Source organism: Rhodovulum visakhapatnamense, from assembly GCF_004365965.1.
Taxonomy (GTDB): Bacteria; Pseudomonadota; Alphaproteobacteria; order Rhodobacterales; family Rhodobacteraceae; genus Rhodovulum; species Rhodovulum visakhapatnamense.
Genome location: NZ_SOEB01000009.1, coordinates 1 through 55,877 on the forward strand (window position 1 = coordinate 1; position 55,877 = coordinate 55,877).

Sequence of the window (55,877 nt, forward strand, 5' to 3'; positions counted from 1 at the left end):
ACTCGACGCGGTCACAGCGCCATCATCCTGCGCGGCGCCACGGCGATCATCCCGGTCCGGAAAAACGGCCGGCCATGGACAGAGGACTGCCCTGCGCCGCTCGGCTCTGCTCCCGGACAGATGGCGGATATCGGCTTGCCCCGCAACGAAACCCTGCGCGCCACGCGTTACCATGCCAGCGCGTTCCGGACGCGGCGGACAGGATACCACGCCCGAAGTCACGCCGAGGCAAAGATGCCCGCGCCGGTTCGCTCGGACCGGTGGCGCTGAACCGGCTCGGCCCCAAGTCCTTCGGAGAGCGCATCGCCGCGAGAGACCCGGACCGCCAAGCCGCCGAAATCCACATCCGCGTCATTCGCCATTGCCGCTCGGACCAATGGCGCGACATGGCTCGTTCATCAGCCGTCTCAACGCTCCGGCACCGCCGAAAGCGTCCGCGTGGCCTGAACCTGAAGGGGAAAGGGGAAAGGGAAAGCCACGCCTCGGGCCGCCTTTCGGCAACAATGCCCAGCCATTCCGGTCGAGGCCGACCGATCGGTGAAGCAGCCTCCGCACTCATGCCGCGCTCCGGCCCCTGGCCGCAGAGGCAGCAAGCACGGCCTCGACGATGGCGCGAATCCCCGCGGGCATGTCGGCGTTCAGGCGATAGCGGACCCATTGTGCGTCGCGGCGGTCGGTGACCAGCCCCGCCTGCTTCAGCACCTTCATGTGCGGCGACATCCTGCTTTGGGTGACATCGAGCCTCGCCATCAATTCGCAGACGCAATGGTCCGATCCGTCGCCGAGCAGGCGCATCGCCTCCAGCCGGGTGGGTTCGGCGAGGGCTGCGAGACTGGATAGCGCCATGACCACCTCCGTACATGCGCATGAGCGCATACGCGGCAGCCTGGGTCGTCGATATGGGTCAATCCGCGCGGTCCATGCCGGGTCCGCAGCGAAAGATCGGCCGTCGACCGGTCCGCTTCTCCGTCTCATGCGGACTGGACGCCCCGCGCACCAGGGCCGTGCCCCGTCAGACATCGGCCCGGTCGCATCGCGCCGCGCGAGCCCGGGAGGCAATCATTGCCCCCGGCATCGGGCTTAAGCGACCTAAAGCTTTGCGCAAAGAGATGACGCTCAAAGAGCCTCTGGCAGGGCAAGGCGGCGTGGCGGCTCCCGCCCGGAACCGCCCATACGGCCACTGCCCCCGGCCACAGGAACTTCATGGGCGCAAGAACCGGGGCGGATGCCATGCCGGTTCCTTCGGGCCCCGAATTTTCGCAGAAAATTCGCCCCCTCCGCCCGACCGAACGCGCCCAGGGATCCGGGGCACGGCTTGCCCGCGCCCCGTTTGCATTGACTCCTCGGGCCTATTTCGCCTCCAGCGCCGCGATCTGGGCCTTCAGCGCCTCGTTTTCCTCGCGCGCCTTCTGGGCCATGGCGCGCACCGCATCGAATTCCTCGCGGGTCACGAAGTTGCGGTCGGCGAGCCAGCGATCGAGCATGCTCTTCATCGCCGTCTCGGCCTCGTCCTTGGCACCCTGGGCCACGCCCATGGCATTCGTCATCAGCTTCGACATGTCGTCGAGAAATTTGTTGCGGGTCTGCATGGCGGCCTCTGGCATTTACATTCGCGCCCTATATGGCCCGCAGGCGGCGCAAGCTCAAGGTTGACTTCGCCGCGCAGCCCAGAGAACAGAAGGCCCAAGATGCAAGCGGTTCTCCCCTTTCCCGACCTCACCTCCGAGATCTTCTCGATCTCGGTCTTTGGCTTCGACTTCGCCCTGCGCTGGTATGCGCTGGCCTATATCGCCGGGATCGTGATCGGCTGGCGGCTGGTCGTCGCACTGATGCGGCGCGAGCGGCCCTGGCCCGCCTCCCGCCCGCCGATGAGGCCCGAGCAGGTCGAGGAACTGCTGACCTGGATCGTGCTGGGCGTGATCCTCGGCGGACGGCTCGGCTTCGTGCTGTTCTACAAACCGCTCTATTATCTGCAGGCCCCCTGGGAGATCCCGATCCTCTGGCACGGAGGCATGGCCTTCCATGGCGGCTTGCTGGGGGTCATGGCGGCGGTGCTGCTTTTTACCCGAAAGCACGGCATCCCGCTGCTGCCCGCCGCCGACGCGCTGGCGCTGGCCACGCCGCCGGGGCTTTTCTTCGGACGGATCGCGAATTTCATCAATGCAGAGCTCTGGGGCCGCCCCTCCGATCTGCCCTGGGCCGTCGTCTTCCCCGGCGAGGCCGCGCAATACTGCCCCGGCTGGGACAGCTTTCCCTGCGCCCGTCATCCCTCGCAACTGTACGAGGCCGGGCTCGAAGGGCTTCTGCTTGGCGCGGTCCTGCTTTGGCTTGCGCTGGCCCGCGGCGCGCTGAAGACGCCCGGACGCATCGCCGGGACCTTCTTTGCGGGCTACGGGCTCGCGCGCTTTGCCGTCGAATTCGTCCGTCAGCCCGATGCGCAATTCGCAGGCCCGGGCAATCCGCTGGGCCTTGCGCTGCACTGGCAGGGCTACGGGCTGACCATGGGGCAGCTTTTGTCGCTGCCGATGATGGCGCTGGGGCTCGGGCTTATCCTGGTCTCGGCGCGGCGACGGGCATGACCCCGCTTGCACGGCTTCTCGCCCGGCGGATCGCGGCGACCGGCCCGATCGGCATCGCCGACTTCATGGCCGATTGCCTGATGCATCCCGAGCATGGCTATTACAGCACCCGCGATCCGTTCGGAGAGGCGGGCGATTTCACCACCGCCCCCGAGATCAGCCAGATGTTCGGCGAGCTTCTGGGACTCTGGCTCGCGCAGGTCTGGCTCGACCAGGGCGCGCCCGCACCCTTTGCTCTGGCCGACCTCGGCCCCGGGCGCGGTACGCTGATGGCCGATCTCTGGCGTGCCACGAAGCGGGTGCCGGGCTTTCACGCGGGCGCCCGGCTGCATCTGGTCGAGACCTCGCCCCATCTGCGCGCCCGCCAGCGCCAGGCGTTGCCGGGGCTCGACATCGCCTGGCTCGACAGCGCCGACGCCCTGCCCGAGGCGCCTCTCTTCGTGATCGCCAACGAGTTCTTCGATGCCCTGCCGATCCGCCAGTTCCAGCGCGATGCCGCGGGCTGGCGCGAGCGCCTGGTCGGGCTCGAGGACGACAGGCTGACCCTCGGGCTGTCGGCGCCGGTGCCGCTTGCCGCACTGGACCACCGGCTGGCCGATACCGAACCGGGCGACATCGTCGAGACCTGCGCCCCCGCCTGCGCCATCGTCGAGACCCTGGCCGCGCGGATCGCCGCCCGGGGCGGGGCCGCGCTGATCGTCGATTACGGCGGCTGGCACAGCCTCGGCGACACGCTGCAGGCCCTGCGCGCGCACCGGCCCGAGCCGCCGCTCGCCCATCCCGGCGAGGCCGATCTGACCGCCCATGTCGATTTCGAGGCGCTGGCCCGCGCCGCCCGAACCGTCGAGGGCCTCCGCGTCAGCGGCCCGACCCCCCAGGGCGTGCTGCTGGAACGGCTCGGGATTGCGGCGCGCGCCCAGGCGCTGGCGCAAAACCTCGCCGGTGCGGCGCTGCGAAGCCATATTGCCGCACATCGCCGCTTGACCCACCCCGAGGAAATGGGAACGCTCTTCCAGACACTCGCGCTGACCCCCGCACGGGCCCCCGATCCCCCAGGACTTCGTTCATGACTTTGGAAATTCTCACCTCGAACGCACTCGCGCCGCTGCGTCACGGGTTCTTCACCCGGCAGGGCGGCGCGTCGTCCGGGATTTTCTGGGGGCTCAATTGCGGCGGCGGCTCGTCGGACCTGTCCGAGGCGGTGGCGATCAACCGCAACCGGGTCGCGGGCGCCATGGGCGTGGACACCGACCGCCTTGTCACCGTGCATCAGGTCCATTCCGCCGCTGTCGCGGTGATCGAGGCCCTGCCAGAAGCTCCGCTGCGCGCCGATGCCATGGTCACCCGGACCCCCGGGCTGGCGCTGGGCGTGCTGACCGCCGATTGCCAGCCTGTGCTGTTTGCGGACCGCACGGCCGGGGTGGTGGGCGCCGCCCATGCGGGCTGGAAGGGCGCGCTTGGGGGCATTCTCGAGGCCACGCTCGACGCGATGGAAACGCTCGGCGCCCGGCGCGACGACACGGTCGCCGTGATCGGCCCGACCATCAGCCAGCGCGCCTATGAGGTCGGGCCGGAATTCCTCGACACGTTCCTGACCGAGGACCCCGACTCGACGCGGTTCTTCGCCGCCGGCAAGGGCGACCGCGTCCAGTTCGACCTGCCGGGCTTCAGCCTCGCGCGCCTGCGCGGCGCGGGCATCGGCCAGGCGATCTGGACCCGCCATTGCACCTATTCCGACCCGGACCGGTTCTTTTCCTACCGCCGCAGCGTCCATGCGGGCGAGGCCGATTACGGGCGGCTGATCTCGGCGATCCGGCTGTGACCCCGCGATGAGCGCCAAGGACCCGTTCCGCCCGGCCGACGATGCCGCCCGCGCGCTGGCCCGCAAGCTGATCGCCGAGGCGCGGTATGCCGCGCTGGCGGTTCTGCGCGACGGCGCGCCCTTCGTCACCCGGATCGCGCTGGCGCCGGGGCCGGACGGTCTGCCGGTGACGCTGATCTCGGATCTGGCACCGCATACGGCGGCGTTGCGCGCCCTGCCCGACTGTTCGCTGCTGGTCGGCGAGCCCGGCCCCAAGGGCGACCCGCTGACCCATCCGCGCCTGACCCTGCAGGCCCGCGCGGTCTTCGCGACCCGGCCCGCCGAGCGGACGGCGCTGCGCGACCACTATCTCGACCACCAACCGAAGGCCCAGCTTTACGCGGATTTCGCCGATTTCCATTTCGTCCGGCTGGTGCCCCATTCGGGCCATCTGAACGGCGGGTTCGGCCAGGCCTTCCGGCTGATGGCCGAAGATCTGGGCGCCTGACGCTCATTTTCGCAGCCCCGCGACGCCTGACCGCAGCCGCGCGTCGGGCGCAGGGGCGCTGCGCCGCCCGCGCATCTTCCTCTCCTGTCACAAAGGACTAACATCCCGGTTCTAGGCATCGGATCGGATTCCGGAATCATACGAGTTCAAGGACACGACTTTTCCAGCATGACCTATCGCCTGAAACGCTCGGACAAGAGCACCGAAGCGGCCCTGCGCCGGATCGCGATCGAGGAAATCGACGCCGCCCTCACCGAACTCGACGACCCGGGGATCGAGCTGCATGAAAAGGTCCACGGCCTGCGCAAGCGCGCCAAGAAGCTGCGCGGGCTGATCCGCCTCGTGCGCCCCGCCTTCCCGGCCTATGCCCGCGAGAACGGCGCGATCCGGGACGCGGCGCGGCGCCTGTCGGGGTTGCGCGACCGCGAGGGCATGGTCGAGACCTTCGACAAGCTGGTCGCCGGGGGCCGGCTGGACGGGTTCGAGCCGGTGCGCGCGCATCTGGTCGCGGCCCGCGACCGCGCCGCCGCCAAGGCCCATGTCGAGGAGGATCTGGCGGCGTTCCGGCTGGACATGCTGGGGCTGCGCGAACGGGCGCGCAGCTGGGCGCTTTACGGCGGCGGCTTCCGGCCGATGCGGCGCGGGTTGCAGCGCACCTTCGACCGCGCGCGCAAGGGCCGCGCCGCGGCCGCCGAGGCGCCCGAGGTCGCGGTGATCCACGACTGGCGCAAGCGCGTGAAATATCACTGGTATCACACCCGGCTTCTGCGGCCGATCGAACGCGGGCCGCTGGGGCGCCGGGCGAAGAAGGTCGAGGAACTGTCCGAGCTTCTGGGCGATCACCACGACCTTGCCGTGCTGGACACCCATCTTGCGGCGACCCCCGACCTGCCGGGCGGGGCCGAGACCCGCGACGCCCTGCGCGCGCGCATCGCGGCGCGGCAGGCCGATCTGGCCGAGGCCGCGCAGACCCTCGGCGCGCGGCTTTTCGCCAGCCCGGCCAAGGATCTTGGCCGAAGCTGGAAACGCTGGTGGAAGTCCTGGCACCGGGACTAGGCGTCCCGGCAGCCGGGCGGCCCGGGCGGCTCAGCCCCGGGCCAGCGCGTCCTCGATCAGGCGCACGGTCTCGTCGACGCCGTAAAGCGCGATGAACCCGCCGAAGCGCGGCCCCTGGCTCGCGCCCAGCAGCACCTCGTAAAGCGCCTTGAACCAGTCGCGGAGCGGCTCGAACCCGTGATCCTTGCCGACCGCGAAGACGAGGCTTTGCAGCTCTTCGGCATCGAGCCCGCCGTCCCAGACCTTGAGCCGGGCCACCAGATCCTCCATCGCCGCGCGTTCGGTCGCGTCGGGGGCGCGGAACTGGCGCTGCGGGGCCACGAAGTCGTGGAAATAGCGCACCGCGAAGGCCGCCGCCTGATCGAGATCGGGATGGGTCTCGGGCGAGGCCTCGGGCGCATAGCGCCGGATGAAGCCCCACAGCCCGTCCTTGTCGGTCGCCCCCGCCACCGAGGCGAGGTTCAGAAGCATCGCGAAGGGCACCACCATCCGGCTTTCGGGCGGGGTGCCGCCATGGATGTGCCAGACCGGGTTGTCGATCTGCGCCTTCAGGTCCTGCCCCGGGAAGGCGCGCAGCTGCTGGTGGTATTCGTCCACCGCCTTCGGGATCACGTCCCACCAGAGCCGCTTGGCGGTCTTGGGCTTCTGGTACATGAAATAGCTCAGGCTCTCGGTCGCGGCATAGGTCAGCCATTCGTCGATGGTCAGCCCGTTGCCCTTCGATTTCGAGATCTTCTCGCCGCTTTCGTCGAGGAACAGCTCGTAGGTGAAATGCTCGGGCTTCCTGCCGCCGAGGATTTCGCAGATCCGGTCGTAGATCGGCGTGTTGGTCGAATGGTCCTTGCCATACATCTCGAAATCGACGCCCAGCGCGGCCCAGCGCGCGCCGAAATCGGGCTTCCACTGCAGCTTGACCTTGCCGCCCGTCACCGGCAGCGTCCATTCGCGGCCGTCCTCGTCGTCGAAGGTGATGGTGTGATTGACCGCATCGACCTGCTTCATCGGCACGTACAGCACGCGCCCGGTCTCGGGATGGATCGGCAGGAAGATCGAATAGGTCTGCTGACGTTCCTCGCGCAGCGATTTCAGCATCACCGCCATCAGGTCGTCATAGCGTTCGGTCGCCAGCTTCAGCGTGTCGTCGAACCGGCCCGAGCGGTAGAACTCGGTCGCCGAATAGAATTCGTATTCGAACCCGAAGGTGTCGAGGAACCGCCGCAGCATCGCGTTGTTGTGATGCCCGAAGCTCTCATATTCGCCGAACGGGTCGGGCACCGAGGTCAGCGGCCGCTGCAGATGTTCGCGCAGCATCTCCTGGTTCGGCACGTTGCCGGGCACCTTGCGCATGCCGTCCATGTCGTCCGAGAAACAGATCAGCCGGGTCGGGATGTCCGAGATCGCCTCGAAGGCGCGGCGGATCATCGTCGTGCGCAGAACCTCGCCGAAGGTGCCGATATGGGGCAGACCCGAGGGGCCGTAGCCGGTCTCGAACAGGATATAGCCCTTGTCCGAAGCCCCCTTCTCGGCACGCTTGAGCAGCTTCCGGGCCTCTTCGAAGGGCCAGGCCTTGGAACTCATCGCGGCGTCGCGGAGGTTGGACATCGTTTCGCACTCTCTTCGCTGGACGGGCCCCGGGCCCGGCGCTTCGCTGGCCGGACCCCATGCCCGGCAAGGCCCCGACTCCTATTGCCCCCCTTGCGCCACGTCAATATTCTGCGCCGCAACACGACCCCACGGAGGCCCCCTTGAGCGAACCCGAAACGCCCCTTTCCGCCCAGGACGCGCTGGTCGCGATCATGGTCGCGGTCTCCGCCTCGGATGAAACCATCCGCACCGCCGAACTGGTGACCATCGAGCGGATGGTGAATCACCTGCCGATCTTCGCCGCTTACGATCAGGACCGCATCCGCATCGTGGCCCAGACCGTGTTCGACCTGTTCAGCGAATATGACGGGCTCGACGCGCTGTTCGGGCTGGTCAACGAGGCGCTGCCCGACAAGCTGCACGAAACCGCCTATGTGCTGGCCTGCGACGTGGCCGCGGCCGATGGCCGCCTGGGCGAGACCGAATTGCGGCTTCTGGAAGAGATCCGCTACGAGCTGAACATCGACCGGCTGGCGGGCGCGGCCATCGAGCGGGCGGCACGGGCGCGGCATACGGTGCTTTAGCCGGTGGTTCCCGTCGATCTGCCCGCGCGGTTCTGGCCCTTCGCCGACCGCTTCGTCGCTGCGGCGGAAATCGTGGTGGACCGGCCCAGGGGCTCGGCCCATCCGCGCTTTCCCGAACTCGTCTATCCGCTTGATTATGGCTATCTCGACGGGACCCGCGCCATTGACGGCGACGGGGTGGACCTGTGGCGCGGCAGCCTGCCCGAGCCTCGGGTGACCGGCGTTCTGGCCTCGATGGACCTCAGCAAGCGCGATGCCGAACTGAAGCTGCTCTTGGGCTGCACCGAAGCCGAAATGGCCGAGATCGACGCCTTTCACAATCAGGCGGGCTTCATCGCGGGGCTGCTGGTGGTCCGGCCCGACGGCGTCTGAGACGGCCGGTCAGGCATACAGGTCCGCCCATCGCCTCAGAAAATCCTGTTGCAGCGCGCGCGAGCGCGAAATCCAGGCCTTGCCGCCTGGCGGGTGTTCCATCTCTTCGGGGCCGAGCCGCGCGCGGCGTGCCTCGTCGGCCGAGAACATCGCGAAAGCCATCTGCCGCCCGCCGGGCGCGCCGATATAGCCCGCCAGCGCCGAGACGAAATTCAGCGTGCCGGTCTTGGCCGAGACCTCGACCGGATGCCCGGTCTGCGGCCGTCCCGCGTCGTCGCGGATCGGAATGTCCTTCAGAAGCGGCCGCAGCCGCCCTTCGGGCGCGGCGATGGCCAGCGTGCGGACCAGTTCCATCGGCGACAGCCGCGAGGCGTCGCCCAGTCCCGAATGATCGACAAACCGCGCCTTGTGCGCGCCCATGCGGGTCTGCAGCCACTCGGTCATCGCCTGCCCGGACTCGGCCAGGCTTTGCGGCCGGGCGCCGCGCGCGATGGTCGAGGCCAGCCCCACCGCCTCGGCGGTGACATTGGTCGAGTATTTCAGCATCCCGCGCAGGATCTCGGCCAGAGGCGCGCTGTCGATCCGGCCAAGCTGGATGCCGGCGGGCGCACCGGCCACCTCCTGCGGCGTGGCGAGCACGATGCCATGCGAGCGCGCCAGCGTCTGGAACACCTCGGCGCAATACAGCGCCGGTCGGCGCACCGGCAGCCAGCGCGCGCCCTCGGCCCCAAGCGCGCCCTGGGCCACCGTCCATTCGTCGATGCCCCCGTTCGAGGCATAGGTGTAGACCGGCGTCGCCCGGTCGACGACATGAATGCGCGCCACGCCGACCTGGGGCGCATAGCGCCGGGCGCGGGCATCCATCGTCACCGCATAGCCGCCCGCCGCGCGGCGCCATTCGAAATGGACCCGGTTGAAGTTGAGGTTCAGCCCCGAAATCGCCGGGTTGTAGCCAACCTGCGGCGGCTGGCCCGGATCGATCGCGGGCAGACCCGGCAGCGCCCCCGCATGGTACAGGAAGCGCCCCCGCACCTCGGTCACCCCGGCGGCCTTCAGCTGGGCAGCCAGATCGCCCAAGAGGTCGGTATCGAGCGTCGGATCGCCGCCCCCCGCCAGCACCAGATCGCCCTCGAGCCGCCCGCCGGTCACCGGTCCCGTCGCGATCAGCCGGGTGGAGAAGCGAAACTCGGGGCCGAGCGCGTCCAGCGCATAAAGCGCCGTGACCGACTTCGCGACCGAGGCCGGGGCCAGGCCCAGAAGCGGCTTGTGCGCCTCCAGCAGCGTGCCGGTTTCGACATCGACAAGGGCGAAGGCGAACTTGCCCGATAGTCCCGCCGCCTCGATCAGCTGCGCCGCATCGGCGACCCGGCCGCGCAATTCGGGACGCGGCCGCGGCACCGGCGAACGGTCGAGCGGCGCGCCCAGCGCCGAGGCTGCGGGACCCGCCATAAGACCGGCCAGAAACAGCCGTCGCGAAAGCTGTGAGAGGGGCGTCGTCATGGGGCGGAGTGAACCAGACCGGCCCGGTTCGGGCAAGGTGGGAAAGGGTTAATCGCCACAGCCGCCACGCCTATCCGCGCCAGTCGCCCCGCGCCCGGATCTCGGAGGACGACAAATCCACCATCGGCATGTTCAGATAGCACCAGGCCGGGGGCTGCCGGTCTGCCAGACAAGGCGCGCGATCGGCCGAAAGCCGATAGCGGGCATGGGTGATCGCGGCCCGCGACCGGCGCGCGGCCACCCCCTGCCCCGGGCGCGCCAGCACGCCCACCGGCACGTTGTCGAGGATCCAGCGCCAGCGGTCCCAGCGGTGAAAGTCGATCAGATTGTCGGCCCCCATCAGCCAGACGAACCGCACCCCGGGATACAGCGCCATCAGGCGTTTCAGCGTCTGGGCGGTGTAGCGGGTGCCGATCCGGGCCTCCAGATCGGTGATCTCGACCCGCGGGTGATCCATCACCGCCCGGGCTGCCGCGATCCGCCGCGCCATCGGGGCCGGGCCTTCCGACTTCAGCGGATTGCCCGGCGAGACCAGCCACCAGACCCGGTCGAGCCCGAACCGTTTCAGGGCCGTGCGCGTGATATGGGCATGGCCCTCATGGGCCGGATCGAAAGACCCGCCCAGAAGCCCGATCCGCATCCCGGCCCGCGCCGTCGGAAGCCCCGCCCGCATTCGCCCGTCCCACCGCCTCGTTCGACACAGGGCCGCACGTTAACCTGCCCGTCATTGCCCTTGTCCAGCGGAATCGCTATGTGCAGACGCAACTCTTACACCTTTTGCACGAGGCGTTCGCGATGGCTTCCTACCAATATGTCTACCACATGGACGGCGTGTCCAAGACCTATCCGGGCGGCAAGAAGTGCTTTGAGAACATTCGCCTGAACTTCCTTCCCGGGGTCAAGATCGGGGTCGTGGGCGTCAACGGCGCCGGGAAATCGACGCTCCTGCGCATCATGGCGGGCTGGGACAAGGACTTCTCGGGCGAGGCCTGGGCCGCCAAGGGCGCCCGCGTCGGCTATCTGCCGCAGGAACCCGAACTCGACGCCGCGCTGACCGTGCGTGAAAACGTCATGCTGGGCGTGGCCGGGAAGAAGGCCAAGATCGACCGGTTCAACGAGATCGCCATGCAGGTCGCCGAGGATTACTCGGACGAGCTGATGGAAGAGATGACGACCCTGCAGGACCAGATCGACGCGGAAAACCTCTGGGATCTCGACAGCCAGATCGATGTCGCGATGGAGGCCCTGCGCTGCCCGCCCGACGACGCCCCTGTCGAAACCCTTTCGGGCGGCGAAAAGCGCCGGGTGGCGCTGTGCAAACTGCTGCTGGAAGCGCCCGACATGCTGCTGCTGGACGAGCCGACAAACCATCTGGACGCCGAGACCATCGCCTGGCTGCAACAGCACCTGATCGAGTACAAGGGCACGATCCTGATCGTTACCCACGACCGCTATTTCCTCGACGACATCACCGGCTGGATCCTCGAACTGGATCGCGGCCGGGGCATCCCCTACGAGGGCAACTATTCGAGCTGGCTGGAACAGAAGGCCAAGCGGCTGGAACAGGAAGCCCGCGAGGACAAGGCCAAGCAGAAGCAGCTGGAACGCGAACTGGACTGGATCCGCGCGGGCCAGAAGGCGCGGCAGGCGAAATCCAAGGCCCGGATCCAGGCCTATGAGGAACTGGCCGGCCAGTCCGAACGCGAAAAGCTGGGCCGCGCGCAGATCATCATTCCGAACGGGCCCCGTCTTGGCGGCAAGGTGATCGAGATCGAGGGGCTGAAGAAGGGCTATGGCGACCGGCTGCTGATCGAGGAGCTGAGCTTCGCCCTGCCCCCGGGCGGCATCGTCGGCGTGATCGGCCCGAACGGCGCCGGGAAATCGACCCTGTTCCGCATGCTGACGGGGCAGGAAACGCCCGATGCGGGCGCCATCACCTTCGGCGACACCGTCAAGCTGAGCTATGTCGACCAGTCCCGCGACGCGCTCGACCCCAACAAGACGGTCTGGGAAGAGATCTCGGACGGGCTCGACATCGTGGTTCTGGGCGATGCCGAGGTGAACAGCCGCGCCTATTGTTCGTCCTTCAACTTCAAGGGCGGCGATCAGCAGAAGAAGGTGGGGCTGCTCTCGGGCGGCGAGCGCAACCGCGTCCACATGGCCAAGCTGCTGAAATCGGGCGGCAACGTGCTGCTTCTGGACGAACCGACCAACGACCTGGACGTCGAGACCCTGCAGGCGCTGGAAGCCGCGCTGGAAGATTTCGCGGGCTGCGCGGTCATCATCAGCCACGACCGCTTCTTCCTCGACCGGCTTTGCACCCACATCCTGGCCTTCGAGGGCGAGGCCCATGTGGAATGGTTCGAAGGCAACTTCGAGGCCTATGAGGAAGACAAGATCCGCCGTCTGGGCCCGGACTCGGTCGAGCCGAAGCGGGTGAAGTACAAGAAGTTCGCGCGTTAAACCGCACCCCCCGCCCGGGGCGCCCGAACCTGCGGGCGTCCCTCGACGGATCGCCCCCCAAGCATCGCGTCCGCGCGGCGGAGGGTGATCCGGGGCGTGCGCCCCAATCCGGCGGGTGAATCCCTGGTTCACCTCTTCGGCGTTCACACCTTTCGCACATACGGACGCCCGTTCGCCCCTTTGCTCTCGCCCCGTTCGGTCGGGACCGTCTGAGCGGCGCCCAATCTTTCAACGTCCTCTCGACCAGCGCCTGACGTCCACGCTTTACGGATCGGCGAAGAGGGCATCAGCCGCCTCAGGCGCTTGCCCAACCCCATGCCGCAGGCGTAGGCATCGCCGAGGCGCCACCCCGCGCGCCCTATAGCGAGGCTCCCCATGACCGACCCCGCCGCCGAGGCCAAGCGTATCGTCGAGGCCTATCTCGAACGCTCGATGATCCCCGATCCCGAAGGCGCCGCCGCCTTTCTGGCCGAGGATTTCCGGATGACCTTCACCGGCGGACGGAAATTCGGCGGGCCGGCCGACAGCGCGGGCTTCAACGGCAAGCGCTACGGATGGGTCAAGAAACGGTTCCTTCGGACCGATGCCGTCACCGATCCCGAAACCGGCGAGGTCCGGGTCTACAATACCGGCCATCTTTACGGCGCATGGCCCGACGGCACCCCCTTCGACGGCAACCGCTATATCGACATCTTCACCGTCCGGGACGGCAAGATCGTCTCGACCGATGTCTGGAACGACAGCGCCGAGATCCTGCTGGACCGCGCGGGGCTGGCCGAGGCGCCGCTGTGAGCCTGAAGACCCACGGCCGCTACGACTACAGCCCGATCACCGACCGGCCCGATTTCACCTGGCCCGGAGGCAAACGGCTTGCGGTCTATCTGGGCGTGAACCTCGAACATTTCGCCTTCGGCGAGGGGCTCGGGGCAGAGCTGGCGCCCGGCGGGCCGCAGCCCGACATCCTGAACCATGCCTGGCGCGACTATGGCAACCGGGTGGGCGCCTGGCGGCTGATCGAGATGCTCGACGCGCTCGACCTGCCCGCGACGGTGCTGGCCAATTCCGAGATGTACGACCACGCGCCCGAATTGATGGCCGCCCATCGCACCCGGGGCGACGAGATCGCGGGTCATGGGCGCAGCAACAGCGAACGGCAGGGCACCCTGGACGCGGCCGCCGAACGGGCGCTGATCCGCGAGGCGACAGAGACGCTTGCCCGCGCGGAGGGCAAGGCGCCGCAGGGCTGGCTCAGCCCATGGATCTCGGAAAGCCCGGCCACGCCGGACCTGCTGGCCGAGGCGGGCTATGGCTACACGCTGAACTGGTGCATGGACGATCAGCCGGTCTGGATGCGCACCGTCCATGGGCCGCTGCTGGCGGTGCCCTATCCGCAGGAACTGAACGACATTCCCGCCATTGTCGGCCGCAAGGACAGCGCCGAAACCTTCGCCCGGATGATCGTCGGGAATTTCGACGAAATGCTGGAGCAGTCGGCACACCAGTCGCTGGTGATGGGGATCGCGCTCCATCCCTATATCGTGGGCCAGCCCTACCGGCTGAGGGCGCTGCGCCGGGCGCTGGCCCATATCGCCGGGCATCGCGATCGCATCTGGATCACCACCGCAGGCGCCATCTGCGAAAGCTTCGCCGCGCAGCGGCCCGCCTGATCCATGCGCACAGCCCCGGCGGGTCTTCGCCCATGGCCCCGTCGCAACCGGGCAACGCTGGCGGGATAAGGCGGCCAAGGGTCAGGAGCCCCCTTGTGGCCGGCTCGAACCCGCCCCATTGAGGGGGCGGACAGAAGACCCAACGTGGAGCGGCGCACATGGCCCAGGCAATCATCTCGGAAGACCTGACGATCGAGGGCGATCTCGTCGCCAAGGACAGCGCCGTGATCGTCAACGGCCGGGTCAAGGGCAACATCGCCGCAAAGGCCATCGAGATCAGCGCGACCGGACAGGTCACCGGGTCGCTCTCGGCCGAGACCGTCACCATCAGCGGCGAAATCTCGGGCCGGGTCACCTGCACCGACCTGGCGCTGTCGGCCACGGCGCGGGTTCAGGCCGACCTGACCGCCGAAAGCCTGACCTCGAGCAAGGGCGCGCGGGTTTCCGGCCGGGTCGAAATCACCGGCCGCTGACGCGCAACCTGAACGCCCGAGCGGGCCGTCAGGCCGCGATCCCGGACAGGGCGGGCAGCACCGGCTCGTCGAAACTGAGAAGCCCCAGCATCAGCGTCGCCTGCGCGTGCAGCGTGTCGCGCATATCCTCGACCGCGTCATGCGACCCGGGATGTTCCGCCAGAAGCCGCAGATTGGACGACAAGGCCCGCGAGATGGGCTCGCCCGCGTGGCGCCGGGCCGCGATGTCGGCCTGCCAGTCGAGCGTGCGCAACATGTGGACATTGGCGCCCAGAACAAGCTCCAGCGCCCGGGGCGGGGCGGCGGCGTGGCGCAGTCCGCTGGCATGGGGCGTCAGCGCGCCATAGGCCAGAAGCCCCGGTGCCGACAGGATTTCCTCCAGCCGGAACAGATCCTGACGCGCCTCGGCCTCGAGATACCGGCCGGCAAGGCAGACCGGGCGCCCGTCCTCGCCCATGACCACCAGCGCCTCGGCCGGATGCCCGGTGAGCGAACGTCGCCCGAAAGAGATGAATCGTTTTACGATACCGATGCACTCGCCTGCCCGGGCGTCGTGCGCCCTGGGAAACAGATCGGCCAGCAAGGCACTTGCGCGCGCGCTGACCAGTCCGCGCGTCCATGCAAAAGGCACGGGCGCAATTTCTGCGACCTGGGTCATTTCACGTCCTGCTCGATTTTTTATCTGTTATGCAATTCAGGATAGAATTGCTTTAAATTTTCGAGCAAGCAGAAATTTCATGCCCGCGGGATAGACCGAAAGGTGTTGCAGCGGCGCCGCCCCGGTCAAACCCGGGCGGCCCGCCCGATGCCCGGCCTTGCGGCCTGTCGGCCTCAGCGCGCTTCGGGGTCGCGGGCGACCAGGATCGGCCGCGTCAGGTCGGACAGCCGGACGCGCTGCTGCCCGTCGGCGTCGAAATTGGCGGGGTCGAGCCAGGTCTGGTAGGCGGCTTTCAGCGCCGGCCATTCCGCGTCGATGGCGGCGAACCAGGCGGTGTCGCGGTTCCGCCCCTTGACCACCGTCGCCTGCCGGAAGACGCCCTCGTAGCTCAGCCCGTAGCGTTCGGCCGCCCGGCGCGAGGCCCGGTTCAGCGCGTTGCACTTCCATTCGAGCCGCCGGTAGCCCAGATCGAAGGCGCGGCCGATCAGCAGCGCGACCGCCTCGGTCGCGGCGGGGCGCCGTTGCAGCGCAGCCGAGAAGTTCACATGGCCGATCTCGATCGACCCGGCCTCGGGCGCGATCCTCAGATAGCTGAGCACGCCCAGCGCCCGGCCCGACACCGCCTCGCGCACCGCAAAGAACAGCGGGTCCGGGCCCGGGGCGGCCTGCGCGATCCAGTCGGCCAGCGCAGCTTCGTCCGGGAAGGGGCCGTAGGGCAGATAGGTCCAGATCGAGCCATCGGCCTGATTGGCGGTGTGCAGCTCGGCGGCATGGTCGCGCGCGAGCGGCTCGAGCCGGCAATAGCGCCCCGAAAGGCTGTCGCGGCCGGGCCGGGGCGGCGGCGTCCAGTGCGCAAGCGGAGCGCCGAGCGGCAGGTCCTGGGTCATGGCGGGGTCCTTTGTGATCGGGACCCGTTTAACCCGGTCCCCGCGCGGGGAAAAGCCGGGAAACCGCCCCTGCCTCGGGACAGCCCGGCCCGAGTCCCGCCGCATTCGCCCGTTATGACATTGGTAACGATTGACGAGCTAGGATGAAGCATGATGATCGCACGCCTCAAGACGCTGATCGACCGGACCATCTTCTGGGGCGGCGCCACGTCCTTCACCGTGGCCGCCATCGGTACCCTCTGGCCGCTCTGATCCCCCCTGACGGCCGGACCCAAGTCTGAACGCACCACTCACGAAAAAGAAAAGGCCCCGGCAGAAACGCCAGGGCCTTTTCGATCGGCCCCGAGGGGCCTCACTCCTGCGGGATCACACGCAGAGAGAGGTCGCGAAGCTGGTCGTTGCTGGGCTCGGACGGCGCGCCCATCATCAGGTCCTCGGCGCGCTGGTTCATCGGGAACATGATCACCTCGCGGATGTTCAGCTCGTCCGCCAGCAGCATCACGATCCGGTCGATCCCGGCCGCGCACCCGCCGTGGGGCGGCGGGCCGAAGCGGAAGGCGTTGACAAGGCTCGGGAAGCGCTTGCGCACCTCGTCCTCGGCATAGCCCGCCAGCGCGAAGGCCTTGAACATGATGTCCAGCCGGTGGTTCCGGATCGCGCCCGAGACCAGTTCATAGCCGTTGCAGGCCAGGTCGTACTGATAGCCCCGAACCTTGAGCGGGTCGCCCTCCAGCGCCTCGATCCCGCCCTGCGGCATCGAGAAGGGGTTGTGCTCGAAGTCGATGGCGCCGGTCTCGGCGTCTTTCTCGTACATCGGGAAATCGACGATCCAGCAGAAGGCGAACCGGTCCTTGTCGGTCAGGCCCAGTTCCTCGCCGATGACGGTGCGCGCCTTGCCCGCGACGGTCTGGAAGGCCGAGGGCTTGCCGCCGAGGAAGAAGGCGGCGTCGCCTACGCCAAGGCCCAGCTGCTGGCGGATCGCCTCGGTCCGTTCGGGGCCGATATTCTTGGCCAGCGGGCCCGCGGCCTCCATCTGGCCATCGGTCTCGCGCCAGAAGATGTAGCCCATCCCGGGCAGCCCTTCCTTCTGGGCAAAGGCGTTCATCCGGTCGCAGAACTTGCGGCTGCCGCCGGTGGGCGCGGGGATCGCGCGGATCTCGGTGCCGTCCTGTTCCAGCAGTTTCGCGAAGATCGCAAAGCCCGAGCCGCGGAAATGTTCGCTGACGTCCTGCATCCTGATGGGGTTGCGCAGGTCGGGCTTGTCGGTGCCGTACCACAGCGCCGCATCGGCATAGGAAATCTGCGGCCAGTCGGTATCGACCTTACGGCCGCCGCCGAACTCCTCGAAGATGCCCGCGATCACCGGCTGGACGGTGTCGAACACGTCCTGCTGCTGCACGAAGCTCATTTCCAGGTCGAGCTGGTAGAAGTCGGTGGGCGAGCGGTCGGCGCGCGGGTCCTCGTCGCGGAAGCAGGGCGCGATCTGGAAATAGCGGTCGAAGCCCGAGACCATGATCAGCTGCTTGAAGATCTGCGGCGCCTGCGGCAGCGCGTAGAACTTGCCCGGATGCAGCCGCGAGGGCACCAGGAAGTCGCGGGCGCCCTCGGGGCTCGAGGCGGTGATGATCGGGGTCTGGAATTCGCGGAAGCCCTTGTCCCACATCCGCCGCCGGATCGAGGCCACCACGTCCGAGCGCAGCGTCATATTCGCCTGCATGCTCTCGCGGCGCAGGTCGAGATAGCGATAGCGCAGCCGGGTTTCCTCGGGGTAGTCCTGATCGCCGAAGACCATCAGCGGCAGTTCCTCGGCCTGGCCCAGTACCTCGAGCTCGCGCACGAAGACCTCGATCTCGCCGGTCGGGATCTTGGCGTTCACAAGGCTCTCGTCGCGCGCCTTCACCACCCCGTCGATGCGGATGCACCATTCGGACCGCACCTTCTCGACATCGGCAAAGGCCGGGCTGTCGGGATCGGCCAGCACCTGGGTGATGCCGTAATGGTCGCGCAGGTCGATGAACAGGATGCCGCCGTGATCTCGCACCCGATGGACCCAGCCCGACAGGCGCACGGTCTCGCCCACATGGGACTTGTTCAGGTCGGCGCAGGTATGGCTGCGATAGGCGTGCATCGGACGGTCCTCGGGGCTCGTGTCTTGGGTTCGGGCCGATACACCCCCGATGGCCCCCGAAGTCAAGGGGAGCCGAGACACCGCCGCCCCGCAGCCGCTGCTTTATCCGCCCCGAAGCCCTCTGGCCAGCCCCCGGGCCTCGACGTCCGCCTCACGCCGCGCCGCCGCGCCCCCCGTGAAAGCGCAAACCGCCCGGCCGGATGGCCGGGCGGTTTTCCGTGGGACAGGCCCGCTCTAGGGGCGCGCGATCTCGAACCGGCAGACGGCACTGCCGCTGGCCGAACAGGTCAGTTCGCGGGTGCGCAGGCGCCGGTCGACGAGGGTCTGGAACAGCCGGTCGAACACCGCCTCATGCCAGACGCAGATCGGGTGCGGCGCGGTTTCGTCCCGGATCAGCGGGTTGTCGGTCAGCTCGAAGACCAGCGGCCGGGTCGACACGACCCGGAAGGCCCCCGACCCCGCGAAGGTCCAGCTGTGCTTGGCGATGGCTTTGGCCAGAATGGGCGCGGCCAGCGCGGGCGGCAGCAGCTTCAGCACCCGCTGTGCCATCGGCGGAATGCGATGGGCCAGGATATAGTCCCCGGTCCGCGCCCCGGCCTCGCGCAGCAACTCGGGCGCGCGGCCGGGCAGACGCTGGCGCAGCGCGCGGTGCATGGCACCCGCCGGGCCCTCGTCCATCAGCCCGGCATCGGACGGAGGGGCCGACAGCCCCGCCGCCCCGAGCATCTCGTCGCGCAGCGCGCCCCCGCCCGCCGCCTCCAGCACAGGCAGAAGCTGGAGCACGGCATTCGGTCCGATCCGGCCGGAACGGCCGGACAGGTCGTCCTTCATCTCAGACTTCTTCCATCTGCTGATCGCCGCCCCCGCAGGCCTTCACCTGCGACGGATCGTCGGCGGGCATCTTGAAGCTCGTATCCTTGGACTTGCGCCGCGCAGCCGCCTGGGCGGCGCGGTCGGCGTTCGATTCCCAGTCCTCGATCTGCGCCGCGGCAGGTTTGCGGGACATGTCGAAATCGAAATGCACCTTGTCCTTCGATTGCGGGCCCCAGTAGTTGTTCTTGCCGAGGTCATAGAAGGACCGGCCAACGCCCGCCTTGAGGAACGCCTTGAGGCAGCCCAGCAGGTACCGGCGGCGGAAGCCGCTGCCGCGCCACGGGTAGTGGAGCAGCGCCTTGCGCATGTAGAACCGGCGATAGTTGTGCATCACCCGGTCCAGAAGCTGGGCACGGTCCATCGCCTCGGGCTTCATGATCGGGTTCACGAAGTTGTAGCGGCTGTAATCGAAGACCTCGACCTTGTTGTGCAGCTCCTGGAAGAGCGGCGTGAACGGCCAGGGCGTATACATGGCCCAGTTGGCGAGGTCAGGCTGCCAGTCCCAGCAAAGCTGGAAGGTCTCTTCCAGGGTTTCCTCGGTCTCGTTGTCCATGCCGACGATGAACTGCGCCTCGGTCAGGATGTCGGCCTCGCGCAGAAGCTGGATCGCGCGCTTGTTGTCCTCGACGCGAGTTTCCTTGTTGAACTGGTCGAGCTTCAGTTGTGCGGCGGCCTCGGTCCCGAGCGAGATATGGACGAGCCCCGCCTTGCGGTAGAAGGGCAGCAGTTCCTCGTCGCGCAGGATGTCGGTCACCCGGGTGTTGATGCCCCATTTGACCTTGTCGGGCAGGCCGCGGTCGATCAGCTCCTGGCAGAAGGCGATGAACTTCTTGCGGTTGATGGTGGGTTCCTCGTCGGCGAGGATGAAGAAGCCCACCTTGTGGTTCACGACCAGATCCTCGATCTCGTCGACGACCTTCTTGGGATCGCGGATCCGGTAGTCGCGCCAGAACTTCCATTGCGAGCAGAACGAACAGGTGAACGGGCAGCCGCGCGCCATGTTCGGGATCGCGACCCGGCAGTTCAGCGGGATGTAGATGTATTTCTCCCACTCGAGGATGGTCCAGTCGGGCTTGATCGAATCGACGTCCTTGATGGTGGGCGCGGCGGCGGTCGCCACGATCTCGTCGCCGTCGAGGAATGCCAGACCCTTGATCTCGCGCCGGTTCTCGGGCCATTTGCCGTCCCGGATCGCGTTCATCAGCTCGACCACGATCTCTTCGCCCTCGCCGCGCACGATGGCGTCGATCCAGGGCGCCTCCGACAGCACCTGCTTGAACATGAAGGTCGCGTGGATGCCGCCGAGGACACGGATCGCGTCGGGGACCTCTTCCTTGGCGATCTCAAGCAGCCGTTCGGCCGCGTAGATCGAGGGCGTGATCGAGGTCGAGGCGATCACGTCGGGCTTCAGCGCCTTCAGCTGCTTGCGGATGTCGTCTTCCGAAATGTTGTTGGTCATCGCGTCGATGAACGTGATGTCGTCATATCCCGCAGTCCGCAGCGACCCGGTCAGATACGCGACCCAGGCCGGCGGCCAGTTGCCCGCGATCTCGGCGCCGCCGGACCTGTAGTTGGGATGAATAAAGACAATGCGCATGGATCGACTCCCCGTGTTTCGCGGCGGACCATGCCACATCCCCTGTCAAGCTGACTTGACACAAGTCAAATCGCCGCCACGCGTCTTCTTCGTGTCCGGTCTAGAACGGGCGCACCACATTTCCGGAATAGAAAAGGATGCCAAGCCCGCCGATGAACAGGATCCAGCCCGCCACCGCATGCAGCACCACCGCCAGCGGAAAATTCCGGCGCGCCTCATAGGCCCAGGCGAAGACGATCCCGCCCAGGAAGGTCAGGGCCGAGACCACCACGCTCCAGTACATCAGATGGGCAAGCGAGAAGACGGCGGCATTCAGCACGATCGCGTGCCTGAGGCCCGGCAGGATCGGCCCGTAGCGGCGGAAGAACAGCGCCCGGAAGACGATTTCCTGCGGCAGCGCCGAAAGCGGCGGATAGAACAGCAGGATCGAGCCCAGAAGCGCCGGGTTGGTCCGCACCAGCGCCAGCGCCTCCTGCGGGACCACCAGCATCGTCAAGGTGCCGACGATCAGGGTCGTGACCGCCGAAAAGCCCAGGACCAGCCAGGGATCGATCCGGCTGAGCCCGCGGATCAGATCGGACCAGCGGAAGCCTTCGGTGACCTGCAACAGCAAAAGCCCCATGGCGGTCAGGCTCAGCAGCACCGGAAACAGAGCCTGCGGCGGCATCAGCAGCGCCATCCCGAGCGGCGTCAACAGATAGAACACCACGAATTCCCCCCAGAGTCGGCCCCGGCTGGGGACGCGGGTTTCAAGGGAAAGATCGAGTGTCCAGGCCATTCCTTTTTCCTTTCGCCAGATCGCGGTCGGACGCTTGCGCGCGGGACCGCCTGTCGAGGGCCGCCGCGCTCTGGTCCGGCCGGAGAAGATAGCGCGGGACCCGGGCCTCTCAGCGGCGGCCTCCGGGCAGTATGCTGGCAGATCGTTCACAAATGCGGTAACGCCCGGCGGGTTCCTCCCCGCCCGGCAAAACGCCCCGGTCCGCCGGTTTTCCGCCAAAGGGCTGCGCGCGCACCGCTCTTCGACCCCGTCCGAAGGCGCGGACCGCCCCCGCAAGGACCGGCACGTGCCGAATTTCCCCTCGCCCACCCTTGCGCCCCAAGGCCGCTTGGCTATAACGCCCAGCAATTTGCGCAAACTGAGGGCGGGACATGCCGAAGAGAACCGATATCAAGTCCATCATGATCATCGGCGCGGGTCCCATCATCATCGGGCAGGCCTGCGAGTTCGATTATTCCGGCGCCCAGGCCTGCAAGGCGCTGCGCGAGGAAGGCTACCGGGTCATCCTGGTCAACTCGAACCCGGCCACGATCATGACCGATCCGGGCCTGGCCGACGCGACCTATATCGAGCCGATCACCCCCGAGATCGTCGCCAAGATCATCGAGAAGGAACGCCCCGACGCGCTGCTGCCGACCATGGGCGGGCAGACCGGGCTGAACACCTCGCTCAAGCTCGCCGACATGGGCGTTCTGCACAAATACGGGGTCGAGCTGATCGGCGCCAACCGCGCCGCCATCGAGATGGCCGAGGACCGCAAGCTGTTCCGCGAGGCGATGGACCGGATCGGGCTGGAAAACCCCAAGGCCGTGATCGCCAACACCATGGACGAATGCATGGCCGCGCTGGAACATGTGGGCCTGCCCGCGATCATCCGGCCCGCCTTCACGCTGGGCGGCACCGGCGGCGGCGTCGCCTATAACCGGCAGGAATTCGAGTATTACTGCAAAAGCGGGCTCGACGCCTCGCCGGTCAGCCAGATCCTGATCGACGAAAGCCTGCTGGGCTGGAAGGAATTCGAGATGGAGGTCGTCCGCGACAAGGCGGACAACGCGATCATCGTCTGCGCCATCGAGAATGTCGACCCGATGGGCGTGCATACCGGCGACTCGATCACCGTGGCCCCTGCCCTGACGCTGACCGACAAGGAATACCAGATCATGCGCAACGGCTCGATTGCCGTGCTGCGCGAGATCGGGGTCGAAACCGGCGGGTCGAACGTGCAATGGGCGATCAACCCCGCCGACGGCCGCATGGTGGTGATCGAGATGAACCCGCGGGTGTCGCGGTCCTCGGCGCTGGCTTCGAAGGCCACCGGCTTCCCGATCGCCAAGATCGCCGCGAAACTCGCCGTGGGCTACACGCTGGACGAGCTGGACAACGACATCACCAAGGTCACGCCCGCAAGCTTCGAGCCGACCATCGACTACGTGGTCACCAAGATCCCGCGCTTTGCCTTCGAGAAGTTCCCCGGCTCGAAGCCGGAACTGACCACGGCGATGAAATCGGTGGGCGAGGCCATGGCCATCGGCCGCACCATCCACGAATCGCTGCAGAAGGCGCTGGCCTCGCTGGAAACCGGCCTGACCGGCTTTGACGAGATCGACATCCCCGGCGCCCCCGACCGCGCCCAGATCGTCGCCGCGCTGACCCGGCAGACCCCGGACCGGCTGCGGATCGTCGCCCAGGCGATGCGCCATGGCCTCAGCGACGAGGACATCCACGCCGCCACCAGCTACGACCCCTGGTTCCTGGCCCGCATCCGCGAGATCGTCGATGCCGAGGCCCGGGTCCGCAAGGAGGGCCTGCCGGTCACCGAAGCAGGGCTGCGCCAGCTCAAGATGCTGGGCTTCACCGATGCGCGTCTGGCCAGGCTCAGCGGCCGCGAGGAGGATCAGGTGCGCCGCGCGCGCGACAATCTGGGGGTCCATGCGGTCTTCAAGCGGATCGACACCTGCGCCGCCGAATTCGAGGCGCAGACGCCCTACATGTATTCGACCTACGAAACCCCGGTGATGGGCGAGACCGAATGCGAGGCCCGCCCCTCGGCCCGCAAGAAGGTGGTGATCCTCGGCGGCGGCCCGAACCGGATCGGTCAGGGGATCGAGTTCGACTATTGCTGCTGCCATGCCTGCTTCGCGCTGACCGAGGCCGGGTATGAAACCATCATGATCAACTGCAACCCGGAAACGGTCTCGACCGATTACGACACCTCGGACCGGCTTTATTTCGAGCCGCTGACCTTCGAGCATGTCATGGAGATCCTGCGGGTCGAGAAGATGGCCGGCACGCTGCATGGCGTGATCGTGCAGTTCGGCGGCCAGACGCCGCTGAAGCTTGCCAATGCGCTGGAAGAGGCGGGCATCCCGATCCTCGGGACCACGCCCGATGCCATCGACCTGGCCGAAGACCGCGAGCGGTTCCAGGCGCTGGTGACCCGTCTGGGCCTGAAGCAGCCGAAAAACGCCATCGCCCATTCCGCCAAGGCCGCCCTCGAAGCCGCCGGAGAGATCGGCTATCCGCTGGTGATCCGGCCCTCCTACGTGCTGGGCGGCCGCGCCATGGAGATCGTCCGCGACACGCCCCAGCTGGAACGTTACATCGCCGAGGCCGTGGTGGTGTCGGGCAAGTCCCCGGTGCTGCTTGACAGCTATCTCTCGGGCGCGACCGAGGTCGATGTCGATGCGCTCTGCGACGGCGAGAAGGTCCATGTCGCGGGCATCATGGAACATATCGAAGAGGCGGGCGTCCATTCCGGCGACAGTGCCTGCTGTCTGCCGCCGCACCGCCTGCCCCAAGACATCGTGGCCGAGCTGAAGCGCCAGACCGAGGCGCTGGCGCTGGCGCTTGGTGTGGTCGGGCTGATGAACGTGCAATTCGCGGTCAAGGATGGCGAGATCTACCTGATCGAGGTGAACCCGCGTGCCTCGCGCACCGTGCCCTTCGTGGCCAAGGCGACCGACAGCGCCATCGCCTCGATCGCGGCGCGGCTGATGGCGGGCGAGAAGCTGAGCGCTTTCCCGATGCGCGCGCCCTACCCCGCCGAGACCAGCCCCGACACGCCGCTGCCGCTGGCCGACCAGATGTCGCTGGCCGACCCGATCATGCCGTGGTTCTCGGTCAAGGAGGCGGTGATGCCCTTTGCCCGCTTCCCGGGCGTCGATACGCTGCTGGGGCCCGAGATGCGCTCGACCGGCGAGGTCATGGGCTGGGACCGCTCCTTCCCGCGGGCCTTCCTCAAGGCGCAGATGGGCGCCGGGTCGGACCTGCCGCGCGAGGGGCAGGTGTTCCTGTCGATCAAGGATGCCGACAAGACGCCCGAACTGGTCGAAACCGCCCAGATCCTGCAGGCGCTCGGTTTCCGCATCCTCGCGACGCGCGGCACGGCGGGCTTCCTGGCCGAGAACGGGATCGAGACCACGCTGGTCAAGAAGGCCTATGAGGGCGGACGCACCATCGTCGACGTGATGAAGGACGGGCTGGTTCAGCTGGTGATGAACACCACCGAGGGCAACCGCGCGGTCGAGGACAGCCGCTCGATCCGCAACGTGGCGCTGATGGACCGCATCCCCTATTTCACGACTGCCGCGGCCAGCCATGCCGCCGCTCTGGCGATGAAATCGCGCGAGGAAGGCGAGATCGGGGTGCGCAGCCTGCAAGGCTGAGGCCCAGCGCCGCGCAAACGGACCCTCGGTCGACTTTGCGCTCGACCGAGGCCTTGTGCTTTGCCCGGACCGCCTCGGACCGGCGTTTCGGCGCCGGGGCCAGCCCTTTTTCAGGGCAGGCCGTGTGTTGAGATGTCTCGTCCGTCGCGCACGGCGGGGCCGCGACATCTCACGCTCGCCAGCCACGTCGTGACGGCCGGGGAAATGCGGCGCCGGTCAGGGCACGAGTTCGCATCCGCCGTCAGGCGCCCGTCCCTTCCCAGAGAAGCCTGCCATTCGCCACGGGCGTCCGCTGGCGGCGTCAGGACGGACCGGCTGCCCCTCCTCCATGACCCGAACAAGCAGAAGGCCGCGCAAGCAAGCTTGCGCGGCCTTCCTGTCTTTTCCCTGCCCCAGAACCGCCGCCTGCGTCAGGCACGGCCTGTTGGGCTGACCGGAGGTCTCGCGGCCCCCGGACGGCGCGGCCTCAGGCCAGCGCGGCCTTGGCTTTCTCTACGATGGCACCGAAGGCTTCGGGCTCGTTCACGGCGAGATCGGCCAGCACCTTGCGGTCGACCTCGATCCCGGCGACGGCCAGGGCATTGATGAAGCGCGAATAGGTCAGCGATTCGTCATGGGCGCGAACGGCCGCGTTGATCCGCTGGATCCAGAGCGCGCGGAAGTTGCGCTTGCGCTGCTTGCGGTCGCGGGTCGCGTACTGGTTGGCCTTGTCGACCGCCTGGGTCGCGGTGCGGAAGGCATTGCCGCGGCGGCCGTAATAGCCTTTCGCAGCCTTGATGACCTTCTTGTGACGGGCGTGGGTGGTGGTGCCGCCTTTGACTCGGGACATGGATCAGGCCTCCGTTAGCGCGAATAGGGCATGTAGGACTTGGCGAGCTTCTCGTCCGGAGCCGAGAGCATCGTCGTCCCGCGCGCGTCGCGGATGAACTTGGTGGTCCGCTTGATCATGCCGTGGCGTTTGCCGGCCTGACCCGCCTTGACCCGGCCGGTGGCCGTGACCTTGAAGCGCTTCTTGGCGCTCGACTTGGTTTTCATCTTGGGCATTTCCGTCTCCTTTCGGGCGGTGAAGGCGCGACTCGGCATGCCACAACGGCCGGTCGCACCAGGTGAGTGGCGAGCGTATAGAAAGCCCGGGGCCCGCATGCAAGGAGAAATCGCCTCGGGTCGTGTCGCGATGGACGTCGCGGGCCACCACATCGGGAAACCGCCCAAGCCGATCGCCGCGCGGGGTTTCGCCAACGGCCAGCGAGACCAGGCCGCCGCCGATCGTCACCGGAATGGCCGGGGCGCCCGGCCATAGGCCACGGCCGCGAAAAGCGCCGGGATCGCGATCAGGCAGATGGCGTTCCCGATCACGAAACAGAGGTCGGATGGCCTGCGGCCTCCGGACAGCCCAACCCTGCCCCCCGGGGTCAGTTTCGATGACCGGGTATCGCGCCCGAAGGCGAACGCGCCCTATTCGGGTTCCAGATTGAAAATCAGCCGCTCTTCGCAGGGCGCCACGCGCAGGATGTTGGTCGATCCGGGGATGTTGAAGGGCAGACCCGCGATCACGATGATCTTGTCCTCGCCCTCGCCATAGCCGCCCGATCGGGCCGCGCGGGCGGCGCTGACCACGGCCATTTTGAACCGCTCGACCTTCTCGTTGTAATAGCAGTTGATGCCCCAGCTGAGGCACAGCCGCCGCCCCGTCGCCGGAAACGGCGTCAGCGCCACGATCGGCACGCGCGGCCGTTCGCGCGAGGTCTTGAGCGCGGTCGTCCCGGATTCGGTGAAGCAGCAGATCGCCTTGATGTCGGTCGTCTCCGCGATCTCGCGCGCGGCGGACACGATGCCGTCGGCCACGGTCGAACGTTCGGCCTGGCGGCTGGCCTCGATCACCGAGCGGTAGGTCGGGTCGCTTTCGACCTCGACCGCGACATTGTCCATCATCGTCACCGCCTCGACCGGATAGCGCCCGGCGGCGGATTCGGCCGACAGCATCACCGCGTCCGCCCCCTCGTAGATCGCCGAGGCCACGTCGGACACCTCGGCCCGGGTCGGCATCGGGCTTTCGATCATCGATTCCAGCATCTGCGTCGCCACGATCACCGGCTTGGCCGCCGCCCGGCAGGAGCGCACCAGCCGCTTCTGGATCGGCGGCACGCTTTGCACCGGCAACTCGACCCCCAGATCGCCGCGGGCGACCATGATGCCGTCCGAGACCGCAAGGATCGCGTCGAAGGCCTTGACCGCCGCGGGCTTCTCGATCTTCGACAGGATCGCGGCGCGTGTGCCCACGATCTCGCGCGCCTCGATCACGTCCTCGGGGCGCTGCACGAAGCTCAGCGCGACCCAGTCGACGCCCAGATCCAGCGCGAAATGCAGGTCGTCGCGGTCCTTTTCGGACAAGGCCGCCAGCGGCAGCACCACATCGGGCACGTTCACGCCCTTGCGGTTCGAGATGGTGCCGCCGACGATCACCTCGCAATCGGCGAAATCGGGGCCATGGTCCTTCACCCGCAGCCGCAGCTTGCCGTCATTGACCAGAAGCGTCGCGCCCGGTTCGAGCGCATCGAAGATTTCCTTGTGGGGCAGTTGCACCCGATGTGCCTCGCCCGGGGTCGGATCGAGGTCGAAGCGAAAGATCTGCCCGTCTTCCAGCTCGGCCGCGCCGTTGGCGAATTGCCCGCAGCGCAGCTTGGGCCCCTGCAGATCGGCGAGGATCGCGATCGGACGGCCGGTATCGGCCTCGATCTGGCGGATCGTCGCGTGGCGCTGCGCGATTTCCTCGTGGCTGCCATGGCTCATGTTCAGCCGGAACACATCGGCCCCGGCCTCGAACAGTGCCCGGATCGTCGGGTAGTCGTTCGAGGACGGCCCCAGCGTGGCCACGATCTTGAGGTTGCGTAGACGTCTCATCCTGCCCTATCTGTCTTCAGATGACCCATGCGCAGTATGCGCCGGTGTACAATCTCTCCTTCTAGGCCGAAGCCCCCGGCGAGACAACTGGCACCTGCGTAAGGGTCTGCGCAAAAGGATGTGACGCGAAAAGGTGACATGTCGATGAACGACCGGCCATTCGAGACCGTGGGCGAGGCGCGCGGCGGGCGCTGGCTGGTCACCTGCGATCACGCCACCAACATCGTGCCGCCCTGCGTGAACGGCGGCAGCCTCGGGATCTCGCCGGCCGACATGGTCCGCCACATCGCCTGGGACCCGGGCGCGGCGGGCGTGGCCCGGGCGGTGGCCGAGGCGCTGGACGCGCCGCTGGTGCTCAGCCGCTTCTCGCGGCTGGTGATCGACCCGAACCGGGGCGAGGACGATCCGACCCTGGTGATGCGGGTCTATGACGGCACCGTGATCCCCGCGAACCGCGCCATTGCCGAGGCCGAGATCGACCGCCGCATCCGGACCTTCTGGCGGCCCTATCACACCGAGGTCGCGCGGCTTGCGGCGCGGCGGCCCGATACGGTCCTGCTGGCCATCCACAGCTTCACGCCGCAACTGAAAGGGCGCCCGCCCCGGCCTTGGCAGATCGGCATCCTGCATGCCGCCGACGACCGGCTGGCGCGGCCGCTGATCGCGCGGCTGCGCGCCGAGGGCGATCTTTGCGTCGGCGAGAACGAGCCCTATGGCGGGCATCTGCCGGGCGATTCCGTCGACCGCCATGCCGAGGCCTTCGGCCGACCGAACGTGCTGATCGAGCTGCGCAACGACGTCATCGCCTTGCCTGCCGATCAGGCCGCCTGGGGCGCGCGGCTGGCCCCGATCCTGACGGCCGCACTGGCCGAGACCGGCGCCTGAGCGCCGCCCGCCCACCGCGAAGGGAGACCCGCCATGGACGACGCCACCCGCACCGAGATCGAGGCCGCCGCCTTCCGGCGGCTCCGGCGCCACCTGATGGAGGACCGGCCCGAGGTCCAGAACATCGACCTGATGACCCTGGCCGGGTTCTGCCGCAACTGCCTGTCGCGCTGGATGGCCGAGGCCGCCGCCGAGCGCGGCGTCGCGCTGACCGAGGCCGAGGCGCGCGAGGCCTTCTATGGCATGCCCTATGCCGAGTGGAAGGCCGCCCATCAGACCGAGGCGAGCCCCGAGCAGACGGCGGCCTTCGACAGAGCCTTCGCCGTCAATGTCGGCCCGCGCAAGGACTGACCCGCCCGGCCCCGGACGCGGCGGTCGCCCCTGTCGTCCCCCGTGTCCCTGGCTCACGGCTGCCGGTCAGCGGACCTCGTTGCCAGAGGCAACGCAAGAAAGCGGTCGCATTCGCCCCCCGGATCGGGAGTAGACTGCGCCGCGACTCATGACACCGCCTTGCCGGGCGCGCCTCTTCGGGCGCGGGCCGTCCGTTGGTGCCGCGACCCGAGACCGACGGAGGCAGACGATGACCCCAACCAGCGGCCCGATGCTGCAATTCACCCCGAAGCTACTGACCGTTCTGGCCGAGGGCTACGGGCTGCGCGCCTTCCGCGCCGATCTGGTGGCCGGGCTGACCGTGGCGGTGGTGGCGCTGCCCCTGTCGCTGGCCATCGCCATCGCCTCGGGCGTGCCGCCGGATCGCGGCCTGATCACCGCCATCGTCGGCGGCTTTCTGGTCTCGGCGCTGGGGGGCAGCCGGTTCCAGATCGGCGGCCCGGCGGGGGCCTTCATCGTGCTGGTGCTGGCGACGGTCCAGCGCCACGGGCTGGACGGGCTGGCGCTTGCGACCTTCCTGTCGGGGATCTTCCTCGCCCTGGCCGGGGTGCTCCGCTTGGGCAGTTTCGTCAAGTTCATCCCCTACCCCGTCACCGTCGGTTTCACCGCCGGGATCGGCGTCATCATCCTGGCAAGCCAGATGCGGCCGTTTCTGGGGCTGACCCTCGACGGCCCCGAACCCGGCCCCTTCCTCGAGAAGATCCCCGCGCTCTGGGCCGCGCTGCCGACGCTGAGCCTGCTCGATCTGGCGATGGGCATCGGCACCTTCGGCTTCATCCTCGCCCAGCGCCGCTATGCGCCGCGCTTTCCGGGCATGCTGATGGCGATCGCGCTGGCGGGGCTGACGGTGTGGCTGTTCGACCTTCCGGTGCCCACCATCGGCAGCGCCTATGGCGGCATCGCCTCCAGCCTGCCCGCGCCGCATCTTCCGCCGCTCGGGCTCGAGAAAATCCGCGCCGTCCTGCCCGACGCGCTGGCCTTCACCCTTCTGGGCGCCATCGAGTCGCTGCTGTCGGCCGTTGTCGCGGATTCGATGACCGGGCGGCGGCACCGGTCGAACGCCGAACTGATCGGACAGGGGGCGGCCAACATGGCCTCGGCCTGTTTCGGCGGCTTCTGCGTGACCGGCACCATCGCCCGGACCGCCACCAACGTGCGCGCGGGCGCCCATGGCCCGGTTGCGGGCATGATCCATGCGCTGGCGCTGCTGGGCATGGTGCTGCTGTTGGCGCCGCTGGCCTCGGCCATTCCGCTGGCGGCGTTGGCGGGGGTGCTTGTGTCGGTCTCGCTGCACATGATCGACCTCCGCGCGATCCGGACGCTGGCGCGCACCGCCCGGGCCGAGGTCGTGGTGTTGCTGGCCACGCTGGCGATGACCGTGCTGCGCGATCTGACCGAGGCCATCGTGACCGGCCTTGCGCTGGGCGCGCTGGTCTTCCTGCACCGGCTGGCCCAGATGAGCGGGGTCGACGCGATGCTGGACGAGAGCGACACCGAAAGCCGCCCCGAGGACCGCGGCCAGAGCCGCCAGACCGTCGTTCTGCGCCTGACCGGGGCCTATTTCTTCGGCTCGGCGCCGGTGATCGAAAGCGTGCTCGACCGGATCGCGGCGCGGCCGCGCCACCTGATCCTCGACATGGCCGATGTGCCGCTGCTGGACATGACCGGCGCGCACAGCCTGACGGGCTTCGTGCGCAAGGCGCTCGATCAGGGGATGGCGGTGACGCTGGCGGGCACGAGGCCGCCGCATATGACGATGCTGCAGGCGGCAGGCCTGCCCGCGGAGGCCCGGAGCGCGCCCGATGTGTCGGCCGCCCGGGCTGCGGCCTGACCCCTCGGGGCCAAACGCTCAGCGGTTGGCGCGCGCCAACAGGCCGACCGCGACGAGCCCCACCAGACAGACCAGAAGCGCCGCGGGCGAGGCATCGCCGAGGTTCTCTAAGCTCGCCTTGTCATAGACCCGCGTCGCCAGCGTGTTGTAGTTGAACGGCCGCAGCAGCAGCGTCGCCGGAAGCTCCTTGACGCAATCGACGAACACCAAGAGCAGCGCGGTACCGATCGAGGTGCGGATCAGCGGCAGGTACACCGATGTCAGCGTGCCCCGCGCGGTCCGGCCCAGCGACCGCGCCGCCATCGGCAGGCTGGGCGCGATCCGCCCCATCGCGGCATCGGCCGCGCCTTGCGCGATGGCGAAGAAGCGCACCCCATAGGCATAGACGATGGCAAAGGCCGACCCGGTCATCAACAGCCCCGGATCGGCGCCGAAGAGCCAGACCCAGGCATCGGCCAGCGCATTGTCGGCCGCGGCCATCGGGATCAGAAGCCCGACCCCGAGCACCGCGCCGGGCGCCGCATAGCCGATGGTGGTGACCGGTAACAGAATCCGGGGCAGCGTCCGGCCGGTCAGCCGCACACCATAGACCAGGAAAAGCCCTGCCGCGACGGTCAGCGCGGCGGCGATGCCGCCCACCGTCAGGGTGTGCAGCAGCGCCCGGATCAGCCCCGGATCGGCCCAGCCCTCGGGATTGGCCAGCGCGTGGCTGAGGATCACCCCCACCGGCAGCGCGAAACCGACCGCGACCGGCAGCGCGCAGGCCAGCGTCGCGACCCATCCGGCGATACCCTCAAGCTGCACCGGGACCAGCGGGCGGTGATGCCGGCCGAGCGCATGAAAGCGCAGGTTCCGGCGGCTGACCTTCTCCAGCGCGACCAGCGCCAGGATCACCGCCAGGATCACCCCCGCGATCTGCGCGGCGCCGCCCGCATTGCCGCCCTCCAGCCAGACCGAGAAGATCCCGGCGGTCAGGGTCTGCACCGCGAAATATTCAACCACGCCGAAATCGTTCACAGTCTCCATCATCGCGATGGCCGCGCCCGCGGCGATGGCGGGTCGCGCCAGCGGCAGGCCGACCCGCCAGAACAGCCCGACCGGCCCCGCCCCCAGCGCCCGCGCCACCTCGTAGGCCGCGCCCGACTGTTCGCGAAACGCCGCCCGCGCAAGCAGATAGACGTAGGGATACAGCGCAGCGGACAGCACCAGAACCGCCGCGCCGCGCGACCGGATCTCGGGGAACCAGTAGTCCCGCGCGTTCTGCCAGCCGAACAGCGACCGCAGCACGGTCTGCACCGGCCCCGCATATTCCAGGAAATCGACCAGCGCATAGGCGCCGACATAGGCAGGGATCGCCAGCGGCAGCAGCAGCAGCCATTCCAGCCAGCGCGCGCCCGGAAAGCGGTACATCGACACCAGCCAGGCCGCGCCCGCCCCCACCGCCGAGGCCAGCACCGCCACCCCGCCCATCATCGCCAGCGTATTGGTCAGATAGCGCGGCAGCGTGGTCGCGATCAGATGCGGCCAGATGTTCTCGTCGGGGGTCAGCGCCAGAACGACCACCGACAGGATCGGCAGCAGCACCAGCGCCGCGATCGCCAGCGCTCCGGCCGACCAGGGATCGGGCCGCAGCCTAAGCGGCCGCCGCCGGTTAACTTGAGCAATTTGGTCAGCCATGACGCCGTGGGTAGCGCAAAGCGAAATTTCTGTCCAGAATATGCCGCGCGGGTCTGCCGGAAGGGTCAGGCCTCGAAAGGCCCGCCCTGGCCCCGGCATCGCCCGGGGAAAAACCGCCAGAAGGCAGGCCGGAAGGCAGGCCGGAAGGCAGGCCAGAAGGCAGGAACGAGAAGGCAGGGGCAGGAAGGATGCCGTCTTTCCTATCGGGACGCATCGCACGGATGACGGCCTGCTGGTCCGCAGCCTGATCCGCAACCGCGGGACCCCGGCCGCGCATGGCGTGGCGGGACCCGATCCGCGAAGCTATCGCCCGGTGCTGCGCGAGATGCCGGTGGCGCTGCGCGGCGCGCCCGCCACCGACAAGATGCAAACGGCCATGCTGCAGGCCGCGCTGGACGGCGCGACGGCCGAACGGCTGGTGCTGACCAACCCCTCGTTCCTGTGCATGCCGCAGAAGGCGCTGGCCCAGCACATGCTGTATCCGATGGCGGGGGAAAAGGCGCATTGGCTGGCCCAGTTCTTTCCCGGCGCCCGCCAGTGCTTCCTGTCCGGGCTGCGCAATCCGGCGATCTTCGTTCCGGCGCTGTTCGCCCTGCCGAGAGAGCGCGACCTCGCGGCCTTCATCGCAGGCGCGGACCCGGTGCGGCCCTCGTGGAAGGATCCCGTCCAGCGCATCCGCAATGCCCTGCCCGGGGCCGAGCTGACGGTCTGGTGCAACGAGGATACGCCGCTGATCCGGCCCGATGTGATGCGGGTCGCGGCAAGCGGCGGGGCCACGGACCTTGCCGGGGGCGACGCGGTTCTTGCCAAGGTCATCACCCCGGCCGGTCTTGCCCGGCTCAACGGGTTCCTGGCCGACAGTCCGGCGCTCGACCCGGCGGCCCGGCGGCCCGGCGGCCTTTCTCGACAAATACGCGATCCCCGAGGCGGTGGAGGAAGAGACCGACCTGCCGGGCTGGGCCGGCGGGCAGATCGAGACGAGAACCGACCGCTATGCCGAAGACAACGCCGCCATTGCCGCGATGCCCGGCATCCGCTTTCTCGCCGCCTGATCCCGGGACGCCCGCCCCAAAAGGGGCGGCGCGCGGTCAGGCCATGCCCAGCGCTTCCTTGTAAAGTTCGAGGATCGCCTCTTCCTCGGCGATGTCGTCCTTGTCGCGCTTGCGCAGAGAAATCACCTTGCGCATCACCTTGGTGTCGTAGCCGCGCGCCTTGGCTTCGGCCATCACCTCTTTCTGCTGGTCCGCGAGGTCCTTCTTCTCGGCCTCGAGCCGCTCGAACCGCTCGATGAACTGCCGCAGCTCGCCGGCGGTGACGCGGTACGTGCTGTCGGCAGAGCGGGTGTCGTCCTGCTCGTCCTCGATCTCCATCGGGTCCTTGTCCTTCTGTCTGCTCGGGCTGTCTGCCCCGGCTGTCTGCCCGGGGTCCTGACGTAGCGAAGCGCCCCCTCTGCCGCAAGACCCTTGCGCGCCGGAAGAGGTTGGACTAGGCGCGGGTGCGCCAAGCCAAGGAGGAGGATGCGATGGACGCGTTGATCTGGGCCGGAGCGGCCGTGTCGGTGATGGGGCTGGCCGGTATCGTCTGGTGCATCCGCAACATGCTGAGCGCGCGTGGCGCCAACCTGCCCGAGCCCGAGATGCGCGCCCGGCTGCAAAAGGCGGTGGCCCAGAACATGGCCGCGCTCGCTTTGTCGGCGGTGGGGCTGATGATGGTCGTCATCGGCATCATGCTGGGCTGAGCGCGCCCCGGCCCGGCGCCTCGATCCGCGACAGCGCGCGCCCGGTCTTGATCGCCTCGGCGATCAGCGGATCGAGGTCCCAAAGCCCGCCCTGCGGCCGCCCGGCCGCCATGTGGCGCAGGGTCTTGCGCAGCGACAGGAGCCCGGCCTCGTCGGCTGCCCGCATCGGCCCGCCGCGCCAGCGCGCGACGCCCAGCCCATGGACCGCCGCAAGGTCCAGATCGGCGGCCCGGCGCACCACCCCGCGCCCCAGCATCGCCGCCCCGGCCTGCACCATCCCGGCCAGAACGCGCGCCTGGATCGCGGCCCGGGAAAAGCTGCGCGGCGGGACCGCGCCCAGCACCTCGCGGGCCGCAGCGGCGATCTCGGCCACCTGCGGATCGGGGTCGGCCGCGCCTCCGGGGCCGTACCGATAATACCCGCGCCCGGCGAGATAGCCGTCGCGCCCCTCGCGCACCAGCTGGCCCAGAATCAGCGTCGGCCGCGCCTCGGGATCGTCGCCGCCGGGCTGGCGCCGACGCAGCGCCAGCAGCATCGGCAGACCGACGCGGTCGGCCATGCGGTAAGGCCCATGGGCCATGCCCCAGGCCTGCATCGCCGCATCGACCTCGGCCGGGGCAGCCCCGGCCTCGACCGTCGCATCGGCCGCGTCGAGCGCCCCCAGCAAAAGCCCCAGCGTCGGGCTTTCGGTCTCGGAGACCAGAACCAGCCGTTCCAGCCGCCGCGCCAGGTCGCACAGCACGGCTGTCGCGCGCGGGCCGGTGCGGGGCGAGCGCACGATCTCGGCCAGGCGGGTGCCCGGCACCGCGTCGGGCAGATGAAACCAGAGCGTGTCAGCCTCGCGCCCCGCCGGAGCCCCCAGGGCCGAGGGGCTCGCCAGCACCCCGGTCGCGGCCAGCACCGCCCCCGGTGCGGCCGTGCGCGCAAGATCGGGGAAGCGCGCCTGCCGATCGCTCATCCGCCCGCCCCCGGCCTCGATCAAAAGCTCGCAGCCCGACAGTGCGGCGGGGCCGACCCCGCCCGACAGCCGCGACCGGTAGCGGACCCGCGTCGCCTCGTCCCACCCGGCCGCTGTCCGGGCCCCATCCAGAAGCGCCTCGACCTCGGCGATGACGCGGTCCAGCGCGGCGGCGTCGGGGGCCCCCAGCCGCACCGCCGGCCCGGTCGCCAGAAGCGCTGCCCCCAGCGCGGCCGCCCCCGGCCCCCAGCCCCAAAGCCCGATCCGCCGGGGCAGGATGGCGGGATCGGCCACCGCCCGCATTTCGTCCCGCACGCGCCGCTCGGCCCGCGCCAGATGGCAGAGCGCGCGATGCGCGGCACTGTCGCGGCAATCCTCGACCGCCGCCGCCTCATAGGCCAGCGCCGCCTCGAAGGGCAACAACGCCGCCGCCTCGACGCAATCGAGAATGGCCCCCCGTGCGCGCAGCGGCCCGCCGGGGTCGAGCGCCCCCTTCAGACGTTGCACCGCCGCCTGCAGGGACCGGAAATCGGGCAGCGGCCGCGACGGCGCGGGCCGCGGCCCCGCATGTTCGGCCAGAAGCCCCAGCGCGAAGCGCAGGCCCGCCGCATCGACATCGCCATCGACCACCGCATCGAAAAGCCCGGCCTGACGTGCGCGGGCCGACGGCACCGCCCGGCCCGACAGCATCATGTCGAGCGCGGTCGCCGGATCGGTCAGACGCGGCAGGCGCAGCGTCGTGCCCGCCTGCGGCGGCAGCTCCAGCGCGATGTCGGGCAGCCACAGCTCGGCCTCGCGCGCGGCGACGCGGTAATGGCAGGCCAGCGCCAGTTCGCAGCCCCCGCCCGAGGCCGGCCCCGGCAAAAGCGCCACCACCGGCACCGCGGCCGTGTCGATGAGTTCCGCGATCGCGCCCAGCGGAACTGCGGGGCCACCCTCGTCCTGCGCATCGGGAAGGCCCATGGAAAACACCGCCCCGCGCGCCGCGATCAGGACCGCGCGGGTGTTGCGGGCCGCAAGCGCCGCAGTCAGCGCGGCCTCCAGCGCGTCGCGCAGCGGTGCGGTCAGGGCGTTGTCGGGCGGTGCGTCCAGCACCAGGCGCACCACGCCCGGAGCCGGATGTTCTGCTGTCACAGGGCGCGTCATCGCTCGGTCCCCCGTCCGGCCGGACCCGGCGCGACGGCAGCGCGCAAGGACCCGGGATCATCCCGGGGCCATTTGGGACAAGCGTGAGCCGAAACGCAATATCCGGAAGACGCGCGCCCTTGTCCGGGCCCGGGCCTCAGACCGGCATGTCGTCGTAGAGATCGTCGGAATCGTCGTCCTCGAGTTCCTGCTCGAGCCGCAGGATGTCCTCGGGAACCGGCAGGCCCAGCGCATGCATCTCGGCGATCTTGCCGCGCAGTTCTTCCTGCAGGACGTGACGGTCCTCGGGCCGTTTCTCGATCTCTTCGAGGATCAGAGCGATCCCTGCCTTGAGTTGTTCGAACGCCATCCGTGTCTCCCTGTCATGGTTCTGCAGGTCTGCGCGGTCTCGCAGGCCGCCCGATCATCCTCGCCCGCCGAGGCCGAGGCAAGGGCCCACGGACTGTGGCAGCCCTTGGTCCTGAGCTGACGGTTGACCTGGCTGGCCACCGCTCCGCTGGTCAGAAGGTTCTCGATCCGGGCCCGGATCAGGGCGCGGGTTTCCTCGGGGACGGCGCTGTTGGAAAATCCTGGCATACGGCTGGTTCGGCTCGCTTGGCTCATGGGGCGGGTCCTATACAGCGGCCGTTACCGGGCGCAGATGCGACAAAATGGCGTTGCGGGCACGAGATCCAGCCGCTCTGCGGAGATCTCGTCGCCGCAGCGCACACAGAAACCGTAGCTGCCATCTTCGAGTCGCGCGAGGGCTGCGCGGATCTGCCGGACCTTGGCCAGGCCCGAACTGCCCATGCCCTGCAACACCTCGTCTTCCTCGCGCTCGACCGCAAGCTCCCCCCAATCTTTCGACTGATGGGTGTCGAGTTCGGCCTCGATGTCCTGCAGCCGACCGTCGAGTTCGGCCAGCCGTTTCAGCAACTGGCGCTTTCTGTCCTGAAGCGTTGCCATGGTCCCCCCCCAGGATGGCCAATCCCATGACTGTGGCATTATGGCAGAATTCGGGCATTGACACATATCAAATCGACCTGAACGCGCATTGATCCTGACCCGGAAAGCCGCGAATGTGGGGGACGAACGATTCCCCCCAGGAAGGAGAAGTCCAGCGATGGCAAAGACTTTCAAAGGCATCGCCCAGGGACTGGACCTGCCGCCCATGGTTTGGCTCTCCGACGATTTCGCGGCGGCGCCACAACCCGGGATTGAATCGCTCGCGGAACTGGCCGAGGCAGGGTTTCGCTCGATCCTCTGCAACCGGCCGGACGAGGAGGTGGCCCCGTCCGAGAACTCGGCTGCAATGGCCGCGGCGGCCGAGGCGGTCGGGCTGGGGTTCGCGGCGATTCCCGTCAGCCATGCCCCGATCACGCCCGCGATGATCGCGGTCCAGGCCCGCGCGATGGACGATCTGCCCGGCCCCTATTTCGCCTATTGCCGGGCCGGGTTCCGGTCCTCGGTCATCTGGGCGCTGACCCAGGCCGGGCGCCGCCCGACTTCGGAAATCGTGGGGGCCCTGGAACGGGCGGGCTTTGCCCTGCCCGGCCTGCGCGTGCAGATCGAGGCGCTGGCCGCCGGCCGCTGAGCAGCGGCCCTCGGGCCGGACGCGCCCGTCCTCCCGCCGCGGCGCGGCCGGCGCCCTGCCTGTGCGCGCCACCAAACGGCCCATTGATTTTCGCCACGGCCTGGCCCAAACCGCTCGGGCAAAACCCGGAGGACGCCCATGACCCGCATCAACGCCAAATTCGCCGCGCTGAAGGCGGAGAACCGCAAGGCTTTCGTGGCCTATGTGATGGCGGGCGACCCCGATTTCGCGACCTCGCTGGAGATCGTGAAGGGTCTTCCCGGCGCGGGCGTCGACATCATCGAGCTGGGCCTGCCCTTCACCGACCCTATGGCCGACGGCCCGACCATCCAGCTGGCGGGGCAACGCGCGCTCGATGCCGGCCAGACCCTGCAGAAGACGCTGGATCTGGCCCGCGCCTTCCGCCAGACCGACGACACCACCCCGATCGTGATGATGGGCTATTTCAACCCGATCTATTCGCGCGGGGTCGAGACCTTCCTGACCGATGCGAAGGCCGCCGGGATCGACGGGCTGATCGTCGTGGACCTGCCCCCCGAGGAAGATAGCGAACTTTGCCTGCCCGCGCAGGCCGCCGGTCTGAACTTCATCCGCCTCGCGACGCCCACGACCGATGACAAGCGCCTGCCGAAGGTGCTGCAGAATACCAGCGGCTTCGTCTATTACGTCTCGATCACCGGCATCACCGGCGCCGCCTCGGCCGAAGCCAGCGATGTCGCCCCCGAGGTCGCGCGCATCAAGGCCAAGACCGACCTGCCGGTGATCGTGGGCTTCGGCATCCGCACGCCCGAAACCGCGCGGTCCATCGCCTCGGTCGCCGATGGCGCGGTGGTCGGCTCGGCCATCGTCAAGCAGGTCGAGGAGAAAAAGCCCGTGGCCGAGATCCTGGCCTATGTCAAAGGCCTCGCCGAGGGTGCGCACAGCGCCTGAAGCCCCTCGGCCTGACGCTGGCGGCGCGCCCCGCGCGGCTCTCAGGCCTTCATCCGGTAGCCGGTCCGGAACCAGTGCCAGCACAGCGCCATGACCAGCAGGGTCGCCAGGGTGCAGACCCCGAGCCCGAGCCAGGGCGAGCTGTCGGACTGGCCGATGACGCCGTAGCGCACCCCGTCGATCAGGTAGAAGACGGGGTTCACATGGGTCGCGATCTGCATCCCCAGCGGCAGCCGCTCGATCGAGTAGAAGGTGCCCGACAGGAAACTCAGCGGCGTGATGATGAAATTGGTGATCGCCGCCATCTGGTCGAACTTGTTCGACAGGATCGCCGCCATGATCCCCAGCGCCGACAGGAAGGCCGAGCCCAGCAGCACGAAGACCAGCGCCCAGAGCGGATGGGCGATGCCCATGCCCAGCACGGTCAGCATCAAGAGCCCCACGGCCACCGCCACCAGCAGCCCGCGCGCGACGCCGCCGGCTGTATAGCCCAGCAAAAGCTCGGTCGGCGACAGGGGCGGCATCAGCGTGTCGACGATATTGCCCTGCACCTTCGAGATCAGGATCGACGACGAGGTATTGGCAAAGGCGTTCTGGATCACCGTCATCATCAGGATGCCGGGCGCCAGGAAATGCACGAAGGGCACCCCCATCACCTCGCCCCGCGACGGGCCGATGGCCAGCGAAAAGACGCCGAGGAAAAGCCCTGCCGTGGCCAGGGGGGCTGCCAGCGTCTGGGTCCAGACCGCCAGGAACCGCTGGATCTCTCGCGCGCTCAGGGTATAGAGCCCCAGCCAGTTGACCTGCCCGAAACGGCGCACGCCCATACCGGTTGCGTTCATACGTCCTGCCTCCTTGATCTGCCTTGCGCTTGTATCCCCGAAGCCGCCCGGATTAGAATAGGGCCTTGTCGGATTTCTCCAAGGCGTCGGGCGCCGGGGCCAAGGGGCCTTACGCCTGTACTGCCGCGAGCCAAGGGAATGTCATGTCCTGGACGGATGAACGTGTCGAAACGCTGAAACGCATGTGGGCCGAAGGCCAGTCGGCGAGCCAGATCGCCAAGGAACTGGGCGGCGTGACCCGCAACGCGGTGATCGGCAAGGTGCACCGGCTGGGCCTGTCGAACCGCGCGGGCGCGGCGCCCGCACGCCCGGCCCCGGCGGCCGCGGCGGCCGCGGCGGCTCCGGCCGCCAAGGACAAGCCCGCGCCCAAACCCGAGGCCGAACAGCCCGCGGCCGCCGCCGCACCGGCCCCGCAACCCGAACCGGCCCCCGCAAGCCGCCCGGCCGCCGCAAGCCCTGCCCCGGAGGCGCAAAGCGCGGCCCCGCCGCCGCCTGCGCCGCGCAAGGCCATCGTGCCCGCGGGCCAGCCGCTGCCGCCGCAACCCTCGGCCAATGAAATTAGCCCCGAGGCGCTGGCCTCGGTGCGCGAGGTGGAAAAGACCGCCAAGCGGCTGACCCTGATGGAGCTGACCGAGCGCACCTGCAAATGGCCCATCGGCGATCCCGCGACCGACGATTTCTGGTTCTGCGGGCTGCCGGTCCAGCAGGGCAAACCCTATTGCGAGGCCCATGTGGGCGTCGCCTTCCAGCCGATGAGCGCCCGGCGCGACCGCAAGCGCTAGGCGCCGCCCGCGCGCGCCCCCGGGGTCCGGGGGCGCGCGCGGTCCGGCCGATCAATCCCCGATCAATCCCCGAAAAGCTTCCGCAACCCCTTGGACGCCTCTTCGCCCAACCGGCGCCGGGCCGCATCCTCGAGGCTTTCGTCGCTTCCCGCGCCCAGCTCCTCGGCGGCGCGCTCGCGCGCCTTCTGTTCCAGCGCCTCGCGCTCCTGCTTCAGCCGTGCCTCGGCCAGGGCCTCGACATCGAGCCGGACATTCGGCGCGGCCCAGGGGCCGGTGATCCTCAGCGGCACGCTGACGCCGCCGCTCTCGGCCCCCGGCAAGGCGGTCGGCACGATGGTATAGTCAAGCGTCCGCGCCGCAAGGCCCACATGACCGCTGCCCCTGGCGGTCAGCAGCGGCGCCGAGATGCTGAGATCGGAATTCGACAGAACGCCCCGGTCGATGGTGAAGCTCGCCGAAATCGAGTCGAAGATCGTCCGCGCCCCCGCGCCCATATAGGACGGGTCGAGATTTACCAGCATCCCCGCCAGATCGAGCCCGCGAAACTCGCCCTGCCCGAAGCCAAGCGCCCCGCCCCCCGACAGCGACCCCATCAGCGCCGACACGGAATTGCCCGAGGCCGTGAGATCGACCTGCAGATCGGCCGAGGTCACCAGCCGGTCGAACCCGGCGAAATCGCTCAGCAGCGTTTGGACCGACACCCCCGCAATATCGAGATCGCCCGCCAGCGACAGCCCCTCCCGGCCATTTGCCGCCACGGTGCCGGTGACATTGCCCGCATAGGCCTGCAGCTCGTGCAGATCGACCGCCAGCCGCCGGTCTTCCAGCCGCGCGTCAAGCCGCACCGGCCCCAGCCGCACCTTGCCGGCATTGATGGCCTCGGCCTTGAACCCGATTTCGGCATCGAGCGCACCGAGCCAGCCCGCATCGATCGGGGCCGTCGACCAGCCCCCGCTGCTGGCCTCGCCCGATGAACCGCCCCCGCCCGTGGCAGAGGCCGACCCGCTGCCGCCGACCGAAAAGGCCGTGAGGTCCAGCGTTCCGGCCGAAAGCTGCGCCTCCAGATGCGGCCGGGGGTCGGCGGGCGCGAAGGCCAGGTTGCCGGTCAGGGTATTGCCGTCCTGCCGAAGGCTCGCGCGGTCGAGACGGATCGCGCCTTCGGGCGTGTAGGCCGCCTGCCCCTCCAGCACCAGCCGCTGGCCGACACCGGGCGGCAGATCGGGCGGCGTGGCCCCCGCGGCGGCGAAGATCGCCCGCAGATCCGACAGGTCGGCGTAAAGCTTGCCCTCGGCCGAAAGGGGCGCAAGGTCCAGTTGACCGTCGAAGGCAAGGCTGGCCCGGCCCAGCGCACTTTCGAGCGTCAGCCGCGTCGGGTCCCCCGCCGCCAGCGCGGCGGCATGGCCCAGCCGCGCCGACAGCCCGATCTCCTGCCCGTTCAGCACCGCCGTCAGCTTGAGATCGGCGGGGCCGTCCCGGTCGGGCAGCGCGATGGTGGCATCGACGCCCGAAAGCTCGGTCCGCGCGCCGCTGGCGTGATCGAGATAGACCAGATCGCCATCCGAGATCTCGCCCCGGTCAAGGGTCAGCCCGGCCAGCGCGCCGGGGCCCTGGTCCGCATCCGGCCCGGTCGCATCCGGGGCGGCGTCGGACACGGCGTCGGGTACGGCCGGGTCGGCCGCCGCCAGCGTTCCAGCGGAAAAGTCCCAGTTGACCCGCCCGTCGGCGGCCCGTTCCAGCAAGATGCGCGGCGCCAGCACCGTGACCTCGCGCACCGCGATTTCGCCCCGCAGAAGTGCTGACAGATCGATGCCCACCGCAAGGCCCTCGGCCGACAGCATCGGCCCGGCCTCGGACCAGTCGGCATTGGCCAGCGTGACGGCGCCGGTCTCGACCCCGATCTCGGGCCAGAGCGAGGGCCGGACCCCGCCCGCGACCGTCAGGCTGCGCCCGGTGGCTTTCTGCACCTGATCGGCGGCCAGCCGCGCCACCCGGTCCGCGGGCATCAGCAGCACCGCCGCCACCGCCAGCCCGATGAGAACCGCCACTCCCAGAAGACCCCGGATCACCCAGCGCATCATATCCCCCGCCCGACGATGAAATCCATGACCCGAGCCTAGGCCGCCCGGACGCCCGCAACAACCCGCTCCGGCATCGGGCGGTGGCTTTCGCGACCGCTTCCCAGATTGGGCGCTCTGGCGTATAGGCTCGCCCATGTCCCAGCCCAGATCGCCGAACCCGCCCGACCTGCGTCCCGACCTGGCGCCCCGCGCCCGGATCGAGATGCCTGCCCGCCCCGGCCAGCCGACCATCGGCATGGTGTCGCTCGGCTGTCCCAAGGCGCTGGTCGACAGCGAACGCATCCTGACCCGGCTTCGGGCCGAGGGCTATGCGATCTCGCCCGATTACGCGGGCGCCGATGCGGTGATCGTGAACACCTGCGGCTTTCTCGACAGCGCCAAGGCCGAAAGCCTCGAGGCCATCGGCGAGGCGCTGAAGGAGAACGGCCGGGTGATCGTCACCGGCTGTCTGGGCGCCGAGCCGGGCTATATCACGGGCGCGCATCCGACGGTGCTGGCCGTCACGGGGCCGCACCAATACGAACAGGTGCTGGACGCGGTTCATGGCGCGGTGCCGCCCGCGCCCGACCCGTTCGTCGACCTGTTGCCCGCCTCGGGCGTCAGCCTGACCCCGCGCCATTACAGCTATCTGAAGATTTCCGAGGGCTGCAACCACCACTGCCGCTTCTGCATCATCCCCGACATGCGCGGCCGACTGGCGTCCCGCCCGGCCCATGCGGTCCTCCGCGAGGCCGGGAAGCTGGCCGAAGCCGGGGTGAAGGAGCTTCTGGTCATCAGCCAGGACACCTCGGCCTACGGGGTGGACCTGAAGCACGCGACCGAAAAGGGCCACCGGGCGCATATCACCGATCTGGCGCGCGATCTGGGATCGCTCGGGATCTGGGTGCGGCTGCATTACGTCTATCCCTACCCGCATGTGCGCGAGCTGATCCCGCTGATGGCCGAGGGGCTGATCCTGCCCTATCTGGACATCCCGTTCCAGCACGCCCACCCGGACACGCTGAGACGCATGGCCCGGCCCGCGGCGGCCGCGAAGACGCTGGACGAGATCGCCGCCTGGCGCGCGGTCTGTCCCGATCTGGCGCTGCGCTCGACCTTCATCGTCGGCTATCCCGGCGAGACCGAGGCCGAGTTCCAGACCCTGCTGGACTGGCTCGACGAGGCGCAACTGGACCGGGTCGGCTGCTTTCAATACGAAAACGTCGCAGGGGCGGCGGCCAACGACCTGCCCGATCATGTGCCCGCCGAGGTCAAGCAGGACCGCTGGGAGCGGTTCATGGAAAAGGCCCAGGCCATTTCCGAGGCGAAGCTGGCGGCCAAGGTCGGCCAGCGCATCGAGGTCATCGTCGACGAGATCGACGCCGACGGCATCGCCACCTGCCGCACGAAGGCCGATGCCCCCGAAATCGACGGCAGTCTTTTCATCGACGAGGGCACCGGGGGGCTCGCGCCGGGCGATCTGGTAACGGTGGAGGTCGAAGAGGCGGGCGAATACGACCTCTGGGGTCGTCCGGCGGCCTGAGCCCCTCGCGCGCCTGTCTTCCGCGCCTGTCCCGGTGAAGGCACCGGATCTGCCTTCGGACATGCCCAGGCCCGAGGCGCTTTTGGCGGGACGCTGCGACCGATCGGCAGCGTGCCCCTCGGGCTATGACCGGGCCTCGATCCCCGCCCCGCAGGCGGACAGCGGCAGGGCCGTCTCGGCCCTCAGGCATTCCAGCGCAAAGATCGAGTTCACGCTGCGCAATCGCACCCCGGCCGTCAGCTCCTCATAGAACCGGTCGAACGCGGGCATGTCCGCCACGACGACCCGCAGCAGGAAATCGTAGGTCCCGGCAAGCCGGTACACACCGCGGACCGCCTCCAGTCTCTCGATGACGGCCAGAAAGCCCGCGCGCCAGTCGGGCGTATGCTCGACCGCCTCCACCAGGACGAAGACGGTCATCGACAGCCCAAGCGCGTCGGGATCCAGCAGCGCCACACGGGCGCGGATCACGCCAGCCTCCTCGTGTTTCTGGATGCGCTTCCAGCAGGGGGTCTGCGAGAGCCCGACCTGATCGGCGATACGGGCAACCGGCACGGTCGCATCGCGCTGGAGGATATCGAGGATCTTCAGGTCGATCCGGTCGAACGTCATCGCGCCTCCTTCCGGCCTGGGACGGCCATAGCTGACGAGTCGATGCGAGCATGCCAAATTTATACCTAATGTCCATTTGGTTTATCGTCTTTTATCGGAGAACGCCGCGATGCCTGTGACGTCCGGTCGGTCCGTCGCACGGTTGGTCATGCCTAGGGACGAACGATCCGCTGCTGGACCGGATCGGCGATCCGGGCGCTGACGGGGTTCTCTTGCAAGGCCGCCGTCGACGCCGGGGCATGGATTCCCGCCAACGGGGAGGATGCGTCCGGGTGGCTGCCGAGAAGCCCCGAAGCCTGCCGCCGCCCTGCGCGCAAACCCGTCCGCAAGGTCGGCCGAGTTTCGAAACGGCCATCGGCCGCTTGAGCCCTCGGAGACTCGTCAAGCCGCACATCCCTTCGCTCTGCCGAGCCCACCGCCCGCCCGGCCCGGACCATGAGATCGAATCGCCGCCCCCTGCCGCTCCGAGGCAAGGCGCCCGGTCCGGCGCGGGCCTCGCCTGTCCGCAGTCCTTCCCGGGAGAAGGATCTTCCAAAATCACGACAGAAAAGAGCGAGCTTCTTTCCTTGTTATTCACGATTATTCCTGTCGTTATTATGGGGTCAGGCGGCACCGGCGGCGCGACCGCGCGGTTTCACCCCCCGCGACAGGCGCTCTGCCCCGCTGGCCTGACACCAGAATTCAACGGGGACCAGCAGAGGACCGGACATGTTTCGACCCATAGAAATCGACACAAGCAGGTGTGCCCAGGGCGCTTTCCGCCGACGGTCCGGCGACGGCCCGACCGAACGCGATGCGGGTCCTGCGCAAGTCGCAAGCCTTCAGGCCGAGCCGCGCACCAGCCGTCTGACAGGCATCCTGCGGGCCGCCGCCATCGGTCTGGCCGTCGGCGGGCCGCTTCCGGCCGCCGCACAGGAGACTGTCGAGATCCTCAACGTGTCCTACGACCCGACGCGGGAATTCTACCGCGCCTACAACGAGCTTTTCAGCGCCTGGTGGATCGCGCAGGGCCACGCGCCGGTCACCCTCCGGCAGTCGCACGGGGGTGCGGGCGCGCAGGCCCGGGCCGTGATCGACGGGCTCGAGGCGACGGTGGTGACGCTGGCGCTGTCCGCGGATATCGACCAGATCGCCGAGCGCACGGGCCGCATCCCGGCCGACTGGCAATCGCGCCTGCCGCACAACTCATCGCCCTATACCTCGACCATCGTGTTCCTCGTGCGCGAGGGCAATCCGCGCGGCATCAAGGATTGGGACGACCTCGTCGCCGACGGGGTGCAGGTCATCACCCCCAACCCCAAGACTTCGGGCGGCGCGCGCTGGAACTTCCTCGCGGCCTGGGCCTATGCCGAGCGCAACGGCCTCGATCCGCGCGACTTCGTCGGCGCGCTTTATCGCAACGTGCCGGTGCTGGATACCGGCGCGCGCGGATCGACCACGACCTTCACCCAGCGCGGCATCGGCGACGTGCTGCTGGCCTGGGAGAACGAAGCCTTCCTCGCCCTTGAAAGCCTCGGCGACGATGCCTTCGACATCGTGGTGCCGTCGGTCTCGATCCTCGCCGAGCCGCCGGTGACGCTGGTCGACGGAAATATCGCGTCGGACGCCCAGCGCGAGGTGGCGGAGGCCTATCTCGACCATCTCTACAGCCCCGAGGCACAGGCGCTGGCGCTGCACCACTACTACCGCGCCTGGGACCCGTCGCTGGCCGCGCCCGAAGATGTCGCGCGCCTCCCCGATCTCGATCTTGTCACCATCGCCGATTTTGGCGGCTGGCCCGTGGTGCAGCCGAAATACTTCGGCGAAGGCGGCATCTTCGACCAGATCTACGAGGACTGAGCCATGAAGGCGCCCCTTCTCCGCGCGCCCTCTCCCCTTCCGGGGTTCGGGCCGAGCTTCGGGATCGCGCTTGCGATGCTGTCCGTCGTGGTCCTGCTTCCCATCGGCGCGCTGCTGGGGCGGGGCCTCATGATCGGCCCGGCAGAGCTGTGGGGGATGGTGAACACGCGCCGGGTCTGGTCGGCCCTGGCGCTGTCGTTTCGCGCGGCGCTGATCGCGTCGCTTTTCAACCTGGTCTTCGGGCTGGTGCTGGCCTGGGTGCTGGTGCGTTACCGCTTCTGGGGCCGCCGCCTCATCGACGCCGCGGTGGATCTGCCCTTCGCGCTGCCGACCGCGGTCGCGGGCATCGCGCTGACCGCGCTTTATGCTCCGAACGGCCCCTTCGGACAGGCGCTGGCGCCGTTCGGCCTTCGGATCGCCTATACCGAGGCCGGCATCTGGCTGGCGCTTGTCTTCATCGGCCTGCCCTTCGTGGTGCGCACCGTCCAGCCGGTGATCGAGGAACTGGACCCCGATATCGAGGAGGCCAGCGCCACGCTGGGCGCCCGCCGGTTCCACACCCTGCGCCGGGTGATCCTGCCGACGCTGACGCCCGCGCTGCTGACCGGCTTCGCCCTCGCGCTGGCGCGGTCGGTGGGCGAATACGGCTCGGTCATCTTCATCGCGGGCAACATCCCCGGCCTGACCGAAATCGCGCCGCTGCTGATCGTGATCCGGCTCGAGGAATACAATTCCGACGCCGCCGCGGCCATCGGGATCGCCATGCTGCTGATCTCGTTCGCCATGCTGCTGGCCATCAACGCAATCCAGATCTGGAGCAGACGGAGGATCGGCCTTGTCTGACATCGTCCTTTCGCGACCCGTCCCGGTAACGACCGAACCGCAGCTTGCCCGGGCGCTTCTGGTGGGTCTCGCCGTCCTCTTCGCGGCGCTCTTTCTCTTCGCGCCGCTTGCGACGGTCTTCGCCGAAGCGCTGGCCGAGGGCTGGCAGGGCGCCATCGCCGCGCTTTCCTTGCCCGATGCGCAGGCGGCAATCCGCATGACCCTGAGCATCGCCGCCATCGCCGTGCCGCTCAACGCCGTCTTCGGCATCGCAGCCGCCTGGGCCATCGCCAAGTTCGACTTCCGCGGCAAGGCTTTCCTGATCACCCTGATCGATCTTCCGTTCTCGGTCTCTCCGGTCGTGGCGGGCCTGATGCTGGTGCTGCTTTTCGGGGCGAACTCGTCGTTCGGCGCCTGGCTGATGGCCCATGACATCCGCATCGTCTTCGCCTTCCCGGGGATCGTGCTGGCCACGCTTTTCGTGACCTTTCCCTTCGTCGCGCGCGAACTGATCCCGGTGATGATCGAACAGGGCCGCACCGAGGAGGAAGCCGCGCTGACGCTGGGCGCGTCGGGCTGGCGCACCTTCTTCACCGTGACGCTGCCCAACATCCGCTGGGCGCTGCTGTACGGCGTGCTGCTGTGCAATGCCCGCGCCATGGGCGAGTTCGGCGCGGTCGCCGTCGTGTCCGGCAAGATCCGGGGCGAAACGGCGACGATGCCGACCATGATCGAGATGTTCTTCAACGAATACCTCTCTGTCGCGGCCTTCACGCTGGCCGCGGTGCTGGCGATGCTGGCGCTTCTGACCCTGCTGCTCAAATCCCTGCTCGAATGGCGCCATGCGGATCTGCTGGCAGCCACGCGGCGTCATTGAGAAAGGACGGCCCATGAATATCGAACTCGAGGAACTCGCGAAGGAATTCGGCACCGAACGGGCGCTGCATCCGGTGTCGCTGTTCATTCCCTCGGGCGCGCTCGTCGCGCTGCTGGGACCCTCCGGATCGGGCAAGACGACGCTTCTGCGCATCCTCGCGGGGCTTGAATTTCCCACCTCGGGGCGGGTGCGGTTCGACGGGGGCGACGCGACCGGGCTTTCGGTGCAGGATCGCCGTGCGGGCTTCGTCTTCCAGCACTACGCGCTTTTCCGGCACATGACCGTGTTCGAGAACGTGGCCTATGGCCTGCGCGCGCGGCGGCGGACAGAACGTCCCACCGAGGCCGAGATCGGCCGACGCGTGACCCGGCTTCTCGACCTGATCCAGTTGCCCGACATCGGCGCGCGCTATCCCAACCAGCTTTCGGGCGGCCAGCGGCAACGCGTGGCACTGGCCCGTGCGCTGGCAATCGAGCCGCGGATGCTGCTGCTGGACGAGCCCTTCGGCGCGCTCGATGCCAAGGTGCGCAAGGAGTTGCGCCAGGGCCTGCGCGAAATCCATGACACGACCGGCCTGACCACCGTCTTCGTGACCCATGATCAGGAAGAGGCGATGGAACTGGCCGACCTTGTGGTCGTCATGTCGATGGGGCGGATCGAACAGGTGGGCAAACCGGCCGAGATCCGCGCGAAGCCCGCGACCGAGTTCGTGCGGACCTTCACCGCAGCATGACCGAGCCCGCGGCCCGGACAGGCCGCCCCCTTCCCGGCTGTTCCTGTCGTGTCCCCGGGTAGACGGGATCGGGTCCGGCCGGGCCTGCGACGGGCCTCCTGTCGCCGGGACCCGGGACCCGGGGCCCGGAGGCCGAAGGCGGGTCTTGCAGGACGGCCCGTGCCGCGGTTTCGGCGCGGCGCGAAGGGCGGTTTCCAAGGCCGGATCTTCCCGGTATGAGCTTGCGTAGGGGCCGCAAGGCCACCGGGGCTGGCCAGAGGTGCGACCGGTGACCGGAGACGTCTCTCGCACCCGTCCTCTAGCGTTTAGAACCCGACCGTCCGACCGTGACCCCTGCCGCTCGCCTGCAAGCCGCCCTCGATCTTCTGTGTGACATCGACAGCGCCATGCGCCCCGCCGATGCCGTCGTCGCGGCCTGGCTGCGCCCCCGGCGCCATATCGGCGACAGGGACCGGGGGGCGATCCTCGATCTGATGCAGGCGCTGCTGCGTCATCAGGCGCGGCTTGGGTGGTGGCTGACCAAGCACGGGCGCAACGATGCGCCCCGCGACCGGATGCTGGTCTGGCTCGCGCTCGCCGAGGGCAGGACGCCCGACCAGATCAGGCGTCTTTTCAATGGGGCGAAGGCCGCGCCCGCCGCGCTGACCGAGCCAGAGCACGCGCTTCTGACCGGATTGCGGGGCTGCACCCTTGTTCATCCGGCCATGCCCGACGAGGTGCGCCTTGAATGCCCGGCCTGGGCGGCAGCCCCCCTTCGGCGGCGCTTCGGGGCGACCTTCGAGGCAGAGATGGCGGCCCTTCTGACCCCGCCCCCGCTCGATCTGCGGGTCAATCCGCTAAGATCGTCGCGCGCGGCCGTGCTTGGCGGGCTGAAGGATCTTGGCCTTCACGCGGAGGCCTCAAGGCTTGCGCCCCACGGCATCCGGGTGCCGGAACGCCTGTCGCTTGCCCGCCTCGAAGGGCTCAGGACCGGCGAGATCGAGATCCAGGACGAGGGCTCGCAGCTGGTCGCCCTGCTGGTCGATGCCCGGCCCGGAGAGCGCGTGGCCGATTTCTGCGCCGGGGCCGGTGGCAAGACCCTGGCGATCGCGGCCCAGATGGCCAACAAGGGCCGCCTTGTCGCCTGCGATGTCAGCGAAGGCCGCCTGAAACGCTGTGCCGAGCGCCTCCGGCGCGCGGGCGTGCAGAATACCGAAACCCGTCTGCTGACCAGCGAAACCGACCGCTGGGTCAAGCGCCAGAAGGGCAGCTTCGATCGCGTCCTGGTCGACGCGCCCTGCAGCGGCACGGGCACCTGGCGGCGCAATCCCGATGCCCGCTGGCGCGCGCCGGAAGAACGCGGGCTGGACGGTCTGGTGGCGCTGCAGGGCCGGATCCTCGCGAGTGCCGCGCGGCTGGTGAAACCCGGCGGCCGGCTGGTCTATGCGACCTGCTCGATGCTGATCGAGGAGAACGAGGACCAGGTGGCCGCCTTCCTCTCGGCGCATCCCGGGTTTCGCGTCGTGCCGCCGCGCGAGGCCGCGCCCGGACTGGCGCCCGGGCTGGCGACTGTGGCCGGGGGCGCGTACCTGTCGCTGACCCCCGCGCGCCACGATACCGACGGCTTCTTTGCCGCCGTCCTTCGGCGCGAGGATCCCGCGCCAGCCGCGGAGGGCGAGAACCGCCCGCCCCACGGCACCTGAGCGCGCGGCCTATTTCCGGGGCAGCGGCACGCCCTTGGTGGTGAAGGTCTGCCCCCTGAAGCCGCCGCGCGCGGGACGTTTCTTGGCGGCAGTCTTTGCGGTTCCGGGCGGCTGAGACGCGGGCACAAGCTGATCGGGGCGCGGGCCGATGAGGTCCGCACGCCCCATGGATCTCAGAGCCTCGCGCAGAAGCGGCCAGTTTTCGGGGTCGTGATAGCGCAAAAAGGCCTTGTGCAGGCGGCGCTGCCGCCCGCCGCGCACGGTCTCGACCGGTTCGGAGGCGCCCCGGCGCACGGCTTTCAGCGTGTTGATGCCGGTGTGGTACATGGCCGAGGCCGTGGCCATGGGCGACGGCAGGAAGGTCTGCACCTGATCCGCGCGATAGCGGTTCTTCTTCAGCCAGAGCGCGAGGTTCAGCATGTCCTCGTCGGTGGTGCCGGGATGGGCGGCGATGAAATAGGGAATGAGGTAATATTTCTTGCCCGCTTCCCTTGCGGCGGCATCGAACATCTCCTTGAAGCGGTCATAGGTGCCGATGCCGGGCTTCATCATCAGTTCGAGCGGCCCGCGCTCGGTATGTTCGGGCGCAATCTTGAGATAGCCGCCCACATGGTGGGTGACGAGTTCCCTGATATAGTCAGGGCTCCGGACGGCCAGGTCGTAGCGCACGCCGGAGGCGACCATCACCTTCTTGACGCCCTCGACCTCGCGGACCTTGCGGTACAGCCGGATCAGGTCGTCATGCGAGGTATCGAGATTGGGGCAGATCTCCGGAAAGACGCAGGACGGCAGGCGGCAGGCGGCCTCGACCTTCGGGTCCTTGCAGGCCATCCGGTACATGTTGGCAGTCGGCCCGCCGATATCCGAGATCACGCCGGAAAATCCCGGGGTCTTGTCGCGGATATGCTCGATCTCGCGCAGGATCGAGGCCTCGGACCGGCTCTGGATCTTGCGGCCTTCATGTTCGGTGATCGAGCAGAAGGTGCAGCCGCCGAAGCAGCCGCGCATCACCGTGACCGAGAACTTGATCATGTCCCAGGCGGGGATCTTGGCATCGCCATAGGACGGATGCGGCGCGCGCGCGTAAGGCAGGTCGTAGACCGCATCCATTTCGGTACTGGTCAGCGGGACAGGCGGCGGATTGAGCCAGAGGTCGCGGTCGCCATGGCGCTGGACAAGCGGGCGGGCATTGCCCGGATTGGCCTCGCGGTGCAGCACGCGCGACGCCCGCGCATAGGCCTCGCGGTCGCTTGTAACCTCCTCGAAGGATGGCAGCCGGATGACGGTGTCGCCGGACTTGCGGCTGGCGCCCTCATCGGCAGAGGCAAGATCGTCGGCCCGCAATTCCTGGCACTCGGCGGGCACCGGGCGGAACAGGGCGACGCCCCGGATCGTGTCGAGATCGCGGGCCGCCTCGCCGGCTGCCAGCCGGTGCGCGACCTCGACGACGGCGCGCTCGGCATTGCCGTAAAGCAGCAGGTCGGCCTTGGCATCGGCCAGGATCGACCGGCGCACCTTGTCGGACCAGTAATCGTAATGCGCGATGCGCCGCAACGAGGCCTCGATGCCGCCCAGCACCACCGGCACGTCCTTGTAGGCTTCGCGGCAGCGCTGCGTGTAGACGATGGTGCAGCGGTCCGGCCGCTTGCCGCCCTCGCCGCCCGCGGTATAGGCGTCGTCATGGCGCAGCCTGCGGTCCGAGGTATAGCGGTTGACCATCGAATCGAGATTGCCGCCGGTCACGCCAAAGAAGAGCCGCGGGCGCCCCAGCGCCCTGAACGGCTCGGCCGATTGCCAGTCGGGCTGCGAGATGATGCCGACGCGGTATCCTTGGGCCTCGAGCAGGCGGCCGATGATCGCCATGCCAAAGCTCGGATGATCCACATAGGCGTCGCCGGTCACGACGATGACATCGCATTCGTCCCAGCCAAGCGCCGCCATCTCGGCCCTGCTCATCGGCAGGAACGGCGCGGCAGGCCGGCCGGAAGAGGGTCGGCGCGATGGCGAAAAAAGGGGAGGAACAGAGCTGCGCATGATCTTCGCCTATAGTCCGGGTGCCGTACAAATTCAAATCAACTCGCTTTGGCGGCCGGTCCGGTCATGCCTCGATGCTGGCACGCCCCGGAACCGCCCTGCCCGTCTCGCGACGCGCCCGCCCTGCCTGACCCGCCTTGCCTGACCCGCCTTGCCTGAAGAGACGCGGCCAGCACCGCGGACCCCGGGCGGCGCGGGACCTGCAAATGCCTCACTTGCAGATCGGCAGCTCCTGCGGCGCGAGTTTCGGCAGGGACGCGCGCCAGTCGTCGATGATCGGCCGGAGCGTCTCTTTCGGCCAGAACCGGGGCGCGCGGATGGTCCGCAGGCAGGTGTCATTCCAGTAAAGACCGGCGCGCGACAAGGATCTGCCGGCCGTCACTGCGGCCGCAACGGCGTCGATATCGCCCGATGCCGGATAGATATAAAGCGTGGTCGGGTCGTCCTCGACCAGCGCGAGAATCTCCTCGGACGCGGTCTCCGACCAGGTGGTGCAGCCATTGCTGCGGCCGCCGGTATAGTTGACCAGTCGTCCATAGGGGACAAAGCCCTCCGCGTCGGCATGGGTGCTTTCCGGGTTCCGGAACCGGCACTGCCATCTCACCAGAACGGCCGGATGTCCGCCAATGGCCCGTTCCCGGGCATTCGCCGTCTCGCCTTCGCCGTCATACAGCAGAAACGTGCGGTAGAAGGGGACGCGCCGGTTCGCCGCACCGACATAGCCCTTGAAGGAGGTCCGGGTTTCGGCGGTCACATAGGGGCCGCCCGCAGTCAGCTTGGACCCTTCGGCATTGCTGAAATGCCGTGCGCAGTCGCGGTCGTTCGAGAAATCCGCGCGCCGCAGCTTGCGCCCGTTGCCATGACCCGACGACACCGCGCGAAAGGACTTCTGGGCTTCGCAGATGACATAGAACCGGCGGCCCGGCGTGCCGCCGCGCGCGGTGCTTGGGCGCGTTGCGTCCATGGCCAGGTAGCAGGGATTGCGCACCGTGCCCTGCCGCAGTTTCTCCAGGTAGAGCGCGCGCGCCCTGTCCAGAACCACCGGGGCGATCTGGCCCTCGCCGGTGCCCAGATGCGCCTGCAGCCAGGCCGGAACCTCCGGGGTCTCGGCGCGCGAGGGGGACGGGCCGCCCTGCACGGCCACCACACCGGCCGCAAGGGCGACGCAGAGCGACCTGAACCGCAATGTGAACCTCTCCTTCTCGACCGTCGTCGTCGCGAGCATAGCACAGCTTCGTCCCCGGCGGGGATCGGGCTCCGCACCTGCAGATAAGCCGTCGCCCGCCCCCGGCCTTGCCCCCCGCAGAACCATCCGGTCCGATCGCGCGGCATGGGACCAATCCGATAAGATTGAATCGGTTCTTTTTTTCGCAGTTGGGACCGAGTTTACGACTGTCGTGCCATGGGAATGAAGGGGGAACGATGAATTGAGGAGCAATGCGCCAAATGGCGGTCTCCGTTCTGGCGCCGATCCGGTCGGCATTGACCAAACATCCAAGCCCCGAGGATGCCGCAAGCGTGGTCCACGGAACGCCGGTCGGCGCCCTGGTCACCGCATTCAACGCAATCGCCTTTGCCGCCAGTTCCTTTCAGGACGGCAACGCGGTCTTCCTGGCTTTCTGGCTGCCCGCGGTGCTGGCGCTGTGCCTGACCATGATCCGGAAGTCGCGCAAAGCCGCCAGGCGCAGGGTGTCGCGGGTTTCTCGACGGGCGGCCCGCATCCTGACCCGCGCATCCGCCTCGCTTGCCCTGCCCTGGGCCGCGCTGGTGGTCTATGTCTTCGCCGCCCACGGGCCGGGCGACCCGATGATCGTCCTGCTGGTCTGCGTCGGCATGCTGTCGGGCGGGGCTTTCATGCTGCACCGGGCCTTCGTCGCGGCGCTGACCTATATGCTGACAATTCTCGTGCCAGTGATCTTTTCCGTCCATTTCGGCGGCTGGGCTCAGGCCTGGTCAGTGACCGCCTTCGCCACGGCATATGGCGGCTTCCTGGCCTATTTCGCCTTCACGGCAGGCGAAACCGCGCGTCAGCGCGACGACTCGGTCGCAGCCCTGTCGGATGCCGTGGCGCGCCTGAAAAGGGTGCATGACGAGAATTTCCTGCTGGCCAATGTCGACGACGTGACCGGGCTTCTCAACCGCAAGGCCTTCAACGACCGGCTGCGTCAGGCCGTCGACAGGCAGCAGGCGGGCGGATGCAGTTTCTCGCTGCTTCTGATGGATCTCGACCGCTTCAAGAACGTGAACGACCTTTTCGGGCATGGCGTGGGCGACGAGCTTCTGGCCGAGGTGTCGCGACGGCTGCGGGCCAACCTGTCCGAAGGGGATCTGATCGGCCGACTGGGGGGCGACGAATTCTGCGTCCTGCTGCCAGGCGCCACGGACGAGGCCGCGATCCAGTCAATTGCGGGACGTCTGCTCAGGGTTCTGAATGGTCCGGCCCGGCTCACCGGAGGCGTTGTCTATCCCGGGGCATCCTTCGGCGCAGCGATCTGTCCCGACGATGCCGCCGATCCGGTCGACCTGCTTCTTCGGGCCGACCTTGCCCTCAACCACGCGAAGGAAACCGGGCGCGGCCAGTGCGTCACCTTCAACGACCAGCTCCGTCAGCAGCTGATCGCCAGCGACGAGATCGAGGCGGGCCTGCGCATCGCGCTCAAGGAAGACCGGCTGAGCATTGCCTATCAGCCCAAGATCTCGCTGCACGACGGACGGGCCGTCGGTGCCGAGGCGCTGGTCCGCTGGAAGACCGCCGAGGGCGAGAACATTCCGCCCGACCGTTTTCTGTCCATCGCCGCCGAACGCGGCGTGCTGCCCGATCTTTCGCGCCATATCGCCGGGATGATCGCCGG

General features: G+C 68.5%; 52 protein-coding genes and 1 pseudogene (1 of these 53 running past the window's edge). 28 read left to right on the top strand and 25 right to left on the bottom strand.

All coding sequences use genetic code 11. The features are described 5' to 3' along the window. Positions 1-353, top strand: a pseudogene (locus EV657_RS09735) (hypothetical protein); the annotation flags it as partial. 202 nt (positions 354-555) lie between these two features. Here the strand turns inward: EV657_RS09735 and EV657_RS09740 are convergent. Beyond that, positions 556-846 carry an ArsR/SmtB family transcription factor gene (locus tag EV657_RS09740; protein WP_113668242.1) on the bottom strand — a complete coding sequence of 97 codons (291 nt, stop codon included), beginning with the start codon at positions 844-846 and terminating at the stop codon, positions 556-558. 503 nt (positions 847-1,349) lie between these two features. Next, on the bottom strand, positions 1,350-1,589 hold the full coding sequence (locus EV657_RS09745) for an accessory factor UbiK family protein (protein ID WP_134077766.1): 240 nt from the start codon (positions 1,587-1,589) through the stop codon (positions 1,350-1,352). Between the two features lie 99 nt (positions 1,590-1,688). On the opposite strand from EV657_RS09745, the gene lgt reads away from it, so the two are divergent. The 5 genes from lgt to EV657_RS09770 all read left to right on the top strand — a co-directional run bounded on the left by lgt (position 1,689) and on the right by EV657_RS09770 (position 5,944). Beyond that, positions 1,689-2,579 (top strand): prolipoprotein diacylglyceryl transferase, encoded by an 891-nt coding sequence (gene lgt / locus EV657_RS09750; protein ID WP_134077767.1) that lies wholly within the window; start codon positions 1,689-1,691, stop codon positions 2,577-2,579. Next, positions 2,576-3,649: a class I SAM-dependent methyltransferase gene (locus tag EV657_RS09755; RefSeq protein ID WP_134077768.1), complete on the top strand. Its 1,074-nt coding sequence runs from the start codon at positions 2,576-2,578 to the stop codon at positions 3,647-3,649. Before lgt ends, EV657_RS09755 begins: the two co-directional genes overlap by 4 nt. After that, positions 3,646-4,401 (top strand): peptidoglycan editing factor PgeF, encoded by a 756-nt coding sequence (pgeF, locus tag EV657_RS09760; RefSeq protein WP_075785040.1) that lies wholly within the window; start codon positions 3,646-3,648, stop codon positions 4,399-4,401. The genes EV657_RS09755 and pgeF overlap by 4 nt, the downstream gene beginning before the upstream one ends. Before the next feature lie 7 nt (positions 4,402-4,408). Continuing rightward, positions 4,409-4,888, top strand: coding sequence for a HugZ family pyridoxamine 5'-phosphate oxidase (locus EV657_RS09765; protein WP_113668240.1), 480 nt, complete (start codon positions 4,409-4,411; stop codon positions 4,886-4,888). Between the two features lie 168 nt (positions 4,889-5,056). Then, positions 5,057-5,944 carry a CHAD domain-containing protein gene (locus tag EV657_RS09770; protein ID WP_134077769.1) on the top strand — a complete coding sequence of 296 codons (888 nt, stop codon included), beginning with the start codon at positions 5,057-5,059 and terminating at the stop codon, positions 5,942-5,944. Positions 5,945-5,974: 30 nt separating this feature from the next. Here the strand turns inward: EV657_RS09770 and EV657_RS09775 are convergent, their stop codons facing one another. Next, entirely contained in the window at positions 5,975-7,546 is a 1,572-nt protein-coding gene (locus tag EV657_RS09775; RefSeq protein ID WP_134077770.1) for a lysine--tRNA ligase, read from the bottom strand. A gap of 143 nt (positions 7,547-7,689) precedes the next feature. Here EV657_RS09775 and EV657_RS09780 point away from each other — a divergent pair, with 143 nt between their 5' ends. Together EV657_RS09780 and EV657_RS09785 are read left to right on the top strand one after the other, a co-directional pair. Further along, positions 7,690-8,112, top strand: coding sequence for a tellurite resistance TerB family protein (locus EV657_RS09780; protein ID WP_075785036.1), 423 nt, complete (start codon positions 7,690-7,692; stop codon positions 8,110-8,112). A 3-nt stretch (positions 8,113-8,115) separates the two neighbouring features. Beyond that, positions 8,116-8,484, top strand: coding sequence for a hypothetical protein (locus EV657_RS09785; protein ID WP_202241636.1), 369 nt, complete (start codon positions 8,116-8,118; stop codon positions 8,482-8,484). A 9-nt stretch (positions 8,485-8,493) separates the two neighbouring features. Here the strand turns inward: EV657_RS09785 and dacB are convergent, their stop codons facing one another. Together dacB and EV657_RS09795 are read right to left on the bottom strand one after the other, a co-directional pair. After that, positions 8,494-9,984: a D-alanyl-D-alanine carboxypeptidase/D-alanyl-D-alanine endopeptidase gene (dacB, locus tag EV657_RS09790; RefSeq protein WP_134077772.1), complete on the bottom strand. Its 1,491-nt coding sequence runs from the start codon at positions 9,982-9,984 to the stop codon at positions 8,494-8,496. A gap of 70 nt (positions 9,985-10,054) precedes the next feature. Next, complete coding sequence (locus tag EV657_RS09795) at positions 10,055-10,657, bottom strand: nicotinate-nucleotide adenylyltransferase (protein ID WP_075785034.1); 603 nt, start codon at positions 10,655-10,657, stop codon at positions 10,055-10,057. Positions 10,658-10,779: 122 nt separating this feature from the next. Here EV657_RS09795 and ettA point away from each other — a divergent pair, with 122 nt between their 5' ends. The 4 genes from ettA to EV657_RS09815 all read left to right on the top strand — a co-directional run bounded on the left by ettA (position 10,780) and on the right by EV657_RS09815 (position 14,587). Next, complete coding sequence (ettA, locus tag EV657_RS09800; protein WP_113668263.1) at positions 10,780-12,447, top strand: energy-dependent translational throttle protein EttA; 1,668 nt, start codon at positions 10,780-10,782, stop codon at positions 12,445-12,447. A gap of 375 nt (positions 12,448-12,822) precedes the next feature. Next, a complete protein-coding gene (locus tag EV657_RS09805) occupies positions 12,823-13,239 on the top strand; it encodes a nuclear transport factor 2 family protein (RefSeq protein ID WP_134077773.1) in 417 nt (138 codons plus the stop codon). Continuing rightward, the gene (locus EV657_RS09810) at positions 13,236-14,114 is read left to right on the top strand and encodes a polysaccharide deacetylase family protein (RefSeq protein ID WP_134077774.1); all 879 of its coding nucleotides are present in this window, start codon (positions 13,236-13,238) and stop codon (positions 14,112-14,114) included. Before EV657_RS09805 ends, EV657_RS09810 begins: the two co-directional genes overlap by 4 nt. Before the next feature lie 158 nt (positions 14,115-14,272). Further along, on the top strand, positions 14,273-14,587 hold the full coding sequence (locus tag EV657_RS09815; RefSeq protein WP_075785030.1) for a bactofilin family protein: 315 nt from the start codon (positions 14,273-14,275) through the stop codon (positions 14,585-14,587). Positions 14,588-14,615: 28 nt separating this feature from the next. Here EV657_RS09815 and EV657_RS09820 read toward each other — a convergent pair whose 3' ends face one another. The 6 genes from EV657_RS09820 to EV657_RS09845 form a co-directional block, all read right to left on the bottom strand. Then, positions 14,616-15,245: a hypothetical protein gene (locus EV657_RS09820; protein ID WP_075785029.1), complete on the bottom strand. Its 630-nt coding sequence runs from the start codon at positions 15,243-15,245 to the stop codon at positions 14,616-14,618. 173 nt (positions 15,246-15,418) lie between these two features. Continuing rightward, positions 15,419-16,132 (bottom strand): GNAT family N-acetyltransferase, encoded by a 714-nt coding sequence (locus EV657_RS09825; RefSeq protein ID WP_134077775.1) that lies wholly within the window; start codon positions 16,130-16,132, stop codon positions 15,419-15,421. A 352-nt stretch (positions 16,133-16,484) separates the two neighbouring features. Next, complete coding sequence (aspS, locus tag EV657_RS09830) at positions 16,485-18,260, bottom strand: aspartate--tRNA ligase (RefSeq protein ID WP_134077776.1); 1,776 nt, start codon at positions 18,258-18,260, stop codon at positions 16,485-16,487. A gap of 234 nt (positions 18,261-18,494) precedes the next feature. Continuing rightward, complete coding sequence (bchJ, locus tag EV657_RS09835) at positions 18,495-19,091, bottom strand: bacteriochlorophyll 4-vinyl reductase (protein ID WP_134077777.1); 597 nt, start codon at positions 19,089-19,091, stop codon at positions 18,495-18,497. A gap of 1 nt (position 19,092) precedes the next feature. Next, positions 19,093-20,730: a magnesium-protoporphyrin IX monomethyl ester anaerobic oxidative cyclase gene (gene bchE / locus EV657_RS09840; RefSeq protein WP_075785025.1), complete on the bottom strand. Its 1,638-nt coding sequence runs from the start codon at positions 20,728-20,730 to the stop codon at positions 19,093-19,095. A 100-nt stretch (positions 20,731-20,830) separates the two neighbouring features. Continuing rightward, positions 20,831-21,508: a CPBP family intramembrane glutamic endopeptidase gene (locus tag EV657_RS09845; protein ID WP_134077778.1), complete on the bottom strand. Its 678-nt coding sequence runs from the start codon at positions 21,506-21,508 to the stop codon at positions 20,831-20,833. 371 nt (positions 21,509-21,879) lie between these two features. Here EV657_RS09845 and carB point away from each other — a divergent pair, with 371 nt between their 5' ends. Then, positions 21,880-25,173 (top strand): carbamoyl-phosphate synthase large subunit, encoded by a 3,294-nt coding sequence (gene carB, locus EV657_RS09850; protein WP_134077779.1) that lies wholly within the window; start codon positions 21,880-21,882, stop codon positions 25,171-25,173. A gap of 466 nt (positions 25,174-25,639) precedes the next feature. On the opposite strand, the gene rplT is transcribed toward carB, so the two are convergent. The 3 genes from rplT to pyk all read right to left on the bottom strand — a co-directional run bounded on the left by rplT (position 25,640) and on the right by pyk (position 28,074). After that, positions 25,640-26,002, bottom strand: coding sequence for a 50S ribosomal protein L20 (rplT, locus tag EV657_RS09855; protein ID WP_042460507.1), 363 nt, complete (start codon positions 26,000-26,002; stop codon positions 25,640-25,642). A 14-nt stretch (positions 26,003-26,016) separates the two neighbouring features. Then, complete coding sequence (gene rpmI, locus EV657_RS09860) at positions 26,017-26,217, bottom strand: 50S ribosomal protein L35 (RefSeq protein WP_075785022.1); 201 nt, start codon at positions 26,215-26,217, stop codon at positions 26,017-26,019. 411 nt (positions 26,218-26,628) lie between these two features. Continuing rightward, complete coding sequence (pyk, locus tag EV657_RS09865; RefSeq protein ID WP_134077780.1) at positions 26,629-28,074, bottom strand: pyruvate kinase; 1,446 nt, start codon at positions 28,072-28,074, stop codon at positions 26,629-26,631. Between the two features lie 144 nt (positions 28,075-28,218). Between pyk and EV657_RS09870 the strand changes: the two genes are divergently transcribed. The 3 genes from EV657_RS09870 to EV657_RS09880 all read left to right on the top strand — a co-directional run bounded on the left by EV657_RS09870 (position 28,219) and on the right by EV657_RS09880 (position 31,180). Next, a complete protein-coding gene (locus EV657_RS09870) occupies positions 28,219-28,959 on the top strand; it encodes an N-formylglutamate amidohydrolase (protein ID WP_243837532.1) in 741 nt (246 codons plus the stop codon). Between the two features lie 33 nt (positions 28,960-28,992). Continuing rightward, a complete protein-coding gene (locus tag EV657_RS09875; RefSeq protein ID WP_134077781.1) occupies positions 28,993-29,310 on the top strand; it encodes a DUF1244 domain-containing protein in 318 nt (105 codons plus the stop codon). A 229-nt stretch (positions 29,311-29,539) separates the two neighbouring features. Continuing rightward, on the top strand, positions 29,540-31,180 hold the full coding sequence (locus tag EV657_RS09880; RefSeq protein WP_134077782.1) for a SulP family inorganic anion transporter: 1,641 nt from the start codon (positions 29,540-29,542) through the stop codon (positions 31,178-31,180). An 18-nt stretch (positions 31,181-31,198) separates the two neighbouring features. Here EV657_RS09880 and EV657_RS09885 read toward each other — a convergent pair whose 3' ends face one another. Beyond that, the gene (locus EV657_RS09885; protein WP_134077783.1) at positions 31,199-32,857 is read right to left on the bottom strand and encodes an ABC transporter permease; all 1,659 of its coding nucleotides are present in this window, start codon (positions 32,855-32,857) and stop codon (positions 31,199-31,201) included. Beyond that, the gene (locus EV657_RS09890) at positions 32,850-33,767 is read right to left on the bottom strand and encodes a hypothetical protein (protein WP_134077784.1); all 918 of its coding nucleotides are present in this window, start codon (positions 33,765-33,767) and stop codon (positions 32,850-32,852) included. Before EV657_RS09890 ends, EV657_RS09885 begins: the two co-directional genes overlap by 8 nt. Positions 33,768-33,786: 19 nt before the next feature. On the opposite strand from EV657_RS09890, the gene EV657_RS22520 reads away from it, so the two are divergent. Next, positions 33,787-33,909, top strand: a complete 123-nt coding sequence (locus tag EV657_RS22520) for a hypothetical protein (protein WP_279587386.1) — start codon at positions 33,787-33,789, stop codon at positions 33,907-33,909. A gap of 36 nt (positions 33,910-33,945) precedes the next feature. Here the strand turns inward: EV657_RS22520 and EV657_RS09895 are convergent, their stop codons facing one another. Further along, positions 33,946-34,227, bottom strand: coding sequence for a DUF2312 domain-containing protein (locus EV657_RS09895; protein ID WP_075785071.1), 282 nt, complete (start codon positions 34,225-34,227; stop codon positions 33,946-33,948). A gap of 152 nt (positions 34,228-34,379) precedes the next feature. On the opposite strand from EV657_RS09895, the gene EV657_RS09900 reads away from it, so the two are divergent. Beyond that, entirely contained in the window at positions 34,380-34,595 is a 216-nt protein-coding gene (locus EV657_RS09900) for a hypothetical protein (RefSeq protein ID WP_075785070.1), read from the top strand. Here the strand turns inward: EV657_RS09900 and EV657_RS09905 are convergent. The 3 genes from EV657_RS09905 to EV657_RS09915 all read right to left on the bottom strand — a co-directional run bounded on the left by EV657_RS09905 (position 34,582) and on the right by EV657_RS09915 (position 37,644). Then, positions 34,582-36,699 carry an enoyl-CoA hydratase-related protein gene (locus EV657_RS09905; RefSeq protein ID WP_134077785.1) on the bottom strand — a complete coding sequence of 706 codons (2,118 nt, stop codon included), beginning with the start codon at positions 36,697-36,699 and terminating at the stop codon, positions 34,582-34,584. The two genes, EV657_RS09900 and EV657_RS09905, sit on opposite strands and share 14 nt — an antisense overlap. 136 nt (positions 36,700-36,835) lie before the next feature. Next, complete coding sequence (locus EV657_RS09910) at positions 36,836-37,048, bottom strand: hypothetical protein (RefSeq protein ID WP_075785068.1); 213 nt, start codon at positions 37,046-37,048, stop codon at positions 36,836-36,838. A gap of 278 nt (positions 37,049-37,326) precedes the next feature. After that, the gene (locus tag EV657_RS09915) at positions 37,327-37,644 is read right to left on the bottom strand and encodes a TraR/DksA family transcriptional regulator (RefSeq protein WP_134077786.1); all 318 of its coding nucleotides are present in this window, start codon (positions 37,642-37,644) and stop codon (positions 37,327-37,329) included. Positions 37,645-37,801: 157 nt separating this feature from the next. On the opposite strand from EV657_RS09915, the gene EV657_RS09920 reads away from it, so the two are divergent. Then, entirely contained in the window at positions 37,802-38,272 is a 471-nt protein-coding gene (locus tag EV657_RS09920) for a protein tyrosine phosphatase family protein (protein ID WP_243837534.1), read from the top strand. Between the two features lie 138 nt (positions 38,273-38,410). Continuing rightward, positions 38,411-39,202 (top strand): tryptophan synthase subunit alpha, encoded by a 792-nt coding sequence (gene trpA / locus EV657_RS09925; protein WP_134077787.1) that lies wholly within the window; start codon positions 38,411-38,413, stop codon positions 39,200-39,202. Between the two features lie 41 nt (positions 39,203-39,243). Here trpA and EV657_RS09930 read toward each other — a convergent pair whose 3' ends face one another. Further along, the gene (locus EV657_RS09930; RefSeq protein WP_075785065.1) at positions 39,244-40,044 is read right to left on the bottom strand and encodes an ABC transporter permease; all 801 of its coding nucleotides are present in this window, start codon (positions 40,042-40,044) and stop codon (positions 39,244-39,246) included. 143 nt (positions 40,045-40,187) lie between these two features. On the opposite strand from EV657_RS09930, the gene EV657_RS09935 reads away from it, so the two are divergent. Beyond that, positions 40,188-40,826 carry a GcrA family cell cycle regulator gene (locus EV657_RS09935; protein ID WP_134077788.1) on the top strand — a complete coding sequence of 213 codons (639 nt, stop codon included), beginning with the start codon at positions 40,188-40,190 and terminating at the stop codon, positions 40,824-40,826. Between the two features lie 62 nt (positions 40,827-40,888). Here EV657_RS09935 and EV657_RS09940 read toward each other — a convergent pair whose 3' ends face one another. Next, positions 40,889-42,901 (bottom strand): AsmA family protein, encoded by a 2,013-nt coding sequence (locus EV657_RS09940; RefSeq protein ID WP_166673683.1) that lies wholly within the window; start codon positions 42,899-42,901, stop codon positions 40,889-40,891. A 136-nt stretch (positions 42,902-43,037) separates the two neighbouring features. Here EV657_RS09940 and rimO point away from each other — a divergent pair, with 136 nt between their 5' ends. Next, positions 43,038-44,426, top strand: coding sequence for a 30S ribosomal protein S12 methylthiotransferase RimO (gene rimO / locus EV657_RS09945; protein ID WP_134077790.1), 1,389 nt, complete (start codon positions 43,038-43,040; stop codon positions 44,424-44,426). Between the two features lie 123 nt (positions 44,427-44,549). Here rimO and EV657_RS09950 read toward each other — a convergent pair whose 3' ends face one another. Then, positions 44,550-45,038, bottom strand: coding sequence for an Lrp/AsnC family transcriptional regulator (locus EV657_RS09950; protein ID WP_134077791.1), 489 nt, complete (start codon positions 45,036-45,038; stop codon positions 44,550-44,552). Positions 45,039-45,746: 708 nt separating this feature from the next. Between EV657_RS09950 and EV657_RS09955 the strand changes: the two genes are divergently transcribed. The 5 genes from EV657_RS09955 to EV657_RS09975 all read left to right on the top strand — a co-directional run bounded on the left by EV657_RS09955 (position 45,747) and on the right by EV657_RS09975 (position 50,991). Continuing rightward, on the top strand, positions 45,747-46,877 hold the full coding sequence (locus tag EV657_RS09955; protein WP_243837536.1) for a sulfate ABC transporter substrate-binding protein: 1,131 nt from the start codon (positions 45,747-45,749) through the stop codon (positions 46,875-46,877). A gap of 3 nt (positions 46,878-46,880) precedes the next feature. Then, positions 46,881-47,720, top strand: a complete 840-nt coding sequence (cysT, locus tag EV657_RS09960; RefSeq protein ID WP_134077792.1) for a sulfate ABC transporter permease subunit CysT — start codon at positions 46,881-46,883, stop codon at positions 47,718-47,720. Further along, positions 47,713-48,576 carry a sulfate ABC transporter permease subunit CysW gene (gene cysW / locus EV657_RS09965; protein WP_134077793.1) on the top strand — a complete coding sequence of 288 codons (864 nt, stop codon included), beginning with the start codon at positions 47,713-47,715 and terminating at the stop codon, positions 48,574-48,576. Before cysT ends, cysW begins: the two co-directional genes overlap by 8 nt. Before the next feature lie 13 nt (positions 48,577-48,589). Further along, entirely contained in the window at positions 48,590-49,309 is a 720-nt protein-coding gene (locus EV657_RS09970; protein WP_075786178.1) for a sulfate/molybdate ABC transporter ATP-binding protein, read from the top strand. A gap of 326 nt (positions 49,310-49,635) precedes the next feature. Beyond that, a complete protein-coding gene (locus EV657_RS09975; RefSeq protein WP_134077794.1) occupies positions 49,636-50,991 on the top strand; it encodes an RsmB/NOP family class I SAM-dependent RNA methyltransferase in 1,356 nt (451 codons plus the stop codon). 9 nt (positions 50,992-51,000) lie between these two features. Here EV657_RS09975 and EV657_RS09980 read toward each other — a convergent pair whose 3' ends face one another. Together EV657_RS09980 and EV657_RS09985 are read right to left on the bottom strand one after the other, a co-directional pair. Further along, positions 51,001-52,947 (bottom strand): YgiQ family radical SAM protein, encoded by a 1,947-nt coding sequence (locus EV657_RS09980; RefSeq protein ID WP_243837538.1) that lies wholly within the window; start codon positions 52,945-52,947, stop codon positions 51,001-51,003. Positions 52,948-53,236: 289 nt separating this feature from the next. Further along, positions 53,237-54,250 carry a murein L,D-transpeptidase catalytic domain family protein gene (locus EV657_RS09985; protein WP_243837540.1) on the bottom strand — a complete coding sequence of 338 codons (1,014 nt, stop codon included), beginning with the start codon at positions 54,248-54,250 and terminating at the stop codon, positions 53,237-53,239. A gap of 221 nt (positions 54,251-54,471) precedes the next feature. Here EV657_RS09985 and EV657_RS09990 point away from each other — a divergent pair, with 221 nt between their 5' ends. Then, positions 54,472-55,877, top strand: the 5' portion of a protein-coding gene (locus EV657_RS09990) for a putative bifunctional diguanylate cyclase/phosphodiesterase (RefSeq protein WP_134077796.1). The gene runs 556 nt beyond the window's last position; only the first 1,406 of its 1,962 coding nucleotides appear in the window; the start codon lies at positions 54,472-54,474; its stop codon lies off the right edge, out of view.

Excerpts from the sequence above, each read along its gene's own strand:
- EV657_RS09740 (WP_113668242.1), bottom strand. The coding sequence starts at position 846 with ATGGCGCTATCCAGTCTCGCAGCCCTCGCCGAACCCACCCGGCTGGAG.
- EV657_RS09745 (WP_134077766.1), bottom strand. The coding sequence starts at position 1,589 with ATGCAGACCCGCAACAAATTTCTCGACGACATGTCGAAGCTGATGACG.
- lgt (WP_134077767.1), top strand. The coding sequence starts at position 1,689 with ATGCAAGCGGTTCTCCCCTTTCCCGACCTCACCTCCGAGATCTTCTCG.
- EV657_RS09755 (WP_134077768.1), top strand. The coding sequence starts at position 2,576 with ATGACCCCGCTTGCACGGCTTCTCGCCCGGCGGATCGCGGCGACCGGC.
- pgeF (WP_075785040.1), top strand. The coding sequence starts at position 3,646 with ATGACTTTGGAAATTCTCACCTCGAACGCACTCGCGCCGCTGCGTCAC.
- EV657_RS09765 (WP_113668240.1), top strand. The coding sequence starts at position 4,409 with ATGAGCGCCAAGGACCCGTTCCGCCCGGCCGACGATGCCGCCCGCGCG.
- EV657_RS09770 (WP_134077769.1), top strand. The coding sequence starts at position 5,057 with ATGACCTATCGCCTGAAACGCTCGGACAAGAGCACCGAAGCGGCCCTG.
- EV657_RS09775 (WP_134077770.1), bottom strand. The coding sequence starts at position 7,546 with ATGTCCAACCTCCGCGACGCCGCGATGAGTTCCAAGGCCTGGCCCTTC.
- dacB (WP_134077772.1), bottom strand. The coding sequence starts at position 9,984 with ATGACGACGCCCCTCTCACAGCTTTCGCGACGGCTGTTTCTGGCCGGT.
- EV657_RS09795 (WP_075785034.1), bottom strand. The coding sequence starts at position 10,657 with ATGCGGGCGGGGCTTCCGACGGCGCGGGCCGGGATGCGGATCGGGCTT.
- ettA (WP_113668263.1), top strand. The coding sequence starts at position 10,780 with ATGGCTTCCTACCAATATGTCTACCACATGGACGGCGTGTCCAAGACC.
- EV657_RS09805 (WP_134077773.1), top strand. The coding sequence starts at position 12,823 with ATGACCGACCCCGCCGCCGAGGCCAAGCGTATCGTCGAGGCCTATCTC.
- EV657_RS09815 (WP_075785030.1), top strand. The coding sequence starts at position 14,273 with ATGGCCCAGGCAATCATCTCGGAAGACCTGACGATCGAGGGCGATCTC.
- EV657_RS09820 (WP_075785029.1), bottom strand. The coding sequence starts at position 15,245 with ATGACCCAGGTCGCAGAAATTGCGCCCGTGCCTTTTGCATGGACGCGC.
- EV657_RS09825 (WP_134077775.1), bottom strand. The coding sequence starts at position 16,132 with ATGACCCAGGACCTGCCGCTCGGCGCTCCGCTTGCGCACTGGACGCCG.
- aspS (WP_134077776.1), bottom strand. The coding sequence starts at position 18,260 with ATGCACGCCTATCGCAGCCATACCTGCGCCGACCTGAACAAGTCCCAT.
- bchJ (WP_134077777.1), bottom strand. The coding sequence starts at position 19,091 with ATGAAGGACGACCTGTCCGGCCGTTCCGGCCGGATCGGACCGAATGCC.
- bchE (WP_075785025.1), bottom strand. The coding sequence starts at position 20,730 with ATGCGCATTGTCTTTATTCATCCCAACTACAGGTCCGGCGGCGCCGAG.
- EV657_RS09845 (WP_134077778.1), bottom strand. The coding sequence starts at position 21,508 with ATGGCCTGGACACTCGATCTTTCCCTTGAAACCCGCGTCCCCAGCCGG.
- carB (WP_134077779.1), top strand. The coding sequence starts at position 21,880 with ATGCCGAAGAGAACCGATATCAAGTCCATCATGATCATCGGCGCGGGT.
- rplT (WP_042460507.1), bottom strand. The coding sequence starts at position 26,002 with ATGTCCCGAGTCAAAGGCGGCACCACCACCCACGCCCGTCACAAGAAG.
- rpmI (WP_075785022.1), bottom strand. The coding sequence starts at position 26,217 with ATGCCCAAGATGAAAACCAAGTCGAGCGCCAAGAAGCGCTTCAAGGTC.
- pyk (WP_134077780.1), bottom strand. The coding sequence starts at position 28,074 with ATGAGACGTCTACGCAACCTCAAGATCGTGGCCACGCTGGGGCCGTCC.
- EV657_RS09870 (WP_243837532.1), top strand. The coding sequence starts at position 28,219 with ATGAACGACCGGCCATTCGAGACCGTGGGCGAGGCGCGCGGCGGGCGC.
- EV657_RS09875 (WP_134077781.1), top strand. The coding sequence starts at position 28,993 with ATGGACGACGCCACCCGCACCGAGATCGAGGCCGCCGCCTTCCGGCGG.
- EV657_RS09880 (WP_134077782.1), top strand. The coding sequence starts at position 29,540 with ATGACCCCAACCAGCGGCCCGATGCTGCAATTCACCCCGAAGCTACTG.
- EV657_RS09885 (WP_134077783.1), bottom strand. The coding sequence starts at position 32,857 with ATGGCTGACCAAATTGCTCAAGTTAACCGGCGGCGGCCGCTTAGGCTG.
- EV657_RS09895 (WP_075785071.1), bottom strand. The coding sequence starts at position 34,227 with ATGGAGATCGAGGACGAGCAGGACGACACCCGCTCTGCCGACAGCACG.
- EV657_RS09900 (WP_075785070.1), top strand. The coding sequence starts at position 34,380 with ATGGACGCGTTGATCTGGGCCGGAGCGGCCGTGTCGGTGATGGGGCTG.
- EV657_RS09905 (WP_134077785.1), bottom strand. The coding sequence starts at position 36,699 with ATGACGCGCCCTGTGACAGCAGAACATCCGGCTCCGGGCGTGGTGCGC.
- EV657_RS09910 (WP_075785068.1), bottom strand. The coding sequence starts at position 37,048 with ATGGCGTTCGAACAACTCAAGGCAGGGATCGCTCTGATCCTCGAAGAG.
- EV657_RS09915 (WP_134077786.1), bottom strand. The coding sequence starts at position 37,644 with ATGGCAACGCTTCAGGACAGAAAGCGCCAGTTGCTGAAACGGCTGGCC.
- EV657_RS09920 (WP_243837534.1), top strand. The coding sequence starts at position 37,802 with ATGGCAAAGACTTTCAAAGGCATCGCCCAGGGACTGGACCTGCCGCCC.
- trpA (WP_134077787.1), top strand. The coding sequence starts at position 38,411 with ATGACCCGCATCAACGCCAAATTCGCCGCGCTGAAGGCGGAGAACCGC.
- EV657_RS09930 (WP_075785065.1), bottom strand. The coding sequence starts at position 40,044 with ATGAACGCAACCGGTATGGGCGTGCGCCGTTTCGGGCAGGTCAACTGG.
- EV657_RS09935 (WP_134077788.1), top strand. The coding sequence starts at position 40,188 with ATGTCCTGGACGGATGAACGTGTCGAAACGCTGAAACGCATGTGGGCC.
- EV657_RS09940 (WP_166673683.1), bottom strand. The coding sequence starts at position 42,901 with ATGCGCTGGGTGATCCGGGGTCTTCTGGGAGTGGCGGTTCTCATCGGG.
- rimO (WP_134077790.1), top strand. The coding sequence starts at position 43,038 with ATGTCCCAGCCCAGATCGCCGAACCCGCCCGACCTGCGTCCCGACCTG.
- EV657_RS09950 (WP_134077791.1), bottom strand. The coding sequence starts at position 45,038 with ATGACGTTCGACCGGATCGACCTGAAGATCCTCGATATCCTCCAGCGC.
- EV657_RS09955 (WP_243837536.1), top strand. The coding sequence starts at position 45,747 with ATGTTTCGACCCATAGAAATCGACACAAGCAGGTGTGCCCAGGGCGCT.
- cysT (WP_134077792.1), top strand. The coding sequence starts at position 46,881 with ATGAAGGCGCCCCTTCTCCGCGCGCCCTCTCCCCTTCCGGGGTTCGGG.
- EV657_RS09970 (WP_075786178.1), top strand. The coding sequence starts at position 48,590 with ATGAATATCGAACTCGAGGAACTCGCGAAGGAATTCGGCACCGAACGG.
- EV657_RS09980 (WP_243837538.1), bottom strand. The coding sequence starts at position 52,947 with ATGAGCAGGGCCGAGATGGCGGCGCTTGGCTGGGACGAATGCGATGTC.
- EV657_RS09985 (WP_243837540.1), bottom strand. The coding sequence starts at position 54,250 with ATGCTCGCGACGACGACGGTCGAGAAGGAGAGGTTCACATTGCGGTTC.